Origin of the sequence: Parapusillimonas granuli (assembly GCF_013416525.1) — a bacterium.
Taxonomy (GTDB): Bacteria; Pseudomonadota; Gammaproteobacteria; order Burkholderiales; family Burkholderiaceae_B; genus Parapusillimonas; species Parapusillimonas granuli.
Genome location: NZ_JACCEM010000012.1, coordinates 55,102 through 105,077, shown reverse-complemented (window position 1 = coordinate 105,077; position 49,976 = coordinate 55,102). Strand labels below are relative to the sequence as shown.

Genomic DNA, 49,976 nt, shown 5'->3' with positions numbered 1-49,976 from the left:
CCCGCGCCCGAAGCGCGGCGGGGCTGGCTGGAGCGCGGCGGGCGGTCGTCATCGCGGTCGCGCGCATGCGCGGGCTCGGCCTTCACCATGTCGGCCGACCAGCCCGCCACCGCCGTGCGCTCGATGGGGCGCTTGATCAGCTTTTCGATGGCGCTCAGCAGCTTGATCTCGGAAGCGTCCACCAGCGAGATCGCGGAGCCCGGACTGCCGGCGCGGCCGGTGCGCCCGATGCGGTGCACGTAGTCTTCCGGCACGTTGGGCAGCTCGAAGTTCACCACCTGCGGCAACTGGTCGATGTCGATGCCGCGCGCGGCGATGTCGGTCGCCACCAGCACGGCGACCTGGCCGTCCTTGAAGCCGGCCAGGGCCCGCGTGCGCGCGGCCTGGCTCTTGTTGCCATGGATGGCCGCGGCCGACAGGCCGTCCTTCACCAGTTTTTCCGCCAGGCGGTTGGCGCCGTGCTTGGTGCGCGTGAACACCAGCACCTGGTGCCAGCCGCTTTCGCGGATGATGTGGCTGAGCAGGTCGCGCTTGTGGGATTGCTCGGTGAGCACGACGCTTTGCGCCACCAGCTCCGAGGCGGTGTTGCGGCGGGCGACGGAAATTTCGATCGGGTCGTTCAGCACGCCCTTGGACAGTTCGCGGATCTCGTCCGAGAACGTGGCGGAAAACAGCAGGTTCTGGCGCTGCTTTGGCAGCAGCGCCAGGATGCGGCGGATGTCCCGGATGAAGCCCATGTCCAGCATGCGGTCGGCCTCGTCCAGGACGAGGGTCTCGACGCCGGACAGGTCCACGGTCTTTTGCTGCGCATGGTCGAGCAGGCGCCCCGGCGTCGCGACGAGGATGTCGAGCGGCTTGCGCAGGGCGGCGATCTGCGGGTTGATGTTGACGCCGCCGAACATCACCATGGACCGTATCGAGGTATGCCGGCCATAGGTGCGCACGGACTCTTCCACCTGGGCCGTCAGCTCGCGGGTGGGGGTCAGGATCAGGACGCGCGGGCGGCCCGGCTTGCGCCCCGCCGTCGCCGGGCTGGCCAGCAGGCGATGCAAAATAGGCAGCGTGAAGCCTGCCGTCTTGCCGGTGCCGGTCTGGGCGGCGGCCAGCAGGTCGCCCCCTTTGATGACTTGCGGGATGGCTTGCGCCTGTATCGGCGTGGGGTGTTCATAGCCTGTGTCGGCGACGGCGCGCAACAGGGGTTCCGCCAGCCCGAGGGCGGCAAAGGGTGTTTGGGTAATCAAGAATTTGCTCCAGCGACAGCCTATCGCTCGAGTTGAGAGACACCAATCTAGGCAGACGATAAAAAAGTTGTGTTGGCTTGCAATACCGCCGACTGGCAGGCGGGTAATTCGCCATTGTAGCGTAGTTGCCCGGGCGCATGCGAACTATTTGTCAAGATGTGCAAGATGTATTGGCAAGCGCCGCGCAAACTGTTGTAATTCGCCTGGTTCCGTATCCGGGTCTTTTCCATGATGCTCAAGCGCGCCTTCCTGATCCTAGTGCTGCCGCTGCTTTCCGTCTTCCTGACGGGTTGCGGCTACAACGAAATCCAGCGCCTGGATGAACAGGTGAAGACCACGTGGTCGCAGACGCTGAACCAGTACGAGCGCCGCGCCGACCTGGTCCCGCAGCTGGTGAGCGCCGTCGATGCCTACATGGTCAATGAACGCGCCATCCTGACGCAGGTGGCCGAGGCGCGGTCCAAAGTCGGTTCCATACAGGTCAGCGTCAACGACCTGGACAACCCGGAGCTCATGGCGCGCTTCGCCCAGGCGCAAGGCCAGCTGTCCTCGGCCTTGTCGCGCCTGATCGCGGTGTCCGAGAACTACCCCCAGCTCAAGAGCGACGGGCTCTTCCGCGACCTCATGACCCAGCTCGAGGGCACCGAGAACCGTATCGCCACCGAGCGCGGGCGCTACGTGCAGGCGGTGCAGGAATACAACCTGATCGTGCGTCAGTTTCCCACGCTGATCACGGCCAAGATCTTCGGCTACCGCACCATCGAGAACTACGGCGTCTCCAAGCAGGACGAAATCACCAAGCGTCCGGAAGTCAAGTTCACCGCGCCTGCGCCCGCGCCGGCCAAGCCCTGAGGCCCTGCGCGGTCACGGAGGCTGAATGAACGGCATCATCCACCCATCCGGGTTCGCCCGCGCGCCCGCGCCGGCCCGCCGGCATCGCCTGCCGCTGCTCTGGCTGGCCGTTCTGGCGCTGCTGCTGTCCCTGCCCCTGCGGGCGGCGCCGGTCGCCGTGCCCGAACTCAAAAGCTGGGTCACCGACCAGACCGGCACGCTGGATTCCAACACGCGCTCGCATCTGGAGCGGAAGCTGGCCGATCTGGAAAAGCGCAAAGGCGCCCAGCTGGCGGTGCTGGTGGTCGCCACCACGGGAGACGACACCATAGAAAGCTACGCCAGGCGCGTTTTCGACCAATGGCGCATTGGCCGCGCCCGGGTGGACGACGGCATCCTCTTCCTGGTGGCGAAGGAAGACCGCCGTCTGCGCATCGAGGTCGGATACGGCCTGGAAGGAGCCGTGCCCGATCTGCTGGCGGGGCGCATCATCCGGGAACGGGTCACCCCGCATTTCCGGCAGGGCGATTATGCCGCCGGCATCGTGGCGGGCGTGGACAGCCTGATCGCCCTGGTCGACGGCGAGGCGCTGCCCCCGCCGCCCGCCGGGTCGAGCTCGGGCGGCGATGAGGGCGAAGGGGACGCCACGGTCATGCTGCTGCCGCTCGCCCTCATGAGCTTCTTCATGCCGGCCGGCTTCGCGGCCCTGGCCGTCGGTTTCTTCGTGGGCCTGATCTTCGGCAGCGTGCCCATCGGCATCCTGGGCGGCCTGGTCGCCTTCCTGCTCAGCCGCATCGGGCGCAAGCTCGGCGCCGGCGGCAGGGGCAGCCTGGGTCGCGCATCCCGCCGCGGTGGCGCCCTGGGCGGATTCGGAGGCGGTTTCGGCGGCGGTTTCGGCGGCGGCGGTTTCGGCGGAGGGGGCGGCTTCGGTGGTGGCGGCGGAGGCGGCAGCGGGGGCGGCGGCGCTTCGGGCAGCTGGTAGGCGGAAAAGGGGACGGCAGTGCGTCGCAAAGGCATCTGGAAGGAATTCACCGGCTGGGCCGGGCTGGAAGGGCAGTGGCTGCGGCGCAAGCATTTCAGCCACGAGACGCTCGCGCAGATCGCCGAGCGGATCCGGCAAAGCGAACGGGACCACACCGGCGAGCTGGTCGTTGCGGTCGAGGCGGTGACGCCCGCCCACGTCTCCGGCAGCGAACAGCGGGCCCTGGAAGTCTTCGGACGCCTGCGGGTCTGGGACACGCCCTTGAATACCGGGGTGCTGCTGTATCTGGCGCTGGACCGGCATCACATAGAAATCATCGCCGACCGCGGCATCGCCGCGCCGGACGATTTGTGGGCCCAGGTATGCGAGCGCCTGCAGGCGGCGCTGCGCGAAAAGCAGTACGCGGCGGGCATCCTGGCGGCGGTGGACGACATCGAGGCCATCCTGAAGACCCGCTCGGCGCCGCTGCCCAGCGGCGCCGGCCACGTCAACGACTTGCCGGACGAGCCGGTATTGCTGTAGGGGCTCCGGCCAATGCCGCCGGCCTTTTGACGCTGGTGGCTCTAAGAGGCCGCGTCCCGCATGGAATCCGCCCCCAAGTGCTCGGCCAATGCCCGCAGGACCTGGTGGCGCCTGCCGTCGGCCTGGTAGTCGTCCGCCAGCGTCGACCACTGCGGCCGGCTGCGCGCTTCCTTCAGCTCATCGGGCAGCGATCCTTCCCGCCAGGCGTCCATGGCCGGGATGTCCTGCAGTTCGATGGGCGCCTGGGCCGCGTGGCCGCGGCGTTCCAGGGATTGCAGCAGGCCCAGCTGCCGCAAGGCCAGCAGGCGCAGGACGGCGTCGTCGACGCTCAATTCCTGGTAGCCCTTCAGCCGCCCGAGCAGCCGTTTGCCGAGTTTGTCCGCTCCCTGCCACAGGCCGCCGGCCGCCGCGCCGATGACGGTGGCGGCGCCCAGGCTGATGCCCGCCATGAAGACGTCCAGCGTGGCGCCCGCCATCGCGCCCGCCGCCATGCCCTTGCCGACGTGGATGCCCATGTCTTTCAGGGCCTGGGGGTGGAACAGGTCCATGCCCCATCTTTCGCCCTGCAGCGGCAGGGTGTGCGCGGGGAAGTCGCGGCTGCGGAAGTTATAGCGTTTCAGCAGCGCCTGCACGCAGTCGTTCTCGCGCTCGCGGATCCGCTGCCGCAGTGCCTGGGTCGCCGCCTTGAGCGAAGCGTCGTCCGGCTCGGCGCTGACCCGCAAGGACGCCGCGTCGATCAGCAGCTCCGCGATCATGCGCAAGGCGTCCGCGTGGCGGATCCGGCGCTGGGCGACCACGTCCTCCCTCAGCGCCTGCAGGCGCCCGGCGTGCTGGTCCATCAGCAGCGCCAGCTTGTCGTACAGCTGGGTTTCCCCGTCCAGCGCCGGCGCGATCGTATCGAACTCGACGATGGCGTGCAGCCCCAGGCGCGACAGCGCTTCGCGCCAGGCGCCCAGGCGCTGGTCGGGGCTGTGCGTGAAATTCAGGACGGGCAGCAAGGGGCGGCCGCAGCCGGCGAGCAGGGCGAGCTCGTCCTTGTGCTTGCCCAGGACCGGGTCCCGCACGTCGACCACATACAGGCCCGCGTCGCACTCCAGCAGCTTGCGCAATACCCGCGCCTCCTGTTCGAAGCGCCGCTGGCTTTCCGGGCTTTGCAGGAAGCGCCGTATCCGTTCCGGGCCGTCGAGGCGCAGGCCGGGCGGAGCGATCTGGTCGAGGTAGTCCAGCAGCGCCATGCCGTCCTCCAGGCCGGGCGTGTCGTAGAGCTCGACCGCCACCGCGCCGTCGACCAGCAGGCGGGCGCCTTCGACGTGCCGCGTCGTGCCCGGGCTGTCTTCGACCTGCCCGAATCCGGGGTTGCGGGTCAGGGTGCGCAGCAGCGAGGTCTTGCCGGTGTTGGTGTGGCCGACCACCGCCAGGCGCAGAGGGGTGTCAGGGCTGGGCATGGGCGAGATCCGCGGAAACGTCATGGCCGCCGGGTGGCTCAAGCCAGCCCAGGCCGCCTGAAAGGCCGTCGTGCATCGCCTCCGGCGCGAAGCCCGCCCGCAGCAGCTTTTCCCGCCAGGCCGCGGCCCGGGCCTGGGAGCGCTCGCCGGCCTGCGCCGGGCTGACCAGTGCGACATGTGTCTGCTGCGCCAGGCTGCCGAGCTCCGACAGCAGCGCGATGGTGCCCCGGTCGGGCGTCTGGCTGGCATCGCAGACCAGCAGCAGGCGCCTGGCGGCATGGTGCTGCAGGCGGTCGAGAATCTGGTGGCGCTGCGACCGGCTGTCGATGACGCCCAGGTCGCTCACGCCGTCCGGCAGCGCGGCGGGCGGCCAGGCGACGTCGGTGGGCAGTTCGATGCCCAGGACGGCCAGCTGGACGGTCTGGCGGGAACCGGCATCCAGCGGCTGGACAATGGACTGGTAGCCGTCCGTGGCGGCGCTGTCCACGCCCGTCGTTTCGCTGGACGGGTCCAGGCGGTCGCGCAGTTCGGCGTAGCCCGGCAGCGTGGTGTCGACGGCCAGGCCGCGCAGGCGCCGGCGCGCCGCGTAAAGGCTGGCACCCAGCCCGGCCAGGCGCGGTAGCAGGCCATAGACGGCCACGCAGCCGATCAGCCATCCCGACCAGAGCGCCATGGCGCTTTCGGGCAGCGCCTGCAGGCCGTCGCTGGCCCGGACGACCGCGTCGGGCGGCACGGGAAAGCCCAGTAGCGCGGGCAGCCGGCCCAGCGCGGACACGAGCCAGACGAAGGCGTCGGGCGACAGCAGCGTGGTTTCCCAGTTGAAGCTGTAGCGGCGTGCGGACAGGATCGCCAGCATGCCGGCCAGCGCCCCGATGAAGGCCATGGTCCAGACGGCATGGCTGACGGCGCCCAGCAGCCAGCGCAGGGCGCCTTGCCGGCTGAGCAGTTCCGCCAGGGCGCGGGGCGCGAGCGCCGCGTCGGGCCCGCGCGCCAGCTTGCGCGTCAGCCATAGCCAGGACTCGCCCAGCCAGGAACCGGCGTGGTCGGAGCGGATCAGGAAGCTGCTGAGCCAGAACAGATAGGCCAGCGCGTTCACGCCCAGCAGGGCGACCAGGGCGAGCAGGACGTTGACCGAACGGCCGCCGTCGCCCAGGGCGCCCAGCGCCGCGCCGACGCCGGCCAGCAGGCCCATGGCGAGCAGCCCCAGCAAAGCCGCGCGCGATGCGCCGGCCCACTTGCCCACGACCTGGTCGAGCTTTTCGCGTTCGGCGAGGTAGCGCGCGCGCAGGAGCAGCCGCTGGGCGAAGCCCCGGCCTTCCGCGCGCGCCCGGCGGCTTTCACTGGCGTCGTCCAAGGGGCCCCACAGGGCTTCGCGCAGGCGCAGGGTTTCGGCCAGCCAATGCGCCTTGAACCCGTCCTCGACGGCTTTGCCCTGGGTTTCAGGCATCCGTATAGGCGGGAGTCGCAGGCGTTTTGAACCACTGGCCGAGCTTTTCCTGCGCCTGGGCTTTTACGTCGGGCGTGATGTAGAAGGCGACGGTGGCCAGGGCGGCGGCCATGACGCTGAGGTCGTCGGTGTAGCCCACCAGCGGCGCCAGGTCGGGGATGGCGTCCAGCGGAAGGATGAAATAGCCCAGTGCGCCATAGATGACGCGCTTGGCCCATTTCGGCGTGAGCGGGCTCTGGACGGCGTAATACAGATACAAGGCCTTTTCCAGCGTTTCGCGGCCGAGGGAACGCGCCCGGGGCCCGAGCTTGCGCCAGAACCCCTGCTGCGTGAATAGTTTCTGGTAGCGGGTGGTGTCCATATGCTTGGGATCATGGGGCCGAACCCCACAAAATCAAGGCCGGACCCCGCACGGGGTCCGGCCCGTTGAAACTAGCGTTTTTTGGCGATGAGGCCAACGACGAACAGCACGATGATCGCGCCGACGATGGAGCCGATCCAGCCCGCGCCTTCGCCGGGTTCATAGAAGCCAAGCGCGCCGCCCAGGTAGCCGGCGACGATGGAGCCGACGATGCCCAGGATGATGGTCATGATGATGCCCAGCTTCTGGTCGCCGGGCATGAGCGCCCGGGCCAGCAGGCCCACGATGAAACCGACGATGATCATGCTGATGATGCCCATGTTTTTCTTTCCTTATGAGAGAGTCTGGCGAACGAATCGGCGCTTGACTGCGATTCATTCGCCATCATAGGGACGGAAGGCAGGCGCGTCCAGCGTCAATTCGCGATTTTCGTTTCCGGGTGTTAAACAAATGTGAAGCGTTCCGCCCGCCGGTCAGGCTTCCACTTCCAGCCCTTCGCGCGACAGGTAATCGAGGGTGGGCATGAGCGAGAGCAGATGGCGCGAGTATTCGTGCCGGGGCGCCTGGAACAAGGTTTCGGTGTCGGCGACTTCCAGCAGCTCGCCATGGCGCATGACGCCCACCCGGTCGCACATTTGCCGGATGACCGGCAGGTCGTGGCTGATGAACAGAATGGTCAGCCCCAGCGATTCCTGCAGGTCCTTGAGCAGATTCAGGATCTGCGCCTGGATGGAGACATCCAGCGCCGAGGTGGGTTCGTCGCAGATCAGGAAGCGCGGCCGCGTGGCGAGCGCCCGGGCGATGCAGATCCGCTGGCGCTGGCCGCCCGAGAACTCATGCGGGAAGCGGCTGAGCGCCTGCTTGCCCAGCCCGACGTAGTCCAGCAGGCCGCTGACGATCCGCCGGGTTTCGGCTTCGGTGGACGCCAGCTTGTGGAAGCGGATGGGTTCGGCCACGATGTCCAGGATCCGCATGCGGGGGTTGAGCGAAGAGAACGGGTCCTGGAAGACCATTTGTATCTGCTTGCGGAAATTGGACAGGACGGCCTTGTCGCTCGACCGGGTGACGTCGACGCCGTCGAAGATGACCGAGCCGCTGCTGGCCTGGTACAGGCCGGAGATGAGCCGCGCGATGGTCGACTTGCCCGAGCCGGATTCGCCCACCAGCCCGAAGACTTCGCCTTCTTTGATCGAGAAGCTGACGTTGCGGACGGCGTCCAGGACGATGCGGTGCTTCTTGATGAGCGAGCCCTTCAGCACGAAGCGCATGCCCAGGTCCCGGACTTCGACCAGGGGTTTTTCGCCGGCATGCTCATAGTTGTATTGCTGGTTCATCCAGGCCTTGGCGGCGTCCAGGTCGTCGGTGACGGCGGCTTCCGCCACGTCTTCGATGTAGGTCACCATGGGGAAGCGCCGCAGCTTGATGTCGGAGCGCGGCACGGCCGAAATGAGGCTCTTGGTGTACCGGTGGCTGGGGGCGCCCAGGACCTGGCGGGTGGGGCCTTCCTCGACCAGCTTGCCCCGGTACAGGACCGCCACGCGGTCGGTGATTTCCGCAATGACGCCCATGTCGTGCGTGATCAGGATCATCCCCATCTGCTTCTCTTTGCACAGGTTGCGCAGCAGTTCCAGGATCTGGGCCTGGATGGAGACGTCGAGCGCCGTGGTGGGTTCGTCGGCGATGATGACTTCTGGTTCGCAGCACAGCGCCAGCGCGATCACCACCCGCTGGCGCATGCCGCCCGAGAACTGATGCGGGTATTGCCGCAGGCGCAGTTCGGGCTGGTCTATGCCCACGCTTTCGAGCAGCTGGACGGCGCGCCGCCTGGCCTCGTCGTGCGTCAGGTGCAGGTGCACCTGCATGGTCTCGGTCAACTGGCTTTCTATGGTTTGCAGCGGGTCCAGCGAAGTGAGCGGGTCCTGGAAGATCATGCCGATGCGCCGGCCGCGCACGCGGCGAAACGCCGGGCGCGGCAGGTTGTCGATGCGTTCCTCGTTCAGGAAGACCTCGCCGCCGGTCACGCGGCCCGGGTATTCCAGCAACCCGATGACGGCGTTGCCTATGGTCGATTTGCCCGCGCCCGATTCGCCCACGACGCCCAGGATCTCCCCTTTTTCCACCGCCAGCGTGACGTCCTGTATGGCCTTGAGCGTGCCGCGCCGGCTGGCGAACTCGATGTGCAGGTTCTTGATGTCCAGTAATGCCATGCGATTGTCTCAGCGGAGCTTGGGGTTGAGCGCGTCGCGCAGCCAGTCGCCCAGCAGGTTGACCGACAGCGCCAGAAGCACCAGCGCAACACCGGGGAAGATGGAGATCCACCAGTCGCCCGAGAACAGATAGCTGTTGCCGATGCGGATCAGCGTGCCCAGCGACGGCGTGGTGGGCGGGATGCCGACGCCCAGGAAGGAAAGCGTGGCCTCGGTGATGATGGCGATGGCCAGGTGGATGGTGGCAATGACCAGCACCGGCCCCAGCACGTTGGGCAGCACGTGCCGGCGCAGGATCAGGAACGGCCCCATGCCGATCAGCCGGGCCGCCTGCACGTATTCCTTGTTGCGCTCGACCATGGTCGCGCCGCGCACCGTGCGGGCATACTGCACCCAGCCCGATATGCCGATGGCGAAGATCAGCACGTACAGCGACAGGCTGTCGTGCGAATCGCGCGGCAGCAGGCCCCGCGCGATGCCGTCGATCAGGAGGGCGATCAAGATGGCGGGGAAAGACAGCTGTATGTCGGCGATGCGCATGATGACGCTGTCGACGCGGCCGCCCGCATAGCCGCTGATCAGTCCCAGGCTCACGCCCAGCACCAGCGCGAAGATCACGGAGGCGAAGCCCACCAGCAGCGAAATGCGCGAGCCGTACAAGATGGCGGACAGAACGTCGCGCCCCTGGTCGTCGGTGCCCAGGATGAAGCGCGGGTCGCCTTCCGGGTTCCAGATGGGCGGGATGTTGGCGTCGAGCAGGTCCAGGGTGGCCAGGTCGAAGGGGTTGTGCGGGGCGATCAGCGGCGCGAAGACGGCGCCGATGAAGATCGCCAGGGCCACCACCGCCGAGATGATGGCCGTCGGCGACCGCGAGAAACTGTAGAAGATGTCGCTGTCGTAGGCGCGAGAGAGGAAGTTGCTGGCCATGTCGGGTGCTTCTCAGGTTTTCTGCACGCGCAGACGCGGGTCGACGGCGAAATACAGCAGATCGACGATGAGGTTGATGATCACGAAGAAGAAGGCGATCAGCAGCAGGTAGGCCGCCATCACGGGGATGTCGACCGCGCCGATGGATTGTATGAACAGCAGCCCCATGCCCGGCCATTGGAAAACGGTTTCCGTGATGATGGAAAACGCGATGATGGAGCCCAGCTGCAGGCCGGTGATGGTGATCACGGGCACCAGGGTGTTCTTCAGCGCATGCCGGAAATGGATGCTGCGCTCGGGCAGCCCGCGCGCGCGGCAGAACTTGATGAAATCGGTTTGCAGCACTTCCAGCATTTCCGAACGCACCAGGCGCATGATCAGCGTCATCTGGAACAGCGCGAGCGTGATGGCCGGCATGATCAGCGACTGCCAGCCGCTTTTGGTCAGGAAGCCGGTCGTCCACCACCCCAGGTCCACGACTTCGCCGCGGCCGAAGCTGGGCAGCCAGCGCAGCAAGACTCCGAAGAACAGGATCATGAGTATGCCGATCAGGAAGGTCGGCAGCGAAATGCCGATGAGCGACAGGGTCATGAAGCTGCGCGAAAGAAAGCCGTTGCGCTTCAGCGCGGTGTAGATGCCCATGGGTATGCCCAGGAACAGCGCAATCAGCGCCGACACCAGGGACAGTTCCAGCGTGGCGGGCAGGCGGCTTTCGATGAGCTCGCTGACGGGGCGGCGCTGGCGATACGACATGCCGAAATCGCCTTGCGCCGCCTTGCCGATGAAACGCCAGTACTGGGTCAGGAAGGGGTCGTCCAGGCCGAGCTGCTTGCGGAGCTCGGCCCGTTGCTCCAGGGTGGTGTCCTGGCCCACCATGTTGTTGATCGGGTCCCCCACATAGCGGAACATGCCGAAAGCGATCAGCCCGACGGCGAGCATCACGAAGACAGACTGGAAGACCCGCCGGGCGATGAAGCTGAGCATGGGCTTACGGCATGACTACGTTGCGGATGTCCAGGACGTCGTCGGCGCGCTGCGCGACCTTGATGCCCTTGCGCACGCCCCACGACATGGGCTGCTGGTGCAGCGGCAGGTAGCCGTAGTCGTTGTGCAGCATGGTGAAGGCTTCCTTGATCATCGCATTGCGCTTGGCCTGGTCGGTTTCGACATCGATCTTGGGGATCAGCGCGTCGATTTCCTTGTTGCAGTAGCCGCCCAGGTTGAACTGGCCGGCGGCAGTCTTGGAGTCGCGGCAGGCCACCAGATTGGTCAGCGAGTTGGCCGCGTCGATCGAGCTCGGCGTCCAGCCCAGCAAGTACATGCTGGTGTTGTTGCCCGCCTGCAGCAGGACCTTGGCGAAATACTTGGACTTGGTCTGCGCGAGCAGGTCGATCTTGATGCCGATGCGGGCCAGCATGCTGGCGACTGCCTGGCAGACTTTTTCGTCGTTCACGTAGCGGTCGTTGGGGCAGTCCAGCTGCACGGTGAAGCCGTTGGGGTAGCCGGCGTCGGCCAGCAGCTTCTTCGCTTTCTCGACGTCGGGCTTGTAGGGCGCGCCGAAGGATTCGTCGTAGCCGTTGATCTTGTCGGCGATCAGCGTGCCCAGCGGCTTGGCCGCGCCGCGCATGATCTTCTGATTGATGACCTTGGTGTCCACGGCCAGGTCTATGGCCTGGCGCACGCGCTTGTCCTTGAAGGGGTTCTTGCCCTTGACGTTGGAGAACAGGAGTTCATCGCGGTCCTGGTCCATGCCGATGAAGATCGCGCGCGCCTCCGGCTCGTTCAGCACCTGGACGTTGGGCTCGCTTTCCAGGCGCGGCCAGTCCTGCACCGGCACGGGAATGACCAGGTCCATCTCGCCGGAGATCAGGGCCGCCACGCGGGTGGATTCCTGGGAGATCGGCTGGAAGACGACTTCGGTGACGTTGGTGGGAATGTTCTTGTTCCAGTAGCCGTCGAAGCGCTTGAGCGTCGTTTTGACGTCGGGCTGGCGGTCCACGATCGTGAAGGGGCCGGTGCCGTTCTCGTGCAGGTTGGCGTAATTGCTCTCGCCGCCCTTCACGTTGGTGGCTTCGGTGGTGTTGTGCTTTTCGGCCCACGACTTGCTCATGATGTACAGGAAAGTCCAGTCGCGCGGCAGGATGGGGTTGGGCGTGGGGGTGATGACTTCCACCGTGTGGTCGTCGATCTTGTTGATCTGGGTGGCTTTGGCGCCATAGCCCTTCATGTCCGAGCCGGGCGTCAGGCTGCGCTTCCAGGAAAAGATGACGTCGTCGGCGGTGAAGGGCGTGCCGTCATGGAACTTGACGCCCTTGCGCAGGTGGAACACCCATTTCGTGGGCTCCGGGTTTTCCCATTTCTCGGCCAGCATGGGAACCAGCTTCAGGTCCTTGTCGTAGGCGGTCAGGGTTTCATAGAACCAGCTTTGAAAGCCCAGCGTGAAGGTTTCGTTCAACGACATCGGGTCCAGCGACATCATGTCGCCCTGGTAGGCCCATCGGAGCGTCTTGGCCTCGACCTGCTGGGTCAGGCCCAGGCTGAGCGCGAGCGTCGCGGCAACGGCGGTATGCCGAAGAATGCGAGTGAATTTCATGGTGGTCTCCTGCACTTGTGGTGTTTGGTGATGTAGTGGCTGCTGGGGGTTGCCGTCTTCCGGCTAGCTTGCCAGCCCGACGGCGAGCTTTTCCAGGAATTCCTCGCAGGCCGTTACCTGCGAGATATCGATGTATTCATTGGGTTGATGGGCCTGGTCGATGGACCCGGGGCCGCACAGCACGACCGAGAATCCGCGTTCCTGGAATTGGCCGGCCTCGGCCGCGTACGGCACGACCCCGGTATGGGTGTGGCCGCAAAGCGCCTGCACGAGCTCCTGCGCGGCGCCGCCCCGGTCCTGCAGGGGCGGCGCGTCGGCCAGGATTTCGGTGCTGATGGACGCGCCGGGCGCAATGGCGCGCATGGCCGGCAGCAGGGTGTTCGCGTAGGCTTCGAAGCGCTTCAGGTAGCCGCGCCAGTCGTCGCCGGGCAGCGCGCGGATGTCCCAGGTGAAGGTGCATTCACGGGAGATGATGTTCAGCGCCGTGCCGCCGTGGACGACGCCCACGTGCAGCGTGGTGTAGGGCGGCTCGAAGCGGCACGCCGGGTCGGCCTTCGACTTGTTCTCGGCCATCATGTCGTCGATGAAGGCAATGAGCCGCGCCGCGGTCATGACGGCGCTGACGCCGCGCTGCACCTGGCTGGAATGGGCCTCGTGCCCGATGACGGTGGTGCGCAGCGCCGCGATGCCTTTGTGCGCGACGATGGGCCGCATGCTGGTGGGTTCGCCGACGATCACCGCGCTGGGGCGGGCGATGTCGGTCACCAGGCGGTCTATCATGGACGGCGCGCCGAAACAGCCGATTTCCTCGTCGTAGCTGAGCGCGAAATGGATGGGCCGCTTGAGGGGCGCCCGGACCCAGTCGGGCACCATGGCCAGGGCGATGGCCGAGAAGGCCTTCATGTCGCAAGTGCCGCGGCCGTACAGCCGGCCGTCTTTTTCGACCAGCTGGAACGGGTCGGTGTCCCAGGGCTGGCCGTCGACCGGAACGACATCGGTGTGCCCGGACAGTACGATGCCGCCTTCCACGTTGGGGCCAACCGTGGCGAACAGATTGGCCTTGGTGCCGGCGTCGTTCATGACCAGATGGCCTTCCACGCCGTGTTCCGCAAGGTGGTCGCGCACGTGGTGGATGAGGTCGAGATTGGAGTTGCGCGATACGGTATCGAAACCGACGAGCCGGGCGATCATATCGAGCGATTGGGGCTTCACTTCTGGGGTCTCCGTGAGTGGTGCAGGAGGCCGCGGCGGCGTATGCTGTTGTGCTACGGTCGCGGCCGGTGCGTGCGCCGGTTATGTTTCTTGTTGTCCCGAGGGATGTTAGCCAAGGGCCGCTTGGCGCGTCAATCCTTTGCGTCTCGGGGTATCCCCGGGGTTACCTCCCGCATTTCCTCCAAGGACCGGCATGCCGAACCATCACCGCGTTTTCTTCGCCTTATGGCCCTCCGCCGCCGACGCGGCCCGCCTCGAGGGGTGGGCGCGGGCGGCCCACGCCGTTTGCGGCGGGCGCATGAGCCCGCTCGAAAACCTGCACATGACCCTGGCCTATCTCGGCGTGACCGAGCACGAGCGGGTGCGGGCCTTGTGCGCGGCGGCGGCGCGCTGGCGCATCGATGCGGGCGCCATGCTGCTGGACCGCTACGGGCATTTCCCCAAGCCCAGGGTGGTATGGGCCGGCCCGGCCGAAGAAGGCGGCGGCCCGGCGTGGCTGCATGCGCTGCACGGCGATCTATGGCGCCGCCTGGAACCCCTGGGGTGGCCGCGGCCGGACCGGCCGTTCCATCCCCATATCACCCTGCTGCGCAAGGTCGCTTCATTCGACCCATGCTTCCTGCCGCCGCCCGAACCCATCGCCTGGACGCCGCGGCGCTGCGTGCTGGTGGCGTCCAGAAGCTCGGACCGGGGCGTGTGGTACGAAGCGCTGTGGAGCCGGGCGCTTGGCGGCGATTGATTCCCATGCCGCAACGTCCCGGAGTCTGCAAAGGGGGGTCTTCGTTTTTTATGTGGTTTGCATGGACGGTTATCACTACCGTCTTCTGACTCGTGCCAATTTACTCACTCAGACCGCTGATTCCTGACTGTTTTATAGCGCTATCCCAATTGGCAATTTCTTTCTTCATGAACTCTTCTGTTGCTTTGGGATTTGTAGCCGGGACGTCCATGCCCAATTCGTTCAGCCAGTCCCGTATGCTGGAGGCCCCCGCCTTTTCGGCCGCACGGTATAGTTTCTCGACGACCTGGTCCGGCGTGCCTTTGGGCACGCCCATGGCGTACCATAAACCAATGGAATAGGCGGAAACGCCGGATTCGGCCAGTGTGGGGACATTGGGCAGCAGGGGGGAACGCTCGATCCGATTAATGGCTATCGGCCGGAGCTTGCCTTGCTTCATGTAGTCCAAGCTCGACATCATCCCCACATACATTGAGTCGACGCGCCCAGCCAACACGTCAGTCAAGGCAACGCTGACACCTTTGTATGGGACATGGTTCATCGAGACGCCGCCGTTTTCGGCGAGCACAGAGGAAGCAATATGCGCCGAACTGCCGTTGCCCCAACTCGCATAGGTGATCTTTCCAGGATTGGCCTTGGCGTCGGCAATCAGGTCGGAGATGGATTTATATGAGGAGGGGCTGGGAACCACCAATACGAGCGGCTGCTGTACCAGCAAAGAGACTTGCCGAAAGTCCGACGGCTTATACTGCACGCCTTTCATGAGAGCTGGTGCGGTGATCATGGTATCGGGAGTCTCGAGCAATATGGTGTAGCCGTCTGGCTCGGACTTGGCGACATGGTTTGCACCAATGATGCCGCTTGCGCCGGCGCGATTCTCCACAATGACGGGCTGCCCCAGTGTCGAGGCCATGCTTTCTGCGAATCGGCGCGCTAAGATGTCGGTAAAGCCGCCTGCAGCGAACGGCACGACTAATTTGAGCGGCTTGTCCGGGAATTTTCCAGTCGCTGGAGCGGCGGAGGCCGTTAACGATGCAGTCGTCATAGCCAAGGCAATGAAAGCAGAAATAGTGCTGCGAAAGCGTGCGACCATAGTTTTTACCCCTTAGTTTTATTTGGAAGTGTCAAGAAACACCGTAGTACTGCGTGGCGTGTTCCGGCGTGATGAGTCCAGCGCGAATATCGGCAAGGACTGCATCCCGGTCACGCTCAGTCGGTGAGCCGAAGCCCCCACCGCCGGGCGTGTAATGTGTGACGATGTCGCCTTCCTGTAATGGCTCAACATCGCCTATAGCGTGTGGTAGCCTGCGTTCGGAGGGCAGGCCTTCATTGATGACCCAGCGGCCGCCGTCCCCCGGGAGGCCTCCGGCAATACCTTGGGGCAGTGATACCGACTTCTGAGCGGTATGGTTCAAATTTGGATCCTTGCCCAGGACTTGATATTGCAGGCGTTGGCCTACGCCACCGCGATATTTCCCTGGGCCACCGGAATCCACCCGCAATTCACGGGCGATATAACGCACCGGTGATTCGATCTCCATGCTTTCTATGGGAGGAATATGGCAGTTGGTGACATGGCAGGCGATGACATCTATGCCGTCCGCATAGGCGGTTGCTCCCAACCCTCCCGGCACGACCTCGCCAAAAGTGACGCGCTGACCAGTGACTGGATGCTCGGCGTTCGCGAAGTTGTATAGGCAGCCGCATGAGTCGGCCATCACGCGCTCTGGCACGGCCTGGGCTAGAGCCCCCATGATCAGATCCACGATTGAGTGGCAAACCACCATTCGTTGGTATACGGCCGCGGGATGGCGCGCATTTACCAAGGTGCCCGCGGGTGCAATGATATGAATCGGTCGCTTGCAGCCTTCGTTGCTTGGGATGGAACTTCCCGTTATTGTTCGGCAAACGTAGTAAACGGCCGCTAAAGTTGTGGCTAGGGGGCTGTTTATCGGACCCTTGATTTGGAGGTCGGTTCCTGTGAAATCGAAAGTCATTTCATCGCCGCGCTTACTAAGCTTCAGGCGTAGCCAATAAGGTCCGTCATGATTGCCGTCATCAAGCACGGGGACTTGGTGCAAATAGTCGCCGTCGGGAATGATGCGTAGTCGATCTCGCGTTTGCTGCTCGGAATAGTCCATCAGGTCGCGGAAGCAGAGCAGCATTTGAGAAAGACCGTATCGCTCAATCATGTCGCGCAGATCGCCCAAAGCCACCTGAACGCTCGCAATCTGTGCGCGCATATCGTTTTCGAGAATATCCGGAGTGCGAGTGTTATTCAGAACTACGCTCAGCAAGCCTTCGTCCAGTACGCCTTGCTTCACAATCTTCAAGGGCGGGAGCCGCAATCCTTCCTGGAATATCTCGCGTCCCCAGCCGCGAGTGGCCATATTCATGCCGCCAACATCCATGTGGTGAACCATCAAACCTGAAAAGGCGACCAGTTTCTCCTCATGGAAAATGGGGGCGAAAGCCAAGTAGTCATTGGTGTGGGTTGAGCCCAGCGATCCGCCTCCGGCGTATGGGTCGTTGGTCAGCACCACATCCCCGGGGTGCCACTCCGAGGCGGGCAGAAAGTGTTGAAGCACGGTTTTTAGGCAGATGCCGACTGTATTGAGCTGTATTGGCGGGCCGGCTTCTTCTGCTAGCAAGTGGCCTTCCGCGTCGAGGATGGAGGCCGAGCAGTCTTCCATTTCCTTGATGATGAAGGAGTTTGCGGAGCGTATCATCCGGCGCGTGATCCGCTGCGCAACGGCGCGCAGCCCATTACGGACGATCTCCATAGTCACCGGGTCGGCCCGGTTTGCATTTGAGGTTGAGAGATGATTCATGACGACGAATATCCGGTATGGAAGAAGAGGGAGTTACAGCGCGCGCATATGGAGGCAGAAGTTCGAGTCCAAACGGGCTGTCCAGTTCGGCGGCATGAAGACGGTTGAGCCGGGATACTCGATAACGGCCGGCGCATCGACGGTCTGGCCCGGCAGCATCTCAGAGAAGCGATACACCGGTAGTGCGCGGACGTCATTCAGGCCCAGTACGACTTCCCGTGTGCCTGCTGGAACAGCCGGAGTGGGGTTGATCTCGGGCTGGGCAAGCCATGGATCCGTAGAAATACAGCCCAGTGCCGTTACCCGGACATTGACCAGTTGGACCGGCCGCTTGTTTAAGTGATAGCCATAGACGCGCTCATGCAGTGCGTGGAAGCGAGCTTGCGTTCCCGCAAAGCCGTCAGCAAGATCCTGTTCCGTCAGTGAGACGCTCAATTCATAATTTTGACCTTGATAACGCAGATCCAGCGAGTAGCTAAAGATGCCGTCCTTTTCTTCCACGCCGTCATTGGTCAGCGCCTCCACCGCTTGCCCGCGAAGCTCCTCCAATAATGGGCGGATTTCGACGGCGACATCAGGAGCTAACGCGCACACGTGCGAACGCGCGAAGTCATGACGAATGTCCGCACATAGCAAGCCAGTCGCTGATAAATTCCCCGGCGCCGGTGGAATCAAAATGCTGGAAATATTCAAGGCCTCTGCCAAGCGGGCGGCGTGTAGTCCGCCGGCGCCGCCGAATGCCACCAAGGTGTAGTCGCGGGGATCAACTCCCTTCTCTACGGAAACCAGACGAACTGCGTCTGCCATGTTGGCCTCGGTGATTGACAGAATTCCGAGTGCGGTCTGAGCGCGAGACAAGCCGAGCTGACCGGCCAGTGCGTCGAGCGCTTGGTTTGATAATTCAGGGTAGAGCTTGCGCTTACCAGCCAGAAAATAGTCGTCGTTCAGTCGACCGCACGCCAAGTTTGCGTCGGTCACAGTCGGTTGTGTTCCTCCTTGGCCATAGCAGGCCGGTCCCGGAACGGAGCCGGCACTACGGGGCCCTACTCGCATGGCCTTGTCGCCTTCTACCCATCCGAGCGATCCACCTCCTGCGCCGATGGTGACCATGTCCAACGTTGGAATCAATACCGGGTTGCCACCCACGTTACTCCGGTTGGTCAAAGGAAGGACACCGTTGGTGATAAGGGAAATATCCGTACTGGTGCCTCCCATGTCCAGCGTCACCAGATTACGAATGCCGCATCGCCGCCCTAACGCAGCCGCCCCTACGATTCCCCCCATGACACCCGAATGAGTGACGGCGGCGGGTTGAGCCGCCGAGCGTTCGAAGGTTGAAACGCCGCCGTTGGCGCGCATTATGTAGCGAATGCTGCGGGCGCCTTCATCTTCCAGTGCTTTGGTCAGCCGCGCCAGATGCGCTTCGATCGGTTTCTTGATGAAAGCCGAGACGCAGGTGGTGCTGGTGCGTTCATATTCTCGGAATTCGCGTGCTACATCGCTCGACAGCGAAATGTCAATGTCGGGGTAGTGTGCTTGCGCAATCTCCCGGATGCGTCGTTCGTGTATTGGGTTGGCATAGGCATGCAGCAAGCAGACCGCCACAGTGCTGATACCCTGTTCAATAAACTGACGGAAAGCGGTGTGCACGCCGTCTTCATCAAGCCGGGTCAAGATTTCGCCAGTGTGCGTGATGCGTTCCGTTACCTCAAGGCGCAAATGGCGTGGGACAAGCGGCGTATTTGGTCGCCAATGAATGTCATATACATCGGGCTTTCGCGAGGCTCTTGCGATCTGTAGCACGTCACGGAATCCACGGGTTGTAATCAAGCCAATATGGGCTTCGGTTCCTTCTACGATAAGATTCGTGGCAAAAGTGCTGGCATAAAAAAAACGATCGACCTGGGAAATTGGAATGTTGGCCAGTTGGGTGATCTGCTTAACGCCATCTACAATTCCCAGGCTGATGTCTTTCGGAGTAGTCGGCACCTTCATAGTGAGGATACGCGTATCGTCTGTGAGCACTACGTCCGTATGAGTTCCTCCGGTGTCGACCGCGACCGACACAGTTGGTCGGGATAAGGAAAAAGAGTGTTGAGTTGCCATGGTCTGCCTATGCAGTTCGGTGACTTGAAAATCGTGTCGGTTCAGAATCGATCGGGTCTGTATGGGGTTGGATCAACTGGCGGAGCAGCATCGTTGATCAACGCGGTAACCAGTTGAGCGGTCATGGGTGACGCCATCACGCCGCTATGGCCATGCCCGAAGGCGTAAAGTACGTTCGGTGCCCGTGCAGACGGGCCAATAATAGGAAGACAATCCGGTGTCGACGGCCGTGAGCCCATCCAGAACTCGGCTCCTTCGACGTTCAGGTCTGGATACATCGCACGGGCGTGCATCAATAGCGACCGGGCCCGTTCAGGCCGCATGGGGGCGTCCGGGTCTGAAATTTCGACCGTACCTCCGATACGCACGCCGTTCTCCATCGGAGCCAGGCCGAACATGTGGTCGCGGTTGCTGATTTTTAGAGCCGGCCGTACACCCGGGTCGGGCAGCATGACGTGGTAGCCACGCTCGGCCTGGAGTAGTACATGGTCACCCAATTGGGCGGCGAACGTCTTGCCACGGATGCCGGTAGCGATCACCATGCGTTCAGCGAGATTGCTACCCTGAGAACACTGGACGCCAATGACCTTGCCGTCCTTCCAAACTGGGCCCTGCACATCGTCTCGAATGACGGCGCCACCAATGGCAACGAACATGTCTACGATGGTCTGTGTGAGACGCAGCGGATTTACGGTGTGTCCGTTGTTGGGAAACAGCAGGCCATTGCAATATGACGGATGGAGATTAGGATCTATTTCCTGTACTTGGCGGCCCTGCAACGGAACCACTTGTACTCCCATGGTCTCGCGAATCGTGCGGGACAGGGTTTCCGTGGGACCCGCCTTCGGCGTCTTCCAAACATAGACTGATCCGCCGCGCTCTATCAGACCGGCGGCTTTTTCGCCTAGCATGGATTCATATAGGTCGATGCAGGGGCCATGCAATGCGCGCATCGCGCGAGCGTTGTGCCATACTTTGTCGAGCTTGCTTTGCCGCAGCCACTCAAACAGCCACGGCAGAGACTTTGGGAGGTGGCGCCAATCTACAAAGAGAGGCCCGTTCGGATCGGCGAACCAGCGCGGAATGCGCTTCATCATTCCAGGAAGTGCAAACGGCACACAGAAGTCCGGGCTCAGGGCTCCGCCATTCCCGTACGAACATTGCATGCCCGGCTCATCCCGCTCGATCAATGTTACGGCGTGTCCGGATCGCCGCAATTGCAGTGCACTGAGCGCACCGATGATGCCGGCGCCGACTACTAGGATTTTCATAAAGAGGATTTCCTTATCCTGCTTGTAGAGAGGCGCTGATTCGGCCGGCGGCACGCAGGACCTGTGTCCGATGAGAGTCCCAGGATTCCATCATCCGTTGGGTGGGGCCGAACGTACACAAGCCCGCTACGACCCGATTCGATTCGCCCCTGATTGGCGCACTAATACCGGACACGCCCAACTTGTGTGTGTCGCTCAGCTCCGCATAGCCAAGCTCGCGTACACGGGCAAGTTGTTCACGCAAGCGTACGAGGTCGATCTCCGTTTTTGGCGTTACCTGAGTGAGGGGCTGGGAAGTCAAATATTGTTCAAGCTGTTCTTGTGGCCAATCCGCCAAGAGAACCTGCCCAATGGTGGTGGCGTATGCATAGCGTTCCTTGGACAAGTCAGCGTCGTACCGTAGGGGTTCGTCGCTGATGACCTTGTCCAGGTACTGGACCATGTTGCGCCCGTTCAATGCTCCGATAAACACCGATTCACGGATCAATCCGGACAGTTCCACCATGATTGGATGGGCTACCCGCAACAAGCGGGCGTATGGCCCTCCAACCCAGCCTGATATCCGGTAGCGCTCTGCCAAGCGATAGCCTGCCGGGCTGTCTTCGACGTAGCCGCGAGAAATAAGAGTATTGAGCAAAGCGAAAGTGCTGCTCTTTGGCATGTTGAGCTGCCGCGCTACTTCTGAAAGCTTGAGCTCGGTACTTGTCGAGCTGAAGAGCTCCAACAAATCCAATACACGCAATGCAGATTTCACGCCTGTGGTGTCTTGTGTTCTCATATGTGAACAGTGGTTATGTATGTGTACATTTTAAAAGCGCCTGTTTGAGGCGGATATAGGGAGTTGCGCTTATAGGGTATACCCCTGGTTGGACTCCAGCGCTGTGCGCCAGGAAGTCGCAGAATATAGCTTCTCAAGTAATGACTAATGGATATGTGGGAGCCGCTTGCATCGGCAGTGCGGCGCGCCCCACAGCGCGGTCTGGCGATCTCGTTCTGGATTGACGACCATCTTTCGTGCATGTAATATGTCCAACAACCTACAACTGGGCCGAGAAAGGAGTGAGTTTTGAAACCGCTGCAACGATTTACTGTGCTGGATTTGACCCGTGTCCGTTCCGGGCCCGCCGCCGTGCGGCAGTTCGCCGACTGGGGCGCGAACGTGATCAAGATCGAAGAGCCCGGCGTCGCCGCCGACGACAAACCGGGCGGCTCCGCGCAGTTTGCCGACTATCAGAACACGCACCGGAACAAGCGCAGCATCACCTTGAACCTGAAGCACCCCAAGGGCAAGGCCTTGTTCATGGAACTGGTCAAGAACGCCGACGTGGTGGTCGAAAACTACCGGCCCAGCGTGAAGCACAAGCTGGGCATAGACTATGAATCCCTCAAGGCGGTCAACCCGCGCATCGTCTACGCCAGCGTCTCGGGCTTCGGCCAGGACGGCCCTTATGTGGACAGGCCGGGGCTGGACCAGATCGCCCAGGGCATCAGCGGGCTCATGTCCGTCACCGGCGAGCCCGGCCGCGGGCCCATGCGCGCCGGGATTCCCGTAGCCGACCTGACGGCGGGCCTGTTCTGCGCCATCGGCATACTCATCGCCCTGCTCGAGCGCGAACAATCCGGCGAAGGGCAATGGGTGCAGACCTCATTGCTGCAGGCCGGCCTGTGGATGATGGACTTCCAGGCCATGCGCTGGCTGATGAACCGCGAAGTGCCCGGCCAAAGCGGCAACGACCATCCCACCAGCAGCCCCACCGGCGTATTCCCGACGCGCAACGGGCACATGAACATCGCGGCCATGGGCAACGACATCTTCATGCGTCTGTGCAAAGTCATCGGGGCCGAGGAACTGCTCACGGACGAGCGCTTCCTGACCGTGCCTTTGCGCGCCAAGAACCGGCCGGCCCTGAATGCCGCCATTGCCGACAAGACGCGGCTGAAAGACACCGAAGAATGGATAGCCTTGATGAACGAGCAGGGCGTGCCTTGCGGGCCCATTCTTTCAATGGACCAGACCTTCGAAAACGAACAGGTGCGCCACCTGAAAATGGCGGCGCCCCTGGCCCATCCCAAGCTGGGGGAAATCAGCGTGGTGGGGCAGGCGGTCAAGTTCAGCCGTTCTGAATTCGGCGACCTGACGCCGGCGCCAGAACGGGGCGAGCACAATGGCGCCGTCTACACGGAACTGGGAATCGGCCCGGAAGACCTGGAGCGCCTGCGGCAAGAGGGAGTGATATAAGACAGGCTACTTTTTCATGAACCGGAGCCTGGTTTCCCATGTTTACAGCCTTTGATCGTCCCGACAATCTTCCCGACGCCATTGCCCGCCAGATCCGGCTGAAGATTCTTTCAGCCGAATTCCAGGAAGGGCAGAAGCTGCCGACGGAGTTCGAACTCGCCGAGTCGTTCCAGGTCAGCCGGAACGTCGTCCGCGAGGCGATCGCGCGGCTCAAGCTCAACGGCCTGGTGGAAACCCGGCGCGGCGTGGGCACCTTCGTCGCCGGCAACGTCAATGCGCGCAAATTCGAGGTCATCGCCGACGATTTGCTGGACGCGGGCCAGCTCAGGCACGTGTATCAGCTGCGCCTGGAAATCGAAGCCGGCGCGGCGGCGCTGGCTGCCGAGCACCGGACGGCGCGGCAGCTCAAGACGCTGGAAGCGGCGCTGCGCGAGACGGACAAGGCGGGGGGAGACTGGGAGCGGGGAGCCGAGGCCGCCCTCCGGTTCCACATGGCGGTGACCCAGTGCTCCAACAATCCCTATTTCATCCGCTTGATGGAGCACCTGAGTTACGTGTTCCACAACGCCGTGCGGACGCTGCGGTACAGGACGACGGGCACGGAACGCATCGGGCACGTCGAAAAAGAGCATCACGAAATCTTCGACGCGATCCGCGACCGGGACGCCCAGAAGGCGCGCCTGGCGATGCGCCACCACCTGAGCAACGGCATGGAACGATACGAATACTTGAACAAGAAGGATTAGCATGACAAGAGAACGCTTATTCCAGGGGCGCATCACCGACCAGCTGATGGTCGAGCGCGAAGGGCGCACGGGCTGGATCACCTTCAACGATCCGGCGAAACACAATGCCGTGTCCTTCGACATGTGGGCGGGGATACCGATAGCGCTGCAGGCCTTCGAAGAGGATCCGGAGATATTCTCCGTAGTGCTCACCGGAGCCGGGGACAAGGCCTTCGTCAGCGGCGCGAACATCTCCCAATTCGAAAAATTGCGCACGGGCGCCAACGCCGTCGAGGAGTACGAAGTCGTCGCCGAGTCGGCCCAGATGGCCATCCAGAATTTCAGCAAGCCGCTGATCGCACGGATCGACGGCTACTGCATCGGAGGCGGGCTGAACATCGCGCTGTGCTGCGACATCCGCCTGGCCAGCGAGGATTCGGTGTTCTCCATCCCCGCCGCCAGGCTGGGGCTGGGCTACCGCTTCACCGCCATCCAGAACCTGGTGCGGGCCGCCGGCATGGCGAACGCGCTGGAAATCTTCGTCACCGCGTCCAAGTACACGGCGCGCGAGGCACAAGAGCGGAATCTGATCCACGCCGTTGCCGCCAAGGCCGACCTGGACGGTGTGGTGGACGCCTACCTGAAGAAAATCAATGCCAATGCGCCGCTGACGGTGGCGGCGGGGAAGAAGATGATCCGCAGCTTGTCGGACCGCCTGGTCGAGATCGACATGGCGGAAATGAAATCGCTGGTCCTGCAGTGCTTTGAAAGCGAGGACTACAAAGAAGGAAAGCTTGCATTTTCACAGAAGCGGCAGCCCGAGTTCAAAGGCCGCTGATTCACCAACAACGTTAGACGAAAGGAAAGGAAGAGATGAAAACTGGCAAACTGCTGCTGTGCGCGGCCGTGTCCGCTACGATGATGGGCGCGGCTCCCGCTTACGCCGCCTATCCCGATCAGCCCTTGCGCATCGTCGTCGGCTATGCCGCCGGCGGAACCACCGACATCCTCGCCCGGGCCCTGGGCGAGCAGCTGGCCGAAGAACTGGGCACTTCGGTGGTCATCGAGAACAAGCCGGGGGCGGCGGGCAGCATCGCCGCCGCATATGTGCAGAACGCCAAGCCCGACGGCTACACCGTGTTCATCGCGACGGTGTCCAGCCACGGCATGAACCCGGCGCTGTACAACAAGCTGAACTACGATCCCGTCAAAGGCTTCGCGCCCATATCGATGCTGGCGTCCATACCCCTGGTGCTGGTCACGGATCCCAAGCTGAAATTCAAGTCGGTCGCCGAACTGGTCGAGACGGCCAGGGCCAAGCCGGGCGTCCTGAACTATTCATCCAGCGGCAACGGCTCGCCGGTGCACATCGCCGGCGCCATGTTCGCCGACCAGGCCAAGCTCGACATCGTGCACGTGCCCTACAAAGGCGGCGCGCCCGCCAACATGGCGGTCATGAGCGGCGATGCCCAGTTCACGTTCGCCACCCTGCCCGCCGCCCTGCCGCAAGTGAAGGGCGGCAAGCTGGACGCCCTGGCCGTCACGACCAAGCAGCGCTCCACCGAGCTGCCTGAAGTGCCGACGATGGCCGAAGACAAGAACTTCACGGGCTATGAAATCAACACCTGGAACGCCCTGCTGGCGCCGGCCGGCACGCCCGACGACGTGATCCAGGTCCTCAACAAGGCGGTCACCAAAGTCATGGGCGCGGGCAAGCTGCAGGAAAGCTTCCGCCGCGAAGGCGCGCTGCCCCAAAGCAGCACGCCCGAGGAGCTCAAGGCCTTCATCGACCAGCAGTTGAAGTACTGGCATGACGTCGTCAAGAAGCTCAACATCCACTTGAGCTGACGCGTGGGGTCCGGCCCTCCGGAATCCCTAAAACTGATGGCTCGCATGCAGCCCGGCCGTCCAGTTGCGGCCGGGCGCGGGCTCGTAATACCGGCCGAAGCCCGCATTGATGATGGCGGCGCCGGCATAACGCTTGTCCAGCACGTTGTCCACGCGGGCGTAGGCGTTGATTTCCCACTGCTGGAAGCGCCATAGGTACCCCGCATGCACCGCGGTCGTAAAATAGCCGGGCGCGGCGCTGTCATTGCTGTCGTTCACATAGATCTTGCTGAGATAGCGGCCTTCTATCCCGGCGCGCCAGCCCTGGGGCGGCGCCCAGCTGATGGAGGCATGGAGCGCATGCCTGGCGATGCCCGGAATGCGATTGCCTGAAGGAATCAGGTTGGCGGGCGTCTCGCTGCCGGCATAAAAGCTGTCTCGGTACTTCGCATCGAGCCAGGTATAGGCCAGCGCCCCCTGCCAATGCCGCGCCAGCTCGCCTTGCCAGCTCAATTCGAAGCCCTTGCGCAACGTGCGGCCCGCATTGCGGAACGTGCTTCGTCCGCCCAGCGAGTCGGCGGCAACGATTTCATCCCGGGTGCGCGTCTGGAACAGCGCCGCGGTCAGCAAGCTGTTTCCGATGCGGGCTTTCGCCCCGACCTCGACGCTGGTGTTGACTGAAGGCCGGAGCGCCGTATTCAAGCCGGCCAGCCCGTCGCTTCTGTACGAAAGCTCGTTGAAGGTGGGCGTTTCGAAGCCGCGGCCCACCGTTGCATACAGGCTCAGGTCTTCGGTGGCCTGATAGCGCAAGGCAGCCATGGGCAAGGCCTTCCGGTAGCGCAGCGAACCGCTGTCGTCCCGATTGCCCTCCTGCACATAGTGATCGTCGGAGCGGAAGCTGACGGTGCTGTAGCGCAGCCCCAGGTCCAGCGTCCATCTATCCGTGAACGCCCACGATGCTTGCGCATAGGGGTCGATGTTCCAGAGATCGTTGGTTTCATCGCGGCGCAGCCGGCCCTTCACGCCCAATTGCTGCGCGCCGCCGGCGTCGACGAAGTTTTCATACCCCCGGCGATCTTCGCGCAGCACGTCGTAGGCGACGCCGCCGATCAGTGTCAGCGGGCGTCCCGCCAATTGCAGGGTTGAAGTCCAGCGCGCATCCAGGCCGCCATAATTGCGTTCCAGGTCGATGACGCCGCCCGAGTGGCTGGGCGGCCTTTGCGTGGAGACCGGAATCGCCTGGAATTGCTCGGTCTTTCTTTGACCGTAATAAGCCGTCAGGCGAAGCGCGTTGTCGGCGCCGATGCGGCGCTCGTAGACCAGCCCGCCTTGCGTCTGCTTCACCGTCTTGCGCGTGTCGAACAGCAGCGCATTGGGCGCGGCGCTGCGGGGCGCGTCCATGAGCTCATCGTATTGCAGTCCTTGCGGGTCTTGCGCCCGGACGTGCACGCTGTTCAGGATCACGGTCAGTTTGCTGTCTTCGCCCAGCGCGACGCCCAGCTTGGCGTTGCCCAGATTCTTGCGGGCGGAGCCATGGTCGCGGTAGCCGTCGGTGGAATAGCGATTGAGGCTCACCATATAGTCCAGTGCACCCGGGCCTGCGCCGGTTGCGCCGCCGGCCTTCAGGCCGTAGCGGCGCTGGCCGTCGCTGCCGGCCGTGAAGCTTGAAACGATGCGCGGGGGGCCTTCGCCGCTTTCGGTGAATACTTGTATGACGCCGCCGGACGAATTGCCGTACAGCGCGGAAAAAGGGCCTCTCAAGACCTCGACGCGCTCCGCGGAAGAAAGGTCGATGTTGGACGTCTGCCCCTGACCATCCGGCATGGTGGCGGGTATGCCGTCCACGTACAGGCGAATGCCCCGCACGCCGAAGGTGGAGCGCGAACCGAAACCGCGTATCGACAGCTGCAGGTCCTGGGCGTAGTTTTCACGGTTCTGGGCCAGCACGCCCGGTATGGCGCCCAGGCTCTCCGAAAGATTCACCTGCATCCGGCCGTCGCGCAAAGCGTCCCCTTCGATGATGCCGACGGAGGCCGGCGCCTCGAACAGGGGCTGGGCCCTTTGCGTGCTGGTGACGATCACGGGCGCGAGCTGGGCCACGCCTTGCGGGCTCACCCCCTCGGCGGCATGCGCGGCGGCCGGCAGGGCAAGCAGCAGGCTCAGGCGCAGCCGGCTTCGATAGGGCGCAACGGGAGTCATGGGGCCTCGCAAGATTGTCTTGGTTCCATCGGTGTTCTGTCGTGATTCTATGTCGGGTCGCGCGCCCACCAGCAATTCGGGTTCCCATGCACGTAAAATCCTGGAGACGCATATCGGGAAGCATGAAACATGAATTCGAATTCGGCTTGGGTGGTGTTTGCGCTCGGCTCGGCATTCTTTGCCGCCCTGACCGCGGTTTTCGGCAAGCTGGGCGTGACCGGCATGAATTCCAACTTGGCGACCTTCATCCGCACGCTGGTCATACTCGTGGTCATCGCGGGCATCGTCTCCATGCGCAGCGAATGGGAGAAGCCGGCCAACGTCCCGCTGAGCGGCTGGGTCTACCTGACGCTCTCGGGAATCGCCACGGGCCTGTCGTGGCTGTGCTATTACCGGGCGCTGCAGCTGGGGCCGGTCGCCAAAGTCGCGCCGGTGGACAAGCTCAGCGTGGCATTGGCCATTGTCCTGGGCGTGATCTTCCTGGGCGAGGCACTGACGTGGCCCATCGCGATCGGCGGCCTGCTGATACTGGCCGGGTCGATCGTGATCATTGCGTTCTAGCTTTCCGCCGGCACGTTGACGGGCCCTAAGGCCGGGCCGACAGGCCCAGGACATTGCGCTCGGTCTGCCTGCGCAGGCGCTCGATGAACGCGAAGACCAGGGGGTTGGCCGGCGATGCCGTCCAGGAAAGGAAAATCTGCCGCGTGACTTCGCGGTCGGCCAGGGGAATTTTCACCAGCGTCGGATGCTGTATGGTCAGCGCGGTGGAATGCGCGACGATGGCGGCGCCCACCCCCTGCGCCAGCATGCTTTCCAGGGCGGTGATGGTGTTCACCTGGATATAGGGCAGGGAGCGCGTCAGCAGGCTTGCGCTGACCGCGTGGTTGTCCGTCAGATTGACGATGGTGGTGTCGGTGAAATCGTCCAGGGTCAGGTAGTCGCGGCCGGCGCGCGCGTCGTCTTTGCGCACGACCGCCCAGAATTGTTCGGAGAACAGGCATTCGGACTTGATGTCCGGCCCATTGACGGGGCGCGAACAAAGCGCGACGTCGCATTTCTTGCCGCTGAGCAGCGTCGAGCACGCCGACGAGTCGCCGTCCAGCACGGAAAGCTGCGCATGGGGGTGGGTTTTCGACAGCTCGGCCAGCACCGGAGATATGACGTCCTGCAACAGCGACGGCAGGCAGGCGACGCGCAGCTGCGGCTTGTCATGCCGGTCCGGGGGGCTGATGCGGTCGATGACGTCTTGCAGGATCTGGACGGCGTGGCGCGCGCCCACCAGGAATTCCGCGCCGGCGGCCGTCAGCTCGATCTGTTTTTGCGCGTTCGACCGTAAAACCAGCTGGACCCCGAGCTTCGATTCGAGCTGCTTCAGCTGGATGCTCAGCGCGGGTTGAGACAAGGAGCATTTTTCCGCGGCTTCCTTCAGGGACTTGCTGCCCGCCAGCCATATGAAGTTTCGGAGTTCCCTGGTCGATAGCGCGGGAAGTCTCATCGGAGGTCTCTTTTAAAAGTCAAATTTCGCAATAAACAAAGTAAAAATCGGCGCGGCGGGCCACTTCTACAATGAATTCATAACGATCATCTAGGAGACCAGCATGCTACCCAAGGCAACCCCGCGGCCCGCCCTTCTTCTGGCCAAGCTTGCTTTTGCCGCCGCTGCGGCGGCCATTTCCATTATGCCAACATCCGCGGCCGCGTCGGCGGGATTTCCCGACAAGCCGGTCCGGCTCGTGCTGGGCTTCCCGCCGGGCGGCGGCGTGGACGTCGCCGCCCGCGCCTTGGGCAATGTGCTGGGCGAAGAGCTCGGCCAGCCGGTGGTGATAGAAAACATCCCCGGGGCCGGCGGCAACATCGCCACGGACCGCGTGGCCAAGTCCCCGGGCGACGGCTACACATTATTGTTCGGCAGCATCGCGCTGTCCATCAATCCGGCCTTGTACAAGTCGCTGACCTTCGATCCGCTCAAGCAGCTGCGCGCCGTTGCATGGGTCTCCACATCGCCGTACGTTTTGCTAGCGAATGCGCAATCCGGCATCGACGACGTGCAGGAGCTCATAGCGCAGGTGAAGTCGGGCAAGGAAATCGACTATGCCAGCGCGGGCAACGGCTCGGGCTCCCACTTGTTCATGCAGCAGTTCGCCGACCTGGCCGGCATCAAGATGACTCACATACCCTACCGCGGCGCGGCGCCCGCCATGAACGACGTGCTGGGCAACCAGGTTCCGGTGGTGTTCGACAGCATCATGACGACGCTGCCGCACATCAAGGCCGGCAAGGTAAAGGCCTTGGGCCTGAGCTCCGTCAAGAAATCGGTGGTGGCGCCCGACATCCCCTCGCTGGACGAACTGGGCATCAAGGGCATGGATTCGACGAGCTGGTTCATCGTCTTCGCCCCGGCGGCCACGCCCGACGACATCGTCCTCAAGCTGGAGCGCTCGATCAACAAGGCCTTGTCGCGGCCCGAGCTCAAGCAGCGCTTCGCCGATATGGGCGCCGAAGTGGTCGCCGGCGGCTCGGCCGAGGCGCAGCGCTTCTATCAGAGCGAAGTCGCGAAATGGGCGAAAGTCGTCAGCGCGACGGGCGTGCAGCTGGATTGACCATGCCGCATCTCACTTTGGAAGTATCCGGAAATCTCGCGCCCTGGGCCGACGCGATGCTCGACGCCGTCACGGACGCCTGCCTGCATAGCGGGCACTTCGAGCAGGCCGTCCTGATGGGCCGGGTGGTGGTCCACGAACGATTCCGGGTGCGCCAGCAAGGCATGGCGGCTTTTGTGAATCTCGGCCTGCGAATCAGGCAGGGCCGCAGCGAAGACGCCAGGGCGGACCTGGCGCGCCGGCTGGCGCAGGCCATACGGCAGGTGGCGCAAGACGGGCGGCTGAGCCCGCGTACTTGCATCACCTGCGAGATCCATGAGGTCGACACACGGACCCGGGCGCTGATTTTTGCGGGAGACGATTGATGGCAACCATACACGCGATACCGCTCGCCAAGATTCTGGGGCGGGCCGAGAAAACCAAGTTCACGTACCTGAAGGGCTTTGGCCAGAACGTGGAGTTCGGCTATTACGCATGGCTCGTGCAGGACGGCGACCACAACATTCTGGTGGATGCGGGGGCGACCGCCGTCCAGGCCGTCGAGTCCTGGGGCCGGCCGCCCGATACCGTGCAGCATGTGCAGACCCTGCAAGAGGGCCTGGCCGCGCATGGCCTGACGGTCGACGACATAGACATCGTCATTCTGACCCATCTGCACATGGATCACGTCGCCTACATACACGACCTGAAGAGGGCGAGGAAAATCGTCCAGCGCATCGAATGGGAATTCGGCTCGAAGCCGCAGCCCATAGACAAATACTACGACCACACCTTCATCGCAGGCCTGGAGTTCGAGCAAATCGAAGGGGACAGGCGGATCACCGAGAACGTGGGCGTGCTGTTCACCCCGGGGCACACGCCTGGCGGCCAGTCGGTATGGGTGCGCGGCCCGCGGGGCGTGGGGATCATCACCGGCTTTTGCTGCATACAGGAGAACTTCGGATCCTGCCCCTGCGGCTCGCCGGAGCACGACCTCACCATCCCCGGCATCCATCAGAATTCCATGGACGCCTACAACAGCATGGTCAAGGTATGGCAGGCCGCCGACTTCATCGTCGCGAACCACGACGCGAAATACATCACTGAAAGCGAGGTAGCTTAGGAAATGGACATCAACAAGGCCAAAGCGCTGTTGAGCAGCGTCTATGGGGACGTCGAATGGGTCGACGTATTGTGCCGCTACAGCCCCAAGAAGGCCGTGGGCCTTGCCTATGTGGCGGAAGGCATCTTCAACCGATCCGTGCTGCCGGAGAAGGTCAAGCATTTCATCTTGCTCGTGATCTATCTTTCCCAGGGCAGGGCGGATTTGGTCAAGCTGCATGCCCAACTGGCAAGAAGCGCCGGCGCCAGCGACGCCGAGCTGATCGAGACGCTGGAGGTCTTCCTGCCTTCGCGCGGCGTGCACATGTTCAGCGAAGGGCTGCGCCTGATCGGCGTCGACGCGCAAACGCTGCCCGCGCCGGAAGACGCCGATGCGGCGCACGAACCCGTCGACGTCGTCGACATGCTGGCCTACTTCGAAAGCGTGCTGCATGGGCTGCCGCCCTTCGTGACGCTGTTGGCCGAGCACAAGCCGGAGCTCCTGCAGGGCTATTACGTGCTGCGCAGCGAGAACCTGCGCGAAGGCGTCCTGCTGCATAAATACAAGGAGCTGTTGCTCGTGGCCCTCAATACCTCGGAGCGCTATACCGAGGGCGCGCGCATACACGTGGTCAATGCCATGGAGAACGGCGCGTCGGCCGAAGAGGTCGTGGACGCCATGACGACCGCGATACTGTCGGGCGGCGTGCCCGGCTGGATCGAGGGCAGCAAGGCATTCGTGGCGGGCAGCCAGGCCGTGGCGGTCGCCGCGTAGCCCCTCGGCCGGCCGTGGAAAGGCGCCGCCATGCGCGGCGGGCCGCCTAGCGCAGCAGCGCCTCCAGCGCCGCCAGCTGATCGTCGAGCGGAAGGCCGGCGTTCAAGACGGGCACCCGGCCGTCCACGACGGCGTCGGGCCGTTTCAATGCCGACACATAGCTTTCCCAGTGGGCGATCTTCCATGCGTCGCGCGGATCGGCGCGGTCGACGATGCGCTGCCTGCGGACTTCGAGCGGCAGCTCCAGCCATACGTGACGCAGGCGCGTGGCCGGCGGCAAGCCCAGCGCCTGGCAGGAGAACAGCGCGGACGAAGCCAGTTCGCGGCTCCATGGCGCCGGGAACACCACGTTCAGCCCGGACTCCAGCTGGTCCCTGGCGACGCGCAGCGTGCTGGCATATTCCAGGTCGCGCACTTTCGCCTTGAACAAGGGGCTGTCGCGATCGTCCGGACTTTGCCCCAGCGCCTGCAAAAACGGGCCGGACCAGCATTCGCTGACCACGTCCTTGTCGAGCACGCACCAGCATCGCCCGTGTTCCCGCTGCCTGCGGATGAAATGGCTGGTAAGAAAGGATTTGCCTGTGCCGGCGTGGCCGAGGATGAATAATGCGGTGGTGTTGCTCAAGGTGATGGCTCGGATACGTGTGAATATCTAATAGTACTGAAGGATTCACTAACTTCCATCAAAGATACATACTTGAGCCATGCCTGCAACCAGGAGATCCACAATGAACGACATGGCTTTCACCGCCGGCGAGCATGAACGCATGCCGGCTTTCTACATTCCTCACGGCGCCGGGCCTTGTTTTTTCATGGACTGGCAGCCCGCCGGCACATGGGACCGGATGGCCGGCTTTCTAAAGGGCCTGGCGGACACCCTGCCCGCCCGGCCGCGCGCCGTCGTGCTGATCTCGGCGCATTGGCTGGAACCGCAATTCAGCGTCACCGGGCGCGCCCAGCCACCGCTGATCTACGACTACTACGGCTTCCCGCCGCACACCTACCAGCTGTCCTATCCCGCCCCGGGCGCTCCGGGACTGGCGTCTATGATCGCGCAGCGGCTGGAACGGCATGGCGTGGACGCCAAAGTGGACCACGAACGCGGCTTCGACCATGGCGTATTCATTCCGCTGAAACTGGTCTTCCCCGACGCGGACGTTCCGGTGGTTCAACTGTCCTTGCGGCACGGCCTGGACCCCGCCGCCCATCTCGCAGCGGGCAGGGCGCTGACGGCGCTGCGCGACGAAGGCGTGCTCATCCTGGGCAGCGGCATGAGCTTCCACAACATGCGCGGCTATGGCGACCCGCGATACACGCCCGTCTCGGCCGAGTTCGACCGCTGGCTGACCCAGGCGGTGGAAAGCGAACCGGCGCAGCGCGACGCCTTGCTGCAAGCCTGGACGCAGGCACCCCATGCGCGCGACTGCCACCCCGTGGGTGGCGAAGAGCACCTGATCCCATTGATGGCGGTCGCCGGCGCCGCGGGGGATTCCCGGGGCCGGAAGGTTTATTCAGAGCAGGTCATGGAAACCACGATATCGGCGTATCGGTTTGGTTGAAGTCCGGTAGCCGCATACCGCTCCGGGGCTTGCGCCGCATGCGGCGGCGCGCGCTCACAGGCTCCGGTTCTCCCCACAACACAGAAGCGCGATCCATCCAGTCATGCTGCGGCGCAGTATTGACCGTAGGCGGATATCCCTGTAGATTTTTAAAAATGAGATGACATTTCATTTTCAGATATTCGGGAGACACGGTCAGATGCTACCTTCGTTTTGTTCTTCAACACGCAGCTTCCAAGGCAGGCCCGCCGCAGAGGTCATGGCCTCCGAGCTGCAGCGCTTCAACGCCAAGCGGGTGCTCTTCATCACTGATCGAGGGGTGCATGCGGCAGGGCTTACCCGCCCGCTCGAAGCGGCGGTGCCGCAAGGGTGCCGGCTTGCCGGGGTGTATTCGGAAGTCATGCAGGATCCAACCGCGCAGCTCATGGACGAACTTGGCAACCGCTGCCGGGACGAAGGCATCGACGCGCTGGTGGCCATCGGCGGCGGTGCGGCGCTGGACGCGGCCAAGGGCGCGGGCCTGGTGGCGAGCCACGGCGGTTCCATTCTGGACTTGGTCGGCGAAGACAAGGTCCAGCGCCCGCCGATCACGCTCCTTTGCATTCCGACCACCGCCGGTACCGGCAGTGAAGTGAGCTGGCACATCTCGGTGAACGACACGGAGCGCCACTTGAAGGTAACGGTGCGCTCGCCCTTGGCGGTTGCGACGACTGCCATTCTCGACCCCCAGATGGTCGCGTCGGTGCCGCCTGCGGTGGCCGCGGCGGCCGGCATGGACGCGCTCACCCATTTGCTCGAGTCATATGTCGGTAACGTCGGGCGCTGGGAAATGACCGACGCGCTGAATTTGCATGGAATCCAGCTGGTGGGCGACTCCATGCTGCCTTACTGGAAGAATCGCGGCGACGAGCGCCATGCGCGCAGCATGCAAATCGCCTCGTGCATCGGCGGGCTGGCGCTCTCGCATAGCCGCACAGGCATCGTGCACCAGATGGCCCGCCCGCTGGGCGCCAAGTTCCACGTTCCTCATGGCATGGCCAACGCGGTGCTGCTCCCATGGTGCCTGGCGGTGACCGCGACGCGCGATCCCGTGCGTTTTGCCCGCATAGCACGGGCTCTTGATTCGTCCGCGCCGGAGGACGACGCCGCGGCCGCGGCGGGGCTCGCCGACACGGTGCACCGCATGAACAAAACCATGCGGGTTCCAAGCTCGCTCGCCGCCTTCGGCGTCAAAGAGGCCGAGCTGGAAGACCTGGCCGTGGACGCGCTCCAGGGCAAGCCCGCTGTCACCAACCCCTGCGCCGTGTCGCTCGAAGAAGTGGTCGGCATTTATCGCAACGCGCTCAAAGGAGAGGCTCATGGATAAGCGCGCAATTGTGCTGCACCCCAAGGACAACGTCGCCACCGCGATCGTCGATTTGGAAAAGGGCGACACGCTCCGGCTTGCCGGCAAGGGGGATCTGGCGGCGATCGAGCCGATTCCCTTCGGGCACAAAGTCGCCCTGATGCCGATACCGGCGGGGCAGCCGGTCATCAAGTACGGCGAAAGCATAGGCTTGGCCGCCGGCGACATCCAGCTGGGCGCCTGTGTCCATGTCCACAACATCGAAAGCCAGCGAGGCCGGGGCGACCGGGCCGGAAAGGAGGCGTAAATGGAAAACTCGACCTTCATGGGCTATCGCCGTGAAAACGGCACCGTTGGAATCCGCAATCACGTGGCCATACTCGCGGTGATGGACAACGTCAATGGCATCGTGCGGAACCTGGGGCGGCTGATCAAGGGCACGGTGCCGATTCCCGTCTGGTACGGGCGCGGGCAGTTTGGTGAAGACGACGCGCTCTTTCGGCGCACTCAGGTGGGGTTGGCGACCAATCCCAACATTGCCTCGGTGCTCGTCATCAGCCTGGAAAGAGTATCGGCCGGCAAGGTTGCGGCCGCCATCGCCGAAAAAGGCGTGCCGGTTGAACACCTTTCCGTGCAAGACACAGGCGGCACGATCGAGACCATCGCCCAGAGCATGCGCATCCTTCAAAGAATGGTGCGCGAGGCCAGCCGGCAGCGGCGCGTGGCCGTCCCTCTGTCCGCACTCACCCTTGGGGTCGAGTGCGGCGGAACCGACACCACGTCCGGGATCGCCTCGAACCCCGCGCTGGGCTTTGTCGCCGACCGCGTCGTTGCGGCCGGCGGCACCGTGTTTCTTACCGAAACCTCCGAATGGATGGGCGCCGAGCAAGTATTGGCGGCGAGAGCCGTCAACGAGTCCGTCGCCGCGGACATCTGGAAGGCGACCGGGCGCATCGAGGCCGATGCCCGTGCCAGGGGCGTGGACATCCGGGGCGCCAACCCCGTTCCCGACAACATCCGGGGCGGCATTTCCACACTGGAGGAAAAATCGCTGGGCGCCATCATCAAAGGCGGCACGACGCCGGTGTGCGGGGTGCTGCCATATGCCACGCCGGCGCCTTCGGCGGGGCTGTTTCTCATGGATACGGCCGCGCCCGCCGCCGAATCGATGACCGGGATCGCCGCCGGGGGCGCGCAGCTCATCATTTTCTCGACCGGGCAAATGAACATCATGGGCTGCACGGTTGCGCCCACGATCAAGGTGACCGCGAACCCGCGCACCGCCGCGCGCCTGTCCGACAACGTGGACGTCGACGTTTCGGCCATGCTCGCCGGCGAGACGCTGGGCGAGGCCGGCGGGCGGCTCTTTGAGTTCGCCAGAGAGGTATGCGAAGGCGCCCTGACCTCGGCCGAGATCTTTGGCGACGAGGACATCGCCATCAGCCGCATACAGCCAACCGTCTAATCACGACTCATATTTAGGAGCGATGAATGTATCAACCCAGAATGCTGATCAACGGCCAGTGGGGCGTTGGCGGTTCGGACGTCGAGCTACCGGTGCTGAACAAGTTTTCAGGCGAGACGATCGCGCGGATCCGGGAGGCCACCGCGGAGCAGGTCCAGCAAGCCGTCGATGCGGCGCAAGCAGCCTTCGAGGGCGAGGAGCTCTCTCCCCACAGGCGTTTTCAGATCCTTGAGAAGGCGAGCCGCCTCGTGCAGGAAGACGCCCAAGCCCTGGCCCGGATGCTGGTCCGGGAAGTCGGCAAGACGATTCGCGAATCACGCGCCGAAGTCAACTCCGCCGCGGCTGCGCTGCTGAACGCCGCCGAAGAAGCCAAGCGCATCGACGGGGAAACCATCCCGGTCGAGGCGAACCCGGGTTCCGAGCGCCGCTTCGCGGTGGTGATGCACACCCCGTCGGGCCCCGTATGCGCCATTACACCCTTCAACGCGCCGCTGAACCAGGCCGCGCACAAAGTGGCGGCGGCGATTGCCGCTGGAAGCCCCGTGGTGCTCAAGCCCTCCGAGCAAACCCCGATCACCGCCTATCGCCTGGCCGAGATCCTCGTCGAAGCGGGCTTGCCGGCGGGGCACCTGGCAGTCGTTTTTGGCCGCGGGCCGTCGGTGGGCGAGCAACTGCTGAAGGATCCTCGCTTCAGCCGCTACACCTTCACGGGCTCGGCGCGCACGGGCCGGCACATACTGGAGACCGTGGGGATTCGGCCCGTTGCCCTGGAGCTCGGCTCCAACGCGCCGACCATCGTCTTCCCCGATGCGGATCTCGAACAAGCCGCCCTCGCCGCGCGCGCATCCGGCTATGCGATCGCAGGCCAGGTATGCACCTCCGTGCAACGCCTGTATGTCCACGAAAGCGTCATCGATCGATTCACCGAGATCTTCGTCGACAAGGTAGGCCGGCTCAAGGTGGGAGACCCCATGGACGATGCGACCGACGTCGGGCCGGTGCTGACCGACGCGGCCGCCGAACGCGCAGAACGGCTTCTGTCCGAAGCCGTCCAGAACGGAGCCGAGGTGCTGATCGGCGGCAAGCGCGAAGGCCGCATGTTCCAGCCCACGGTGCTCGGCAACGTAAGGCGCCCCATGGCGGTCGTGTGCCAGGAAGTCTTTGCCCCGATCGTGAACATCATGCCGTTCAAAGACACCGATGAGGTGATCCGTGAAGCGAACGACAGCGAATTCGGACTGCAGGCGGGCATTTTCACCAAGGACATCAAGAACGCCTTTTATGTCGCCAAGCGCCTGCGCTACGGCGGGGTGATGATCAACGACGCCTCTCGCTATCGTGCGCCCAATCAGCCCTATGGCGGCGTCAAAGACAGCGGGATCGGCCGGGAGGGCCCGAAATACGCAATCCGCGAGCTGACGGATTTCAAGACCGTCGTGTTCAACCTGGAGTAAGACGTCCGGCAAGGGCTTCCGGTCCAGCCGAGGCCGGGACCCGTTTCCGGAGAGCAAAAAAAGCCGTGCCTTGTCCACCACCAAACGATGATAGAAGGAGACACACAATGAAAATGAAATGGCTTGCCGCGGCCATGCTTGCCGCCGGCGCTCAATTGGTAAGCTCCGCGCACGCGCAAGGAAGCTACCCGGGCAAATCGATAAAGATACTCGTCCCGTTCTCGCCCGGCTCCCTGGTCGACACGATCGCCCGGCTCTACTCGGACAAGCTTTCTGAACGCCTGGGGCAGCCTGTCGTAGTGGAGAACAAGGTCGGTTCCGGAGGAATCATCGCGACCCGGACCTTGCTGCAAGCGCCGGCGGATGGCTACACCTTGCAGATGGTGTCTTCGTCCCATGCCATCAACGCCACCTTATACAAAGACCTGCCCTACGATACGGCCAACGACCTTTCCTGTGTCGGGCTCGTTGCAAGTTCCCCAACCGTCATCTCCATCTCGCCCAGTCTCAAGATCACCAGCGTGAAGGATTTCGTGGAGCATGTAAAGAAGAGGCCTGGGAAGATGAACTATGGTTCCGGCGGCATCGGCACGGCGGCGCACCTGGCCGGAGAATATTTCGTCAGCCGTACCGGCACCGAGATGGTGCACGTTCCCTATAAAGGCGTTCAGGAGGCCGTGATGGAGATCATCGGTGGGCGCATCGACCTCGCCTTTCCGCCGGTCAGCATAGCCATGCCGCAGATGCAGGCGGGCAAGCTCACGGGCCTGGCCGTCACGGGCGCCGAGCGCTCGCCTTTATTGCCCGACACCCCTACGGCCCAGGAGGCGGGCCTGGAAGGCTTCGAATACCAGATCTGGTATGCGCTTCTGGCGCCCAAGCGAACCCCGGAGCCGGTCATGCAGCGCCTGGCCACCGAGCTCAAGGCGGTGAGCGCGCTGCCCGAGATCCGCGAAAAGCTCGTCGCCCAGGGCATCACCCCAAGAGACCCCGTATTGGGCGAGTGCGACGACTACATCAAGGCACAGATCGCGGAACAGGGAGAGCTGGTGAAGGCCAGCGGCGCGACGGCGAAATAAGCGGGCCGGCCCTGGCCATGGGTCAGACGTTGCCCAACCGCCTGGAGAGCCCGGCCGCCGCCCGGGTGACCAGCGCCGAGAAGCGTTGAATATTTTCTTCGGTGAAGCGGGATTCCGGCCCTGAAATGGTCAAGGCCGCCACGACTTCGCCCGCGTGATTCCGCACCGGCGCGCCCACGCCGGCCGCGCCGGGCGTTTGTTCCGCAATGGTCGAGCAATAGCCATGCTCGCGAATGAAGCGCACTTGCTCATGCAGCCTGCCGGGGTCGGATATCGGCGTGCCGGCTTGCGCGCGCATCGCGATGTATGCGGAAATTTCTTCATCGCTCAGATCGGCCATGAGCGATTTCATCGATGCGCCGGCGTGCAGAGGAACCCTGCGTCCGAGCGGCGTGTGCATGCGTACGCTGTGCTCGCCATCGACCTTGGCGATAAAGACCCCGCAGTCCCCGTCGCGAATGGACAAATGAGCCGTCTCGCCCGATTCTTCCGCAAGCTCTTTAAGAAAAGGCATCGCGCGCGAAGGCAAGTCCAGGCGCTGCGATACCAGGTGGCCGAGCTCCAGCAGCTTCAAGCCCAGCTGGTAGCGCCGGCTTTCCGCGTCGTATTCGATGAAGCGCAATTCCTCTAGCGTCGACAGCAGGCGAAAGGCCGTGCTATGCGGAAGATTCGCTTCCTTCGCCACTTCGGCAGCGGTCCATTCGCGCTTTCCCTTGCTCAGGATATCTAGCAGCCCCAGGGTTTTTTTTGCGGTTTCCGACGTTGGGGTGAGTTTCTGGTTGGTTCTCATTTGTAGTGCGGCGATCAGGCGACTGGACCGGAAGGTGATGGGCTGATCAATGTAAGAGTTGGGAAATAACGGCGATATCGTTTGGTGTCCCGGGTAAGCAAGGGAATGGCCAATACCGCGGCATGCGCGCCGATGAAGAAATCAGGCAAGACGCCGGTTTCTCTTTCCGCTTCGCCGCGATACCTGCGAAAGGCCTTGCCGGCCAGGAAAAGCGCGCTGGCCGGAATGCGCTCGACCAGCAGGCCCATTTTTGCAATGGTGTCGTCCAGCGCCTCGATGTGGTCATAGCCGACGGACCATTCGGCGTACACCACATCATTGATCAACAATGGGCCCTGGATGCTGACCGACTCCAGCTGCTGGATGGACCAGTCGGCCCAGTTTGGATCGTCTGTCACCACATCCAGCAAGATACTGGTGTCGATCAGCGTGGTCATCGTCATTCATCCGCTGAGCGGGTGAGCTTCATGATCTGATCGGTGGTCATGCCGCATTTGGCCGCCCCCCTGAATTGCCTGAAGCTGCTTCTGGAAGCCGCGCTCGCGGCTCCGGGCTGTAAATACACCCGCCCGTCGCTGGCGATTTCGAAGCTGACTTCGGCGCCGGGGCATAGCCCAAGCAGATCACGCACAGGTTTGGGAATGGTGACTTGCCCTTTGGCGGTGAGCGTAGACATGGCATGCTCCTTGTAATACCTGGATTTTAGCAGGTATTACTTTGTGCGAGCCCGCCTACGCGGCCCTGTCAGCCGGGGGCGACCACGCCCGCCTGCTGATAGATATGCTTGATTTCCAGAAAATCGTTGAGCGCGTCGTAGCCGTGCAGGCGCCCCAGGCCGCTGCGGCGATAGCCGCCCGTTTCGGCTTCGGCAAACAGTTTGTTGTGGTCGTTGATCCATACCGTGCCATTGCGCAGGGCCCTGGCCACGCGCATGGCGCGGGCGCCGTCGCGCGTCCAGATGCTGGCCGCCAGGCCATATTCGCTATGGTTCGCCCGCCTGACGGCTTCGGACTCATCCTCGAAGGATTCCATCACCAGCAAGGGCCCGAAAATTTCTTCCTGGATGAAGAAGGCGCCGCTATCCTGGTGTGCGACCAGAGCGGGATTCATGAAGAAACCCTGCGGGAGCGACTGCGGGCGACCGCCGGGCAGCAGCACCTCGTCAGCGATGTCCAAGGTCCTGGATACGCACTCCTGGACCTGCGCATGGGCGCGCTCGTCGATCAGGGGGCCCATGTGCACACCGGCCTCGTCGCCCGGCCCGACCTTCAGGGCGCGCAAGGCCTGGGTCAGGGCTTGCTTCATCTCGCCGAACTTGCTGGCGTGCACCAGAACGCGCCGGGCGGCCGTGCATTGCTGCCCGGAGGTGATCGTCGCGGCCGCGGCCAGCAGCCCCGCGGTCTTCGCGATGTCCGCGTCGTCGAAAACCAGGCAGGCCGCCTTGCCGCCGAGTTCCAGCGACAGGCGCTTCATCGTCGGCGCGGCGGCCGCCATGATGCGCTGCCCCGTGGCGTTGGAGCCTGTGAAACTCAATACGTCGACCAAGGGGGACGTCACCAGGGCCTGCGCCACTTCATGCCCGGTTTCGGAAACGACGTTGATCACTCCGGGCGGCAGTGCGGCGATTTCGGAGAGCGGCCTGAGCACGGCCGCGTTGATCAGCGCCGTCTGCGGTGCCGGCTTGATGACGGTCGTGCACCCCGCCGCCAGCGCGGGCGTCAACGAGCGGATCAGCAGCACGACGGGAGAGTTCCAGGGCACGATGATGCCGACGACGCCGGCCGGCTCTTTGAGCATGGTGGAGTATTCGCCGGGCGATACCTCGAATACGTGGCCGGGCATGTAACGCGTCAGGCCCGCGTAATAGCGGATCTCGGAGATGGCGCCGGCGATTTCGCCGCGCGCCTGCGCCAACACCTTGCCGTTTTCGCGCGTGAGCAACTGGGCGAGTTCTTCGGCGCAGGACGCCAGGCGATCCGACCATTCCCACATGACTTGTTGGCGCAAGCGCGGGTTCTGCGCCCATTCGGGGCGGTTGAAGGCGGCGCTGGCCGCCTGGATGGCTGCGGATGCGTCTTCCGTGCCGCTGTCCGCCAACCGGCCTATGACTTCACCGGTCGCCGGGTTGATGCTGTCGGCCAACCGGCCGCTTTGCGCCGGACACCAACGCCCGTCGATCAAATTGTTCGCTATCGTCATGAGTCCCTCTCCCATCCTCGCATCGCTTTCGCAGTCCGGCCAGATGCCGGCGGGCGCGGCAGATTATGTCAGCGAACCACGGGATTTACCAATATCATTTATTGAAATACTCAATCAATATAAATGATGGAGGCGCGAGATATGAACATCATTATTAAATACTGCGGGATTAGGGTGTTAAATCATTAAAATTAAATCGTATGCGTTAAACCGTATCGCTAGTGATCTACCGATGTGCTTTACTCGATCGACGTAATCATCATTTATTTTGATAAATAAAATGATTGAATATTAATCAGGGGGCATGCTCCATGAGTGCCTTCCGTGGCCGTGCTCGCGGCCCGGCTGAACCGGATATCTCGTTTACTTTAGATTGCGCAAGGCGCGCTGGCAGATGCGGCGGGTGGCGTCGTCGGTGGGCATGGCTTGCAGCCATTGAGCACAAAGGCCGCGTACCCAGTCGGGCTGGTCTTTGGCGGCATCGTTGAGCCAGTTGGCGACCGAGTCCTGCACGTAGCGGGAAGGATCGTTGCGCAGTGGTGCCAAAATGGGCAGCGCCCGCCCGGGTTCGCGTTTGAGGCCGCCAATATGCGCGCACCACACGCCTCGCGGGCGCATGGCTTCGCTGGCGAAGCGGCGCAAGCGTTCGGAAGGCAAGGTTGCCCATTGAGCCAAAAGAGAGATGGACGCATCCAGTTCTTCCGCCAAGTGCGGGCGCATCGCCATCCAGGCCCATTCGCGCACGCCGAAATGTCCGTCGTCCGCCAGTGGGCGGATGGCGGCCAGCCGCGTGGAAAGAGACAGCCCGGGCTGTGCCCCGATCATGAAGCAGGCCCAGCCGCGCACGGTATCGGCGCTGTGCGCCCGGCAGGTCTCGATGCCACCTGCGCCCAACGCATCCAGCAACACGGCGCCGATGCGGCTCATGCGCTTGAGAATGCCCAGCTCGCAGGCGGAATCCACTTCTTTGAGCGCCTGGGGTGACAGGCCGGGAAAAACGGCACGCATCAGCCGGGCCTGGTCAAGAGCCAGGCACTCGGCCAAGGTGGCGCTTTGCATGGCGCCGCTAGACAAGGCTTGCAGCACGTCGGAGGGGATGGCTGAAGCGCGGGTTGCGCCTTTGCGGGCAGCCGTCATGGCGCCCTCCTGCCGAGATTGCCGGCCACTTTCTCCAGCAGGGTCGCCAATTGCTTGCGCTCCGATACGGAAAGGTTGCCATACAGGCCGGCTATCCAGCGGCCATGCTGCTCGGACACAGTCTTTGCTGCACGTTTTCCCTTGCGAGTGAGCCGTATGCACAGCGCTCGGCGGTCATTGGTGTCCGCAAGGCGCTCGATCAGTCCTTCGCGCTCGAGGCCGTCGAGCAGCCCCGTGACGGTGGCGCGGGTAACCCCCGCGTTGTCGGCCAGCGCGTTCGGCGCCAGTCCCCCGGGCGCCGCATCGAGCAGGAACAGCAGGATGAAGCGCCCTTCGGACAAACCATGCGGCGCCAGCAGCGCGGCGCAGTCCTGGTCGATTCCCGCAGCGAGCGAAAGCGTTTGGAAGCACAGGCGAATGCCTTCCACGTCGGGCATCTTGCGTCGTTGCGCTTCCTGAATGAGCGCGTTGTACTTCTGTTCGAGCTTCATAATTAGTCGCCTTATAATAAGGCGGCTAATTATATAAAAAACATGCTGTTTAGCAAAGCTTTCGCTGAGCGGAGAGAAGGTGATCTTGTCGCCGAGCTTCAGGCCCATGCGCCGCCGTATTTCCCTGGGTACGGTCACCTGCGCAATCACAGGTAACTCCTCTTGCCTTGAGGAGCAGGCACATTGGCGGCTGAAGTCTACACACCGGCTACATGGGAGTAGCAAAGCAAAACGCCAACCCTTGCGGATTGGCGTAAGTGCTTGAATTGTTTGGTGCCGGTTAACGGATTCGAACTGTTGACCTTCGCATTACAAGTGCGCTGCTCTACCAACTGAGCTAAACCGGCGAACGCATAATTCTACAGGAGTTTCCTGAATTCTGCTGTGCGGGCCCGCCGTTGCGGGCCGCGATGCTAAGCGCGAAAGCGTGCGGCGAGCTGTTCGGCGTTGCGTGCCAGCAGGGCTGCGTCCAGGCCGACGGCGGTGAAGAGGGTGCCGACTTCCATGTAGCGCCGCGCGGCGGCCTCGTCGACGGTGAGGATGCCGGGTGCCTTGCCGCAGGCGCGTATGCGGCGGATGGCGTCTTCGATGGCGCTTTGCACTTCGGGGTGCTTGGGATCGCCCGGATGCCCAAGGCTGGCCGACAGGTCGGCCGGGCCGATGAACACGCCGTCCACGCCGTCCACCTTGGCGATGTCTTCGAGCCTGTCCAGCCCTTCACGGGTTTCGACCTGCACCAGCAGGCAGAGCTGGTCTTCGCAGACTTGCATGTAGTTGTTGACCTGCCCGAAGCCGCTTGCGCGCATGACGCCGCCCACGCCGCGCATGCCGCGCGGCGGGTAGCGCATGCCCGACACCGCCTGTTCGGCTTCTTCGACGGATTGCACGTAGGGGATCAGGAGGGTTTGCGCGCCGATGTCCAGGTAGCGTTTCTGCTGGACCAGGTCGTTCCAGCTGGGGCGCACCACGGGCGATACGGGATATGGAGCGGCGGCCTGCAGTTGGCCCAGCACGGTCTGGACGTCGTTGGGGGAGTGTTCGGTGTCGAATACCAGCCAGTCGAACCCGGCGCGCGCCACGATCTCGGCGCTGTAATGGTGCGCCAATGACACCCAGAGACCTAGTTGATGCTGTCCTGCGTTGATCGCTTGCTTGAACCGGTTTACCGGGATCTGCATGGGGAGCTCCATAAGTGGGGAATGTAGCGGTCGATGATACTCGCTCCCGGCACCGGGGGCTACTTCACCACTGTGAGCCGCGGCGGCTTCGGCGGCGTGCCGTCCGGCGGGCTGGAGCCGCCGGAGCCGCTGTCCGGCACCGCCTGCGGGCCCGGCCCCGGCGCGGATGCGTCGGCGTCCGAATCGCTGCCGGGATAAGGCTGAGACTCCGCGACATCGAAGCCCATGCCCGCGCCGGTTTCCCGGGCATAGATCGCCGAAACCGCCGCCACCGGAACGTAGATCTGCTCAGTCACCCCACCGAACCGAGTCTGGAACTCGATATAGTCATTACCCAATGTCAAGCGATTGGTGGCCAGCGTGCCGATGTTCAGCGTGATCTGGCCATCGTGGATGTGCGCCGGCGGAACCACCGTGTTGGCGTCCACCGTGACCACGATGTGCGGAGTGTAGCCGTTGTCGGTGCACCACTCGTGCAATGCGCGGATCAGGTAGGGCTTGGTAGAGGACTCTTGCATGATGTTTAGCGGCGCATGACCTTTTCAGAGGGTGTCAGTGCTTCGATATAGGCGGGACGCGAAAAAATGCGCTCCGCGTACTTCTGGATGGGGGCGGCATTCTTGGGCAGCTCGATGCCGTAGTGATCCAGGCGCCACAGCAAGGGCGCGACCGCGACGTCGAGCATGGAGAATTCCTCGCCCAGCATATATTTGTTTTTTAACAGCATGGGCGCCAGCTGCGCAAGGCGGTCGCGGATGTTTTGGCGGGCCAGGTCTTGCGCCTTGGTGTCGGTGCTGGAGCGGTCTTCCAGTATCGATACGTGCACGAAGAGTTCTTTTTCGAAGTTGTACAGGAACAGGCGCGTGCGCGCGCGCATGACCGGGTCCGCCGGCATCAGCTGGGGATGCGGGAAGCGTTCGTCGATGTATTCGTTGATGATGTTCGATTCGTACAGGACCAGGTCGCGCTCGACCAGGATGGGGACCTGGCCGTAGGGGTTCATGACGGAAATATCTTCTGGCTTGTTGTACAGGTCGATGTCACGGATCTCAAAATCCATGCCTTTTTCGAACAACACAAAGCGGCAGCGTTGAGAGAACGGGCATGTCGTTCCAGAATAGAGCACCATCATATCGTGGATTCCAATCGTAGAATAAGAATAAGAGCGCGCGCCGCAAGGCGCCGCTCCGAAAAGCGAAATAGGCGTATCGCAACGCCTATTTCTTGTCCGATAGCTGGGATGCAGTGCCGGCTAGGGCGGCTACCGGTGATTATATTACCTGACGTGTTTCCAGTAGGCTGCGTTCAGGCGCCACGCGACGACCAGGAACAGGCCCAGGAAGAGCAGGATCCATACGCCCATTTGCTTGCGTTGCTGCTGTACGGGTTCGGCCATCCAGCCCAGGAAGTTCGCCAGGTCGGCCACGTTGCTGTCGAAGGCCGCGACTCGTTTGGGGTCGGCGGATTCCAGAACGGCCTTGTCCTGGGGGTTGCCGCGGTAATCGGCAAGCGGTTCGGACTTGATGTCGGCGAAGCCCTGGGTGTCGTACTTGGCGGTGGTGCGTTCCCATTGCAGGGCGCCGCCTTCTTTTTCGACCTGGTGGACGGTGACGTGGTTGAGCGAGCGCGGGCCTTCCATTTCCCAGAGCGGGTTCGGCATGCCGACGCTGGGGAAGACCAGGTTGTTCCAGCCGGTCGCCTTGGTGGTGTCGCGGTAGAAGGTGCGCAGGAAGGTGTAGACGTAATCGACGCCGGACGGGCCCATGGTGGTGGACTTGGCGCGCGCGATGACGGACAGGTCGGGGGGCGCGGCGCCGAACCACTTCTTGGCGTCCTCGGGCGTCATGGCGATTTTCATGAGGTCGCCGACCTTGTCGCCCGTGAACAGCAGGTTCTTTTTGATCTGGTCGTCGGTCAGGCCGATTTCGGCCAGCTTGTTGTAGCGCATGGAATTGGCGCTATGACAGCCCAGACAGTAGTTGACGAACAGCTTCGCGCCGTTTTGCAACGCCGCCATGTCATTGATTCGGTTCGGTGCGCTTTCCAGCTTGTAGCCACCGCCCGCGGCCAGGGCGGCGCCGCAGGTCAGTGATAAGGCAATTGCGCCTAGCAGCTTTTTAATCATGATCATTCCGTAACGTGTTAGTTGCCTTAGTGAGCGTGAAACGTGACGCGGTCAGGGACTGGCTTGAACGTGCCGATGCGGCTCCAGACAGGCATCAGGAAGAAGAAGCCCAGGTAGATCACGGTGCCGATCTGGCTCATGAGGTTGAACGTCGGATTCGGCGCTTGCGTGCCCAGGTAACCCAACACCAGGAAGTTGACGATGAAGATGGCGTACAGATACTTGTGCCAGGTGGGGCGGTAGCGGATCGACTTGACGGGGGAATGATCCAGCCACGGCAGGAAGAACAGGATCACGACGGAACCGCCCATGACGACCACGCCCCAGAACTTGGCGTCGATGACGCGCAGCAGGATGGCGACCAGGATCAGCACGGCCGGCCATACCAGGCGCCAGACGCCGCGCAGGTTGCCCTTCAGGAACAGGGCCGCGGCGGCGATGACGCAGCCGGCGATCATGACCCAGGTGAAGTCGGCCGTGGTGGCGCGCAGCATGGAATAGAACGGCGTGAAGTACCAGACCGGCGCGATGTGCGGCGGGGTCTTCAGCGGGTCGGCCGGAATGAAGTTGTTGTATTCCAGGAAGTAGCCGCCCATTTCAGGGCCGAAGAAGATGATGGCCGCGAAGACGATCAGGAAGCCGGCCACGCCCACGATGTCGTGCACCGAGTAGTAGGGGTGGAAGGGGATGCCGTCCAGCGGGCGGCCGTAGCGGTCCTTGGGGCCTCGCTTGATCTCGACGCCGTCGGGGTTGTTGGAGCCCACTTCGTGCAGCGCGATGATGTGCGCGACGACCAGGCCGATGAGCACCAGCGGCAGCGCAATGACGTGGAAGGCGAAGAAGCGGTTCAGCGTGGCGTCGGACACGACGTAGTCGCCGCGGATCCAGATGGCGAGCTCAGGGCCGATGAAGGGAATGGCCGAGAACAGGTTCACGATGACCTGGGCGCCCCAGTAGGACATCTGGCCCCAGGGCAGCAGATAGCCCATGAAGGCTTCGCCCATCAGACAGAGGAAGATGGCCACGCCGAAGATCCAGACCAGCTCGCGCGGCTTGCGGTAGGAGCCGTAGAACAGGCCGCGCAGCATGTGCAGGTACACGACCACGAAGAACATGGACGCGCCCGTGGAGTGCATGTAGCGGATCAGCCAGCCCCAGGGCACTTCGCGCATGATGTATTCGACCGATTCGAATGCCAGCTTGGCGTCGGGCTTGTAGTTCATGACCAGGAAGATGCCGGTGACGATCTGGATGACCAGAACCAGCATTGCCAGGGACCCAAAGAAATACCAGAAGTTGAAGTTCTTCGGGGCGTAGTATTCCGACATGTGGTCTTTGAACAGGGTAGTAAGCGGAAAACGCTTATCTATCCAGCCTAAAAGTCCTGTCGTTTCGACGGTTTTCTCGCCAGCCATGAAACGGCTCCTTTTTCTATCTTACGGGCGTATTGTGGATTCGGTTCGTGGGCGTTCAGCGGCGCCCTTCGGGATCAGGCCTTGTTGTTCTCGTCGACGCCGACGACGATGCGCGTGCCGTCGGCCGAGTAGGAATAAGGCGGGACCTCGAGGTTGTCGGGCGCCGGCTTGTTGCTGAACACACGGCCGGCCAGGTCGAAGGTGGAGCCATGGCATGGACAGTTGAAGCCGCCTTGCCAGTCGGCGGGCAGGCCGGGTTGCGGGCCCGCGGCCAGGGCGGGCGTGGGCGAGCAGCCCAGGTGCGTGCAGATGCCGACGCAAACGAACAGTTCGGGCTTGCGCGAGCGGTATTCGTTCTTGGCGTATTCGGGGGTGTAGCCCGGGCGGTCGGAGTGGGGGTCGGCGAGTTCCGGATCCAGGCCCTTCAGGGCAGCCAGCTGTTCGGGGGTGCGGTGCATGATCCACACGGGCTTGCCGCGCCACTCGACCGTGATCATCTGGCCGGCGGGGATGTTAGAGACGTCGACCTCGACGGGGGCGCCGGCCGCGCGAGCCTTGTCCGAAGGCGCGAAGGAACTGACGAACGGGACCGCCGTGGCCACGCCCGCGGCACCGCCCACCGCACAGGCGGTGGCCACCCACATACGGCGCGAAGGATCGGGTGGCAGGTTGGGGTCAACCGCACCGGAATCGTCGAGCTGTGTCGTAATCTGACTCATTCTAGTATCCTTATTCATGCCTCGCGTGGGGGCATACCATCAGTGATTTGGCTGTGTACTATCTTATCAACCGCGTATTATAGCGTTTGCCCGAAATAGGGTGTAACACGAAAGGAAGGCGATATGAGCAAAGCACGGGGTTTTCTGCAAGAGTTTCAAGAGTTCGCGGTCCGCGGCAACATGATCGATCTGGCGGTCGGCGTCATCATCGGCGCGGCCTTCGGCAAGATCATCGACTCCCTGGTGAAAGACATCATCATGCCCATCATCTCCTTCATCCTGGGCGGCGAGGTCGACTTCACCAATCAGTTCTGGGTGCTGCGCCTGCCCGAAGGCTACACCGGGCCCGAAACCTACGACGCCCTGACCAAGGCCGGCGCCGTGGTCCTGTCCTGGGGCAACTTCCTGACCATTTTCATCAACTTCATCCTGCTGGCCTTCGTGGTGTTCTGCCTGGTGAAGGCGGTGAACACGGCCCGCGACAAGGTCTTGCGCCGCGAACAGGCCGAGCCCGCGGCGGCGGCGCCTCCTCCGGAAGACGTCGCCCTGCTGCGCGAAATCCGCGATCTCTTGAAGAAGTGACGGGCCCGGCGACCGAATCCGGGCGGGCCGCTTCGGGTGATCAGATCGGGTTGTCGATGTCCAGGAAATCCACTCGTATCCCGAACTGCTGGGCAATGGCCTCGCCCAGCGCCTGCACCCCGTAGCGTTCCGTCGCATGGTGGCCGGCCGCGATGAACGCCGTGCCGGTTTCCCGGGCCAGGTGATACACCGGCTCCGACGCCTCGCCCGTTATGTATGCATCGGCGCCGGCTTCGATGGCGGCTTCCATCATGCCTTGGGCGCCGCCGGTGCACCAG

The 49,976-nt window shown here is 63.2% G+C and carries 51 protein-coding genes and 1 tRNA gene (1 of these 52 running past the window's edge); 20 read left to right on the top strand and 32 right to left on the bottom strand.

All coding sequences use genetic code 11. The features are described 5' to 3' along the window. Positions 1-1,193 (bottom strand): DEAD/DEAH box helicase (locus tag H0A72_RS19695; RefSeq protein ID WP_246815009.1); only part of this gene is annotated, 1,193 nt, incomplete at its 3' end. Between the two features lie 276 nt (positions 1,194-1,469). Here H0A72_RS19695 and H0A72_RS19690 point away from each other — a divergent pair. From H0A72_RS19690 to H0A72_RS19680, 3 genes are read left to right on the top strand one after another with little or no spacing between them, the layout of a single operon-like run. Next, complete coding sequence (locus tag H0A72_RS19690; protein ID WP_180158218.1) at positions 1,470-2,093, top strand: LemA family protein; 624 nt, start codon at positions 1,470-1,472, stop codon at positions 2,091-2,093. 25 nt (positions 2,094-2,118) lie between these two features. Further along, positions 2,119-3,054, top strand: a complete 936-nt coding sequence (locus H0A72_RS19685) for a TPM domain-containing protein (RefSeq protein WP_180158217.1) — start codon at positions 2,119-2,121, stop codon at positions 3,052-3,054. 18 nt (positions 3,055-3,072) lie between these two features. Next, positions 3,073-3,576, top strand: coding sequence for a TPM domain-containing protein (locus H0A72_RS19680; RefSeq protein WP_180158216.1), 504 nt, complete (start codon positions 3,073-3,075; stop codon positions 3,574-3,576). A gap of 41 nt (positions 3,577-3,617) precedes the next feature. On the opposite strand, the gene H0A72_RS19675 is transcribed toward H0A72_RS19680, so the two are convergent. From H0A72_RS19675 to argE, 9 genes are all read right to left on the bottom strand, one after another. Beyond that, entirely contained in the window at positions 3,618-5,021 is a 1,404-nt protein-coding gene (locus H0A72_RS19675; RefSeq protein WP_180158215.1) for a DUF3482 domain-containing protein, read from the bottom strand. Next, positions 5,008-6,468: a DUF2868 domain-containing protein gene (locus H0A72_RS19670; RefSeq protein ID WP_180158214.1), complete on the bottom strand. Its 1,461-nt coding sequence runs from the start codon at positions 6,466-6,468 to the stop codon at positions 5,008-5,010. Before H0A72_RS19670 ends, H0A72_RS19675 begins: the two co-directional genes overlap by 14 nt. Beyond that, positions 6,461-6,829, bottom strand: coding sequence for a YkvA family protein (locus H0A72_RS19665; protein ID WP_180158213.1), 369 nt, complete (start codon positions 6,827-6,829; stop codon positions 6,461-6,463). Before H0A72_RS19665 ends, H0A72_RS19670 begins: the two co-directional genes overlap by 8 nt. Before the next feature lie 71 nt (positions 6,830-6,900). After that, positions 6,901-7,149: a GlsB/YeaQ/YmgE family stress response membrane protein gene (locus tag H0A72_RS19660; RefSeq protein WP_180158212.1), complete on the bottom strand. Its 249-nt coding sequence runs from the start codon at positions 7,147-7,149 to the stop codon at positions 6,901-6,903. 153 nt (positions 7,150-7,302) lie between these two features. Then, on the bottom strand, positions 7,303-9,036 hold the full coding sequence (locus H0A72_RS19655; RefSeq protein ID WP_180158211.1) for a dipeptide ABC transporter ATP-binding protein: 1,734 nt from the start codon (positions 9,034-9,036) through the stop codon (positions 7,303-7,305). 9 nt (positions 9,037-9,045) lie between these two features. Next, complete coding sequence (locus H0A72_RS19650) at positions 9,046-9,963, bottom strand: ABC transporter permease (protein WP_180158210.1); 918 nt, start codon at positions 9,961-9,963, stop codon at positions 9,046-9,048. A 12-nt stretch (positions 9,964-9,975) separates the two neighbouring features. Continuing rightward, a complete protein-coding gene (locus tag H0A72_RS19645; RefSeq protein ID WP_180158209.1) occupies positions 9,976-10,947 on the bottom strand; it encodes an ABC transporter permease in 972 nt (323 codons plus the stop codon). Positions 10,948-10,951: 4 nt separating this feature from the next. Continuing rightward, positions 10,952-12,556, bottom strand: coding sequence for an ABC transporter substrate-binding protein (locus tag H0A72_RS19640; RefSeq protein WP_180158208.1), 1,605 nt, complete (start codon positions 12,554-12,556; stop codon positions 10,952-10,954). Positions 12,557-12,619: 63 nt separating this feature from the next. After that, positions 12,620-13,768, bottom strand: a complete 1,149-nt coding sequence (argE, locus tag H0A72_RS19635; RefSeq protein WP_180158207.1) for an acetylornithine deacetylase — start codon at positions 13,766-13,768, stop codon at positions 12,620-12,622. 193 nt (positions 13,769-13,961) lie between these two features. On the opposite strand from argE, the gene thpR reads away from it, so the two are divergent. Continuing rightward, complete coding sequence (thpR, locus tag H0A72_RS19630; protein ID WP_180158206.1) at positions 13,962-14,507, top strand: RNA 2',3'-cyclic phosphodiesterase; 546 nt, start codon at positions 13,962-13,964, stop codon at positions 14,505-14,507. A 100-nt stretch (positions 14,508-14,607) separates the two neighbouring features. On the opposite strand, the gene H0A72_RS19625 is transcribed toward thpR, so the two are convergent. Genes H0A72_RS19625 through H0A72_RS19605 form a run of 5 tightly spaced genes read right to left on the bottom strand, consistent with a single transcriptional unit; the run spans position 14,608 to position 21,469 of the window. Next, positions 14,608-15,600: a Bug family tripartite tricarboxylate transporter substrate binding protein gene (locus H0A72_RS19625; RefSeq protein ID WP_180158205.1), complete on the bottom strand. Its 993-nt coding sequence runs from the start codon at positions 15,598-15,600 to the stop codon at positions 14,608-14,610. A gap of 31 nt (positions 15,601-15,631) precedes the next feature. After that, a complete protein-coding gene (locus H0A72_RS19620; protein ID WP_180158204.1) occupies positions 15,632-17,338 on the bottom strand; it encodes a hydantoinase B/oxoprolinase family protein in 1,707 nt (568 codons plus the stop codon). Positions 17,339-17,371: 33 nt separating this feature from the next. Further along, the gene (locus H0A72_RS19615) at positions 17,372-19,444 is read right to left on the bottom strand and encodes a hydantoinase/oxoprolinase family protein (RefSeq protein WP_180158203.1); all 2,073 of its coding nucleotides are present in this window, start codon (positions 19,442-19,444) and stop codon (positions 17,372-17,374) included. A gap of 41 nt (positions 19,445-19,485) precedes the next feature. Then, positions 19,486-20,715, bottom strand: a complete 1,230-nt coding sequence (locus H0A72_RS19610; RefSeq protein WP_180158202.1) for an NAD(P)/FAD-dependent oxidoreductase — start codon at positions 20,713-20,715, stop codon at positions 19,486-19,488. Positions 20,716-20,728: 13 nt separating this feature from the next. Continuing rightward, on the bottom strand, positions 20,729-21,469 hold the full coding sequence (locus H0A72_RS19605; RefSeq protein WP_180158201.1) for an IclR family transcriptional regulator domain-containing protein: 741 nt from the start codon (positions 21,467-21,469) through the stop codon (positions 20,729-20,731). A gap of 336 nt (positions 21,470-21,805) precedes the next feature. Here H0A72_RS19605 and H0A72_RS19600 point away from each other — a divergent pair, with 336 nt between their 5' ends. Genes H0A72_RS19600 through H0A72_RS19585 form a run of 4 tightly spaced genes read left to right on the top strand, consistent with a single transcriptional unit; the run spans position 21,806 to position 25,527 of the window. Next, complete coding sequence (locus H0A72_RS19600; RefSeq protein ID WP_425502531.1) at positions 21,806-22,954, top strand: CaiB/BaiF CoA transferase family protein; 1,149 nt, start codon at positions 21,806-21,808, stop codon at positions 22,952-22,954. Between the two features lie 38 nt (positions 22,955-22,992). After that, positions 22,993-23,700, top strand: a complete 708-nt coding sequence (locus H0A72_RS19595; protein ID WP_180158199.1) for a FadR/GntR family transcriptional regulator — start codon at positions 22,993-22,995, stop codon at positions 23,698-23,700. Between the two features lies 1 nt (position 23,701). Continuing rightward, positions 23,702-24,517 carry an enoyl-CoA hydratase gene (locus H0A72_RS19590; protein ID WP_180158198.1) on the top strand — a complete coding sequence of 272 codons (816 nt, stop codon included), beginning with the start codon at positions 23,702-23,704 and terminating at the stop codon, positions 24,515-24,517. Between the two features lie 35 nt (positions 24,518-24,552). Further along, on the top strand, positions 24,553-25,527 hold the full coding sequence (locus H0A72_RS19585) for a Bug family tripartite tricarboxylate transporter substrate binding protein (protein WP_180158197.1): 975 nt from the start codon (positions 24,553-24,555) through the stop codon (positions 25,525-25,527). Between the two features lie 27 nt (positions 25,528-25,554). Here the strand turns inward: H0A72_RS19585 and H0A72_RS19580 are convergent, their stop codons facing one another. After that, positions 25,555-27,705 (bottom strand): TonB-dependent receptor, encoded by a 2,151-nt coding sequence (locus H0A72_RS19580; protein WP_180158196.1) that lies wholly within the window; start codon positions 27,703-27,705, stop codon positions 25,555-25,557. Positions 27,706-27,834: 129 nt separating this feature from the next. On the opposite strand from H0A72_RS19580, the gene H0A72_RS19575 reads away from it, so the two are divergent. Beyond that, positions 27,835-28,266: an EamA family transporter gene (locus H0A72_RS19575; protein WP_180158195.1), complete on the top strand. Its 432-nt coding sequence runs from the start codon at positions 27,835-27,837 to the stop codon at positions 28,264-28,266. 25 nt (positions 28,267-28,291) lie between these two features. Here H0A72_RS19575 and H0A72_RS19570 read toward each other — a convergent pair whose 3' ends face one another. After that, positions 28,292-29,200, bottom strand: a complete 909-nt coding sequence (locus H0A72_RS19570; RefSeq protein ID WP_180158194.1) for a LysR family transcriptional regulator — start codon at positions 29,198-29,200, stop codon at positions 28,292-28,294. Positions 29,201-29,303: 103 nt separating this feature from the next. Here H0A72_RS19570 and H0A72_RS19565 point away from each other — a divergent pair, with 103 nt between their 5' ends. Genes H0A72_RS19565 through H0A72_RS19550 form a run of 4 tightly spaced genes read left to right on the top strand, consistent with a single transcriptional unit; the run spans position 29,304 to position 32,160 of the window. Continuing rightward, positions 29,304-30,305, top strand: a complete 1,002-nt coding sequence (locus tag H0A72_RS19565) for a Bug family tripartite tricarboxylate transporter substrate binding protein (RefSeq protein ID WP_180158193.1) — start codon at positions 29,304-29,306, stop codon at positions 30,303-30,305. A gap of 2 nt (positions 30,306-30,307) precedes the next feature. Next, complete coding sequence (locus tag H0A72_RS19560) at positions 30,308-30,670, top strand: tautomerase family protein (RefSeq protein WP_180158192.1); 363 nt, start codon at positions 30,308-30,310, stop codon at positions 30,668-30,670. Continuing rightward, positions 30,670-31,407, top strand: a complete 738-nt coding sequence (locus tag H0A72_RS19555; RefSeq protein ID WP_180158191.1) for an N-acyl homoserine lactonase family protein — start codon at positions 30,670-30,672, stop codon at positions 31,405-31,407. Before H0A72_RS19560 ends, H0A72_RS19555 begins: the two co-directional genes overlap by 1 nt. A gap of 3 nt (positions 31,408-31,410) precedes the next feature. Then, positions 31,411-32,160 (top strand): carboxymuconolactone decarboxylase family protein, encoded by a 750-nt coding sequence (locus tag H0A72_RS19550; RefSeq protein WP_180158190.1) that lies wholly within the window; start codon positions 31,411-31,413, stop codon positions 32,158-32,160. A gap of 46 nt (positions 32,161-32,206) precedes the next feature. Here the strand turns inward: H0A72_RS19550 and H0A72_RS19545 are convergent, their stop codons facing one another. Then, complete coding sequence (locus H0A72_RS19545; protein ID WP_180158189.1) at positions 32,207-32,785, bottom strand: P-loop nucleotide/nucleoside kinase family protein; 579 nt, start codon at positions 32,783-32,785, stop codon at positions 32,207-32,209. Positions 32,786-32,888: 103 nt separating this feature from the next. Between H0A72_RS19545 and H0A72_RS19540 the strand changes: the two genes are divergently transcribed. From H0A72_RS19540 to H0A72_RS19515, 6 genes are all read left to right on the top strand, one after another. Beyond that, the gene (locus H0A72_RS19540) at positions 32,889-33,719 is read left to right on the top strand and encodes a DODA-type extradiol aromatic ring-opening family dioxygenase (RefSeq protein ID WP_180158188.1); all 831 of its coding nucleotides are present in this window, start codon (positions 32,889-32,891) and stop codon (positions 33,717-33,719) included. A 160-nt stretch (positions 33,720-33,879) separates the two neighbouring features. Beyond that, positions 33,880-35,085 (top strand): iron-containing alcohol dehydrogenase family protein, encoded by a 1,206-nt coding sequence (locus H0A72_RS19535; protein WP_343060218.1) that lies wholly within the window; start codon positions 33,880-33,882, stop codon positions 35,083-35,085. After that, a complete protein-coding gene (locus tag H0A72_RS19530) occupies positions 35,078-35,371 on the top strand; it encodes a UxaA family hydrolase (RefSeq protein WP_180158186.1) in 294 nt (97 codons plus the stop codon). The genes H0A72_RS19535 and H0A72_RS19530 overlap by 8 nt, the downstream gene beginning before the upstream one ends. Beyond that, complete coding sequence (locus H0A72_RS19525) at positions 35,372-36,529, top strand: UxaA family hydrolase (protein ID WP_180158185.1); 1,158 nt, start codon at positions 35,372-35,374, stop codon at positions 36,527-36,529. Between the two features lie 26 nt (positions 36,530-36,555). Next, the gene (locus H0A72_RS19520) at positions 36,556-37,983 is read left to right on the top strand and encodes an aldehyde dehydrogenase family protein (protein ID WP_180158184.1); all 1,428 of its coding nucleotides are present in this window, start codon (positions 36,556-36,558) and stop codon (positions 37,981-37,983) included. A 107-nt stretch (positions 37,984-38,090) separates the two neighbouring features. Then, positions 38,091-39,062 (top strand): tripartite tricarboxylate transporter substrate binding protein, encoded by a 972-nt coding sequence (locus H0A72_RS19515; RefSeq protein ID WP_180158183.1) that lies wholly within the window; start codon positions 38,091-38,093, stop codon positions 39,060-39,062. A 22-nt stretch (positions 39,063-39,084) separates the two neighbouring features. Here H0A72_RS19515 and H0A72_RS19510 read toward each other — a convergent pair whose 3' ends face one another. From H0A72_RS19510 to petA, 13 genes are all read right to left on the bottom strand, one after another. Beyond that, positions 39,085-39,852, bottom strand: a complete 768-nt coding sequence (locus H0A72_RS19510; RefSeq protein ID WP_180158182.1) for an IclR family transcriptional regulator — start codon at positions 39,850-39,852, stop codon at positions 39,085-39,087. A 14-nt stretch (positions 39,853-39,866) separates the two neighbouring features. Beyond that, on the bottom strand, positions 39,867-40,289 hold the full coding sequence (locus tag H0A72_RS19505) for a type II toxin-antitoxin system VapC family toxin (RefSeq protein ID WP_180158181.1): 423 nt from the start codon (positions 40,287-40,289) through the stop codon (positions 39,867-39,869). A gap of 2 nt (positions 40,290-40,291) precedes the next feature. Further along, entirely contained in the window at positions 40,292-40,528 is a 237-nt protein-coding gene (locus tag H0A72_RS19500) for an AbrB/MazE/SpoVT family DNA-binding domain-containing protein (RefSeq protein ID WP_180158180.1), read from the bottom strand. A gap of 68 nt (positions 40,529-40,596) precedes the next feature. After that, positions 40,597-42,051: an aldehyde dehydrogenase family protein gene (locus H0A72_RS19495; RefSeq protein WP_180158179.1), complete on the bottom strand. Its 1,455-nt coding sequence runs from the start codon at positions 42,049-42,051 to the stop codon at positions 40,597-40,599. A 363-nt stretch (positions 42,052-42,414) separates the two neighbouring features. Then, complete coding sequence (locus tag H0A72_RS19490) at positions 42,415-43,188, bottom strand: DNA alkylation repair protein (protein WP_180158178.1); 774 nt, start codon at positions 43,186-43,188, stop codon at positions 42,415-42,417. Beyond that, positions 43,185-43,679: a MarR family winged helix-turn-helix transcriptional regulator gene (locus H0A72_RS19485; RefSeq protein ID WP_180158225.1), complete on the bottom strand. Its 495-nt coding sequence runs from the start codon at positions 43,677-43,679 to the stop codon at positions 43,185-43,187. The genes H0A72_RS19490 and H0A72_RS19485 overlap by 4 nt, the downstream gene beginning before the upstream one ends. A gap of 271 nt (positions 43,680-43,950) precedes the next feature. Continuing rightward, positions 43,951-44,026 (bottom strand) — tRNA-Thr (locus tag H0A72_RS19480). A 66-nt stretch (positions 44,027-44,092) separates the two neighbouring features. Continuing rightward, positions 44,093-44,857, bottom strand: coding sequence for a 4-hydroxy-2-oxoheptanedioate aldolase (gene hpaI, locus H0A72_RS19475; RefSeq protein WP_180158177.1), 765 nt, complete (start codon positions 44,855-44,857; stop codon positions 44,093-44,095). Between the two features lie 59 nt (positions 44,858-44,916). Next, a complete protein-coding gene (locus tag H0A72_RS19470) occupies positions 44,917-45,375 on the bottom strand; it encodes a ClpXP protease specificity-enhancing factor (protein ID WP_180158176.1) in 459 nt (152 codons plus the stop codon). A 5-nt stretch (positions 45,376-45,380) separates the two neighbouring features. Next, positions 45,381-45,989 (bottom strand): glutathione S-transferase N-terminal domain-containing protein, encoded by a 609-nt coding sequence (locus tag H0A72_RS19465; RefSeq protein WP_180158175.1) that lies wholly within the window; start codon positions 45,987-45,989, stop codon positions 45,381-45,383. A 144-nt stretch (positions 45,990-46,133) separates the two neighbouring features. Next, positions 46,134-46,988: a cytochrome c1 gene (locus H0A72_RS19460; RefSeq protein WP_180158174.1), complete on the bottom strand. Its 855-nt coding sequence runs from the start codon at positions 46,986-46,988 to the stop codon at positions 46,134-46,136. Positions 46,989-47,008: 20 nt separating this feature from the next. Then, positions 47,009-48,397 carry a cytochrome b gene (locus H0A72_RS19455; RefSeq protein WP_180158173.1) on the bottom strand — a complete coding sequence of 463 codons (1,389 nt, stop codon included), beginning with the start codon at positions 48,395-48,397 and terminating at the stop codon, positions 47,009-47,011. Between the two features lie 74 nt (positions 48,398-48,471). Beyond that, positions 48,472-49,116, bottom strand: coding sequence for a ubiquinol-cytochrome c reductase iron-sulfur subunit (gene petA, locus H0A72_RS19450; protein ID WP_180158172.1), 645 nt, complete (start codon positions 49,114-49,116; stop codon positions 48,472-48,474). Between the two features lie 123 nt (positions 49,117-49,239). Between petA and mscL the strand changes: the two genes are divergently transcribed. Next, positions 49,240-49,698 carry a large conductance mechanosensitive channel protein MscL gene (mscL, locus tag H0A72_RS19445; protein WP_180158171.1) on the top strand — a complete coding sequence of 153 codons (459 nt, stop codon included), beginning with the start codon at positions 49,240-49,242 and terminating at the stop codon, positions 49,696-49,698. 40 nt (positions 49,699-49,738) lie between these two features. Here mscL and H0A72_RS19440 read toward each other — a convergent pair whose 3' ends face one another. Beyond that, positions 49,739-49,976, bottom strand: partial view of a Nif3-like dinuclear metal center hexameric protein gene (locus H0A72_RS19440; protein WP_180158170.1) — the end only. 539 nt of this gene lie beyond the right edge of the window; only the last 238 of its 777 coding nucleotides appear in the window; its start codon lies beyond the right edge, outside the window; the stop codon is at positions 49,739-49,741.

Excerpts from the sequence above, each read along its gene's own strand:
- H0A72_RS19525 (WP_180158185.1), top strand. The coding sequence starts at position 35,372 with ATGGAAAACTCGACCTTCATGGGCTATCGCCGTGAAAACGGCACCGTT.
- H0A72_RS19645 (WP_180158209.1), bottom strand. The coding sequence starts at position 10,947 with ATGCTCAGCTTCATCGCCCGGCGGGTCTTCCAGTCTGTCTTCGTGATG.
- H0A72_RS19625 (WP_180158205.1), bottom strand. The coding sequence starts at position 15,600 with ATGGTCGCACGCTTTCGCAGCACTATTTCTGCTTTCATTGCCTTGGCT.
- H0A72_RS19520 (WP_180158184.1), top strand. The coding sequence starts at position 36,556 with ATGTATCAACCCAGAATGCTGATCAACGGCCAGTGGGGCGTTGGCGGT.
- H0A72_RS19685 (WP_180158217.1), top strand. The coding sequence starts at position 2,119 with ATGAACGGCATCATCCACCCATCCGGGTTCGCCCGCGCGCCCGCGCCG.
- H0A72_RS19570 (WP_180158194.1), bottom strand. The coding sequence starts at position 29,200 with ATGAGACTTCCCGCGCTATCGACCAGGGAACTCCGAAACTTCATATGG.
- H0A72_RS19640 (WP_180158208.1), bottom strand. The coding sequence starts at position 12,556 with ATGAAATTCACTCGCATTCTTCGGCATACCGCCGTTGCCGCGACGCTC.
- H0A72_RS19655 (WP_180158211.1), bottom strand. The coding sequence starts at position 9,036 with ATGGCATTACTGGACATCAAGAACCTGCACATCGAGTTCGCCAGCCGG.
- thpR (WP_180158206.1), top strand. The coding sequence starts at position 13,962 with ATGCCGAACCATCACCGCGTTTTCTTCGCCTTATGGCCCTCCGCCGCC.
- hpaI (WP_180158177.1), bottom strand. The coding sequence starts at position 44,857 with ATGCAGATCCCGGTAAACCGGTTCAAGCAAGCGATCAACGCAGGACAG.
- H0A72_RS19470 (WP_180158176.1), bottom strand. The coding sequence starts at position 45,375 with ATGCAAGAGTCCTCTACCAAGCCCTACCTGATCCGCGCATTGCACGAG.
- H0A72_RS19465 (WP_180158175.1), bottom strand. The coding sequence starts at position 45,989 with ATGATGGTGCTCTATTCTGGAACGACATGCCCGTTCTCTCAACGCTGC.
- H0A72_RS19460 (WP_180158174.1), bottom strand. The coding sequence starts at position 46,988 with ATGATCATGATTAAAAAGCTGCTAGGCGCAATTGCCTTATCACTGACC.
- H0A72_RS19490 (WP_180158178.1), bottom strand. The coding sequence starts at position 43,188 with ATGACGGCTGCCCGCAAAGGCGCAACCCGCGCTTCAGCCATCCCCTCC.
- H0A72_RS19590 (WP_180158198.1), top strand. The coding sequence starts at position 23,702 with ATGACAAGAGAACGCTTATTCCAGGGGCGCATCACCGACCAGCTGATG.
- H0A72_RS19515 (WP_180158183.1), top strand. The coding sequence starts at position 38,091 with ATGAAAATGAAATGGCTTGCCGCGGCCATGCTTGCCGCCGGCGCTCAA.
- H0A72_RS19585 (WP_180158197.1), top strand. The coding sequence starts at position 24,553 with ATGAAAACTGGCAAACTGCTGCTGTGCGCGGCCGTGTCCGCTACGATG.
- H0A72_RS19555 (WP_180158191.1), top strand. The coding sequence starts at position 30,670 with ATGGCAACCATACACGCGATACCGCTCGCCAAGATTCTGGGGCGGGCC.
- H0A72_RS19675 (WP_180158215.1), bottom strand. The coding sequence starts at position 5,021 with ATGCCCAGCCCTGACACCCCTCTGCGCCTGGCGGTGGTCGGCCACACC.
- H0A72_RS19535 (WP_343060218.1), top strand. The coding sequence starts at position 33,880 with ATGACATTTCATTTTCAGATATTCGGGAGACACGGTCAGATGCTACCT.
- H0A72_RS19495 (WP_180158179.1), bottom strand. The coding sequence starts at position 42,051 with ATGACGATAGCGAACAATTTGATCGACGGGCGTTGGTGTCCGGCGCAA.
- H0A72_RS19620 (WP_180158204.1), bottom strand. The coding sequence starts at position 17,338 with ATGAATCATCTCTCAACCTCAAATGCAAACCGGGCCGACCCGGTGACT.
- H0A72_RS19575 (WP_180158195.1), top strand. The coding sequence starts at position 27,835 with ATGAATTCGAATTCGGCTTGGGTGGTGTTTGCGCTCGGCTCGGCATTC.
- H0A72_RS19540 (WP_180158188.1), top strand. The coding sequence starts at position 32,889 with ATGAACGACATGGCTTTCACCGCCGGCGAGCATGAACGCATGCCGGCT.
- petA (WP_180158172.1), bottom strand. The coding sequence starts at position 49,116 with ATGAGTCAGATTACGACACAGCTCGACGATTCCGGTGCGGTTGACCCC.
- H0A72_RS19665 (WP_180158213.1), bottom strand. The coding sequence starts at position 6,829 with ATGGACACCACCCGCTACCAGAAACTATTCACGCAGCAGGGGTTCTGG.
- H0A72_RS19595 (WP_180158199.1), top strand. The coding sequence starts at position 22,993 with ATGTTTACAGCCTTTGATCGTCCCGACAATCTTCCCGACGCCATTGCC.
- H0A72_RS19550 (WP_180158190.1), top strand. The coding sequence starts at position 31,411 with ATGGACATCAACAAGGCCAAAGCGCTGTTGAGCAGCGTCTATGGGGAC.
- H0A72_RS19560 (WP_180158192.1), top strand. The coding sequence starts at position 30,308 with ATGCCGCATCTCACTTTGGAAGTATCCGGAAATCTCGCGCCCTGGGCC.
- H0A72_RS19455 (WP_180158173.1), bottom strand. The coding sequence starts at position 48,397 with ATGGCTGGCGAGAAAACCGTCGAAACGACAGGACTTTTAGGCTGGATA.
- H0A72_RS19510 (WP_180158182.1), bottom strand. The coding sequence starts at position 39,852 with ATGAGAACCAACCAGAAACTCACCCCAACGTCGGAAACCGCAAAAAAA.
- H0A72_RS19500 (WP_180158180.1), bottom strand. The coding sequence starts at position 40,528 with ATGTCTACGCTCACCGCCAAAGGGCAAGTCACCATTCCCAAACCTGTG.
- H0A72_RS19565 (WP_180158193.1), top strand. The coding sequence starts at position 29,304 with ATGCTACCCAAGGCAACCCCGCGGCCCGCCCTTCTTCTGGCCAAGCTT.
- mscL (WP_180158171.1), top strand. The coding sequence starts at position 49,240 with ATGAGCAAAGCACGGGGTTTTCTGCAAGAGTTTCAAGAGTTCGCGGTC.
- H0A72_RS19505 (WP_180158181.1), bottom strand. The coding sequence starts at position 40,289 with ATGACCACGCTGATCGACACCAGTATCTTGCTGGATGTGGTGACAGAC.
- H0A72_RS19610 (WP_180158202.1), bottom strand. The coding sequence starts at position 20,715 with ATGAAAATCCTAGTAGTCGGCGCCGGCATCATCGGTGCGCTCAGTGCA.
- H0A72_RS19690 (WP_180158218.1), top strand. The coding sequence starts at position 1,470 with ATGATGCTCAAGCGCGCCTTCCTGATCCTAGTGCTGCCGCTGCTTTCC.
- H0A72_RS19485 (WP_180158225.1), bottom strand. The coding sequence starts at position 43,679 with ATGAAGCTCGAACAGAAGTACAACGCGCTCATTCAGGAAGCGCAACGA.
- H0A72_RS19660 (WP_180158212.1), bottom strand. The coding sequence starts at position 7,149 with ATGGGCATCATCAGCATGATCATCGTCGGTTTCATCGTGGGCCTGCTG.
- H0A72_RS19615 (WP_180158203.1), bottom strand. The coding sequence starts at position 19,444 with ATGGCAACTCAACACTCTTTTTCCTTATCCCGACCAACTGTGTCGGTC.
- H0A72_RS19530 (WP_180158186.1), top strand. The coding sequence starts at position 35,078 with ATGGATAAGCGCGCAATTGTGCTGCACCCCAAGGACAACGTCGCCACC.
- H0A72_RS19580 (WP_180158196.1), bottom strand. The coding sequence starts at position 27,705 with ATGACTCCCGTTGCGCCCTATCGAAGCCGGCTGCGCCTGAGCCTGCTG.
- H0A72_RS19670 (WP_180158214.1), bottom strand. The coding sequence starts at position 6,468 with ATGCCTGAAACCCAGGGCAAAGCCGTCGAGGACGGGTTCAAGGCGCAT.
- H0A72_RS19650 (WP_180158210.1), bottom strand. The coding sequence starts at position 9,963 with ATGGCCAGCAACTTCCTCTCTCGCGCCTACGACAGCGACATCTTCTAC.